At 71.2% G+C, this 56,691-nt stretch carries 51 protein-coding genes (2 of these 51 cut by a window edge); 37 read left to right on the forward strand and 14 right to left on the reverse strand.

The features are described 5' to 3' along the window. The 4 genes from uvrB to ACGFR7_RS16775 all read left to right on the forward strand — a co-directional run. A protein-coding gene (uvrB, locus tag ACGFR7_RS16760) for an excinuclease ABC subunit UvrB (protein ID WP_393319086.1) crosses the window boundary here: on the forward strand, window positions 1–1,209 show its 3' portion. The gene continues 924 nt to the left of window position 1, outside the view; only the last 1,209 of its 2,133 coding nucleotides appear in the window; its start codon lies off the left edge, out of view; it ends in the stop codon at window positions 1,207–1,209. A gap of 293 nt (window positions 1,210–1,502) precedes the next feature. Further along, window positions 1,503–2,081 carry a TerD family protein gene (locus ACGFR7_RS16765; protein WP_393319088.1) on the forward strand — a complete coding sequence of 193 codons (579 nt, stop codon included), beginning with the start codon at window positions 1,503–1,505 and terminating at the stop codon, window positions 2,079–2,081. Between the two features lie 115 nt (window positions 2,082–2,196). Continuing rightward, window positions 2,197–4,359, forward strand: coding sequence for a TerD family protein (locus ACGFR7_RS16770; protein WP_393319091.1), 2,163 nt, complete (start codon window positions 2,197–2,199; stop codon window positions 4,357–4,359). 217 nt (window positions 4,360–4,576) lie between these two features. After that, window positions 4,577–5,560 (forward strand): TerC family protein, encoded by a 984-nt coding sequence (locus ACGFR7_RS16775; protein WP_393319094.1) that lies wholly within the window; start codon window positions 4,577–4,579, stop codon window positions 5,558–5,560. Between the two features lie 126 nt (window positions 5,561–5,686). On the opposite strand, the gene ACGFR7_RS16780 is transcribed toward ACGFR7_RS16775, so the two are convergent. The 3 genes from ACGFR7_RS16780 to ACGFR7_RS16790 form a co-directional block, all read right to left on the reverse strand. After that, window positions 5,687–6,343 carry an MBL fold metallo-hydrolase gene (locus ACGFR7_RS16780; RefSeq protein WP_393319097.1) on the reverse strand — a complete coding sequence of 219 codons (657 nt, stop codon included), beginning with the start codon at window positions 6,341–6,343 and terminating at the stop codon, window positions 5,687–5,689. Window positions 6,344–6,352: 9 nt separating this feature from the next. Then, on the reverse strand, window positions 6,353–7,096 hold the full coding sequence (locus ACGFR7_RS16785; protein ID WP_393319100.1) for a maleylpyruvate isomerase family mycothiol-dependent enzyme: 744 nt from the start codon (window positions 7,094–7,096) through the stop codon (window positions 6,353–6,355). A gap of 201 nt (window positions 7,097–7,297) precedes the next feature. Then, on the reverse strand, window positions 7,298–8,848 hold the full coding sequence (locus tag ACGFR7_RS16790) for an FAD-dependent monooxygenase (protein ID WP_393319103.1): 1,551 nt from the start codon (window positions 8,846–8,848) through the stop codon (window positions 7,298–7,300). A gap of 60 nt (window positions 8,849–8,908) precedes the next feature. Here ACGFR7_RS16790 and ACGFR7_RS16795 point away from each other — a divergent pair, with 60 nt between their 5' ends. Further along, entirely contained in the window at window positions 8,909–9,634 is a 726-nt protein-coding gene (locus ACGFR7_RS16795) for a TetR/AcrR family transcriptional regulator (RefSeq protein WP_393319106.1), read from the forward strand. 333 nt (window positions 9,635–9,967) lie between these two features. Further along, the gene (uvrA, locus tag ACGFR7_RS16800) at window positions 9,968–12,943 is read left to right on the forward strand and encodes an excinuclease ABC subunit UvrA (protein WP_393319108.1); all 2,976 of its coding nucleotides are present in this window, start codon (window positions 9,968–9,970) and stop codon (window positions 12,941–12,943) included. A 238-nt stretch (window positions 12,944–13,181) separates the two neighbouring features. Here the strand turns inward: uvrA and ACGFR7_RS16805 are convergent, their stop codons facing one another. Both ACGFR7_RS16805 and ACGFR7_RS16810 read right to left on the reverse strand, forming a co-directional pair. Next, entirely contained in the window at window positions 13,182–14,198 is a 1,017-nt protein-coding gene (locus tag ACGFR7_RS16805; protein WP_393319111.1) for a carbohydrate kinase, read from the reverse strand. After that, entirely contained in the window at window positions 14,195–15,241 is a 1,047-nt protein-coding gene (locus ACGFR7_RS16810; RefSeq protein ID WP_393319114.1) for a LacI family DNA-binding transcriptional regulator, read from the reverse strand. Before ACGFR7_RS16810 ends, ACGFR7_RS16805 begins: the two co-directional genes overlap by 4 nt. A 179-nt stretch (window positions 15,242–15,420) precedes the next feature. On the opposite strand from ACGFR7_RS16810, the gene ACGFR7_RS16815 reads away from it, so the two are divergent. The 16 genes from ACGFR7_RS16815 (at window position 15,421) to pgi (ending at window position 32,714) form a co-directional block, all read left to right on the forward strand. Then, window positions 15,421–16,437 (forward strand): zinc-dependent alcohol dehydrogenase family protein, encoded by a 1,017-nt coding sequence (locus ACGFR7_RS16815; RefSeq protein ID WP_393319116.1) that lies wholly within the window; start codon window positions 15,421–15,423, stop codon window positions 16,435–16,437. Between the two features lie 5 nt (window positions 16,438–16,442). Then, the gene (locus ACGFR7_RS16820) at window positions 16,443–17,855 is read left to right on the forward strand and encodes a sugar porter family MFS transporter (protein WP_393319119.1); all 1,413 of its coding nucleotides are present in this window, start codon (window positions 16,443–16,445) and stop codon (window positions 17,853–17,855) included. A 22-nt stretch (window positions 17,856–17,877) separates the two neighbouring features. Beyond that, window positions 17,878–18,291, forward strand: coding sequence for a Rieske (2Fe-2S) protein (locus ACGFR7_RS16825; protein WP_393319121.1), 414 nt, complete (start codon window positions 17,878–17,880; stop codon window positions 18,289–18,291). Between the two features lie 153 nt (window positions 18,292–18,444). Beyond that, complete coding sequence (locus ACGFR7_RS16830; RefSeq protein WP_393319123.1) at window positions 18,445–18,789, forward strand: papain-like cysteine protease family protein; 345 nt, start codon at window positions 18,445–18,447, stop codon at window positions 18,787–18,789. A 4-nt stretch (window positions 18,790–18,793) separates the two neighbouring features. Next, a complete protein-coding gene (locus ACGFR7_RS16835) occupies window positions 18,794–19,681 on the forward strand; it encodes a hypothetical protein (RefSeq protein ID WP_393319126.1) in 888 nt (295 codons plus the stop codon). A 158-nt stretch (window positions 19,682–19,839) separates the two neighbouring features. Next, complete coding sequence (gene uvrC, locus ACGFR7_RS16840; RefSeq protein WP_393319128.1) at window positions 19,840–22,137, forward strand: excinuclease ABC subunit UvrC; 2,298 nt, start codon at window positions 19,840–19,842, stop codon at window positions 22,135–22,137. Further along, entirely contained in the window at window positions 22,134–23,078 is a 945-nt protein-coding gene (rapZ, locus tag ACGFR7_RS16845; RefSeq protein WP_393319131.1) for an RNase adapter RapZ, read from the forward strand. Before uvrC ends, rapZ begins: the two co-directional genes overlap by 4 nt. Continuing rightward, window positions 23,075–24,136: a uridine diphosphate-N-acetylglucosamine-binding protein YvcK gene (yvcK, locus tag ACGFR7_RS16850; RefSeq protein ID WP_393319133.1), complete on the forward strand. Its 1,062-nt coding sequence runs from the start codon at window positions 23,075–23,077 to the stop codon at window positions 24,134–24,136. The genes rapZ and yvcK overlap by 4 nt, the downstream gene beginning before the upstream one ends. Further along, entirely contained in the window at window positions 24,127–25,116 is a 990-nt protein-coding gene (gene whiA, locus ACGFR7_RS16855; protein ID WP_355778756.1) for a DNA-binding protein WhiA, read from the forward strand. Before yvcK ends, whiA begins: the two co-directional genes overlap by 10 nt. A 255-nt stretch (window positions 25,117–25,371) precedes the next feature. Further along, window positions 25,372–26,376: a type I glyceraldehyde-3-phosphate dehydrogenase gene (gap, locus tag ACGFR7_RS16860; protein WP_129296974.1), complete on the forward strand. Its 1,005-nt coding sequence runs from the start codon at window positions 25,372–25,374 to the stop codon at window positions 26,374–26,376. A 115-nt stretch (window positions 26,377–26,491) separates the two neighbouring features. Beyond that, window positions 26,492–27,694 carry a phosphoglycerate kinase gene (locus ACGFR7_RS16865; protein WP_393319136.1) on the forward strand — a complete coding sequence of 401 codons (1,203 nt, stop codon included), beginning with the start codon at window positions 26,492–26,494 and terminating at the stop codon, window positions 27,692–27,694. 5 nt (window positions 27,695–27,699) lie between these two features. Then, window positions 27,700–28,476, forward strand: coding sequence for a triose-phosphate isomerase (gene tpiA / locus ACGFR7_RS16870; RefSeq protein ID WP_393319139.1), 777 nt, complete (start codon window positions 27,700–27,702; stop codon window positions 28,474–28,476). Window positions 28,477–28,618: 142 nt separating this feature from the next. Continuing rightward, on the forward strand, window positions 28,619–28,855 hold the full coding sequence (gene secG / locus ACGFR7_RS16875) for a preprotein translocase subunit SecG (RefSeq protein WP_006606295.1): 237 nt from the start codon (window positions 28,619–28,621) through the stop codon (window positions 28,853–28,855). A 155-nt stretch (window positions 28,856–29,010) separates the two neighbouring features. Then, window positions 29,011–29,346 (forward strand): RNA polymerase-binding protein RbpA, encoded by a 336-nt coding sequence (locus ACGFR7_RS16880; protein ID WP_078518748.1) that lies wholly within the window; start codon window positions 29,011–29,013, stop codon window positions 29,344–29,346. 299 nt (window positions 29,347–29,645) lie between these two features. Further along, window positions 29,646–31,004 (forward strand): MFS transporter, encoded by a 1,359-nt coding sequence (locus ACGFR7_RS16885; protein ID WP_393319143.1) that lies wholly within the window; start codon window positions 29,646–29,648, stop codon window positions 31,002–31,004. A 57-nt stretch (window positions 31,005–31,061) separates the two neighbouring features. After that, on the forward strand, window positions 31,062–32,714 hold the full coding sequence (gene pgi, locus ACGFR7_RS16890) for a glucose-6-phosphate isomerase (RefSeq protein WP_393319420.1): 1,653 nt from the start codon (window positions 31,062–31,064) through the stop codon (window positions 32,712–32,714). Window positions 32,715–32,837: 123 nt separating this feature from the next. On the opposite strand, the gene pgl is transcribed toward pgi, so the two are convergent. From pgl to tkt, 5 genes are read right to left on the reverse strand one after another with little or no spacing between them, the layout of a single operon-like run. After that, window positions 32,838–33,620, reverse strand: coding sequence for a 6-phosphogluconolactonase (gene pgl, locus ACGFR7_RS16895; RefSeq protein WP_393319146.1), 783 nt, complete (start codon window positions 33,618–33,620; stop codon window positions 32,838–32,840). Then, window positions 33,617–34,642, reverse strand: coding sequence for a glucose-6-phosphate dehydrogenase assembly protein OpcA (opcA, locus tag ACGFR7_RS16900; protein WP_393319148.1), 1,026 nt, complete (start codon window positions 34,640–34,642; stop codon window positions 33,617–33,619). The genes pgl and opcA overlap by 4 nt, the downstream gene beginning before the upstream one ends. Continuing rightward, window positions 34,639–36,171 carry a glucose-6-phosphate dehydrogenase gene (zwf, locus tag ACGFR7_RS16905; RefSeq protein ID WP_393319151.1) on the reverse strand — a complete coding sequence of 511 codons (1,533 nt, stop codon included), beginning with the start codon at window positions 36,169–36,171 and terminating at the stop codon, window positions 34,639–34,641. Before zwf ends, opcA begins: the two co-directional genes overlap by 4 nt. Window positions 36,172–36,177: 6 nt before the next feature. Then, a complete protein-coding gene (tal, locus tag ACGFR7_RS16910) occupies window positions 36,178–37,296 on the reverse strand; it encodes a transaldolase (protein ID WP_393319154.1) in 1,119 nt (372 codons plus the stop codon). Window positions 37,297–37,330: 34 nt separating this feature from the next. Beyond that, on the reverse strand, window positions 37,331–39,433 hold the full coding sequence (tkt, locus tag ACGFR7_RS16915; RefSeq protein WP_393319157.1) for a transketolase: 2,103 nt from the start codon (window positions 39,431–39,433) through the stop codon (window positions 37,331–37,333). 449 nt (window positions 39,434–39,882) lie between these two features. Here tkt and ACGFR7_RS16920 point away from each other — a divergent pair, with 449 nt between their 5' ends. From ACGFR7_RS16920 to ACGFR7_RS16930, 3 genes are all read left to right on the forward strand, one after another. Further along, window positions 39,883–40,872 (forward strand): heme o synthase, encoded by a 990-nt coding sequence (locus tag ACGFR7_RS16920; RefSeq protein ID WP_393319423.1) that lies wholly within the window; start codon window positions 39,883–39,885, stop codon window positions 40,870–40,872. A gap of 23 nt (window positions 40,873–40,895) precedes the next feature. After that, entirely contained in the window at window positions 40,896–41,279 is a 384-nt protein-coding gene (locus tag ACGFR7_RS16925; protein WP_393319160.1) for a hypothetical protein, read from the forward strand. Window positions 41,280–41,415: 136 nt separating this feature from the next. Beyond that, on the forward strand, window positions 41,416–42,462 hold the full coding sequence (locus tag ACGFR7_RS16930; protein WP_393319163.1) for an amidohydrolase: 1,047 nt from the start codon (window positions 41,416–41,418) through the stop codon (window positions 42,460–42,462). Here ACGFR7_RS16930 and ACGFR7_RS16935 read toward each other — a convergent pair. The 3 genes from ACGFR7_RS16935 to ACGFR7_RS16945 all read right to left on the reverse strand — a co-directional run bounded on the left by ACGFR7_RS16935 (window position 42,435) and on the right by ACGFR7_RS16945 (window position 45,500). Then, window positions 42,435–43,439 (reverse strand): heme A synthase, encoded by a 1,005-nt coding sequence (locus ACGFR7_RS16935; protein WP_393319165.1) that lies wholly within the window; start codon window positions 43,437–43,439, stop codon window positions 42,435–42,437. The two genes, ACGFR7_RS16930 and ACGFR7_RS16935, sit on opposite strands and share 28 nt — an antisense overlap. Before the next feature lie 99 nt (window positions 43,440–43,538). Continuing rightward, window positions 43,539–44,357 (reverse strand): ABC transporter permease, encoded by an 819-nt coding sequence (locus tag ACGFR7_RS16940; protein ID WP_393319168.1) that lies wholly within the window; start codon window positions 44,355–44,357, stop codon window positions 43,539–43,541. A 180-nt stretch (window positions 44,358–44,537) separates the two neighbouring features. Next, window positions 44,538–45,500: an ABC transporter ATP-binding protein gene (locus ACGFR7_RS16945; RefSeq protein WP_393319171.1), complete on the reverse strand. Its 963-nt coding sequence runs from the start codon at window positions 45,498–45,500 to the stop codon at window positions 44,538–44,540. A gap of 278 nt (window positions 45,501–45,778) precedes the next feature. Here ACGFR7_RS16945 and ACGFR7_RS16950 point away from each other — a divergent pair, with 278 nt between their 5' ends. From ACGFR7_RS16950 to ACGFR7_RS17005, 12 genes are all read left to right on the forward strand, one after another. Further along, a complete protein-coding gene (locus ACGFR7_RS16950) occupies window positions 45,779–46,639 on the forward strand; it encodes a helix-turn-helix transcriptional regulator (RefSeq protein WP_393319174.1) in 861 nt (286 codons plus the stop codon). Continuing rightward, complete coding sequence (gene sufB, locus ACGFR7_RS16955; protein ID WP_350250274.1) at window positions 46,636–48,057, forward strand: Fe-S cluster assembly protein SufB; 1,422 nt, start codon at window positions 46,636–46,638, stop codon at window positions 48,055–48,057. The genes ACGFR7_RS16950 and sufB overlap by 4 nt, the downstream gene beginning before the upstream one ends. Before the next feature lie 71 nt (window positions 48,058–48,128). Beyond that, window positions 48,129–49,349 (forward strand): Fe-S cluster assembly protein SufD, encoded by a 1,221-nt coding sequence (gene sufD, locus ACGFR7_RS16960; protein ID WP_393319177.1) that lies wholly within the window; start codon window positions 48,129–48,131, stop codon window positions 49,347–49,349. Continuing rightward, window positions 49,346–49,663, forward strand: coding sequence for a non-heme iron oxygenase ferredoxin subunit (locus ACGFR7_RS16965; RefSeq protein ID WP_018091858.1), 318 nt, complete (start codon window positions 49,346–49,348; stop codon window positions 49,661–49,663). Before sufD ends, ACGFR7_RS16965 begins: the two co-directional genes overlap by 4 nt. Before the next feature lie 7 nt (window positions 49,664–49,670). After that, complete coding sequence (sufC, locus tag ACGFR7_RS16970) at window positions 49,671–50,435, forward strand: Fe-S cluster assembly ATPase SufC (protein ID WP_159480282.1); 765 nt, start codon at window positions 49,671–49,673, stop codon at window positions 50,433–50,435. Then, the gene (locus ACGFR7_RS16975; RefSeq protein ID WP_393319181.1) at window positions 50,432–51,688 is read left to right on the forward strand and encodes a cysteine desulfurase; all 1,257 of its coding nucleotides are present in this window, start codon (window positions 50,432–50,434) and stop codon (window positions 51,686–51,688) included. The genes sufC and ACGFR7_RS16975 overlap by 4 nt, the downstream gene beginning before the upstream one ends. Window positions 51,689–51,742: 54 nt before the next feature. Then, on the forward strand, window positions 51,743–52,201 hold the full coding sequence (sufU, locus tag ACGFR7_RS16980) for a Fe-S cluster assembly sulfur transfer protein SufU (protein ID WP_393319184.1): 459 nt from the start codon (window positions 51,743–51,745) through the stop codon (window positions 52,199–52,201). Then, the gene (locus ACGFR7_RS16985; RefSeq protein ID WP_018091854.1) at window positions 52,198–52,533 is read left to right on the forward strand and encodes a metal-sulfur cluster assembly factor; all 336 of its coding nucleotides are present in this window, start codon (window positions 52,198–52,200) and stop codon (window positions 52,531–52,533) included. The genes sufU and ACGFR7_RS16985 overlap by 4 nt, the downstream gene beginning before the upstream one ends. Window positions 52,534–52,713: 180 nt before the next feature. Beyond that, the gene (locus ACGFR7_RS16990) at window positions 52,714–53,034 is read left to right on the forward strand and encodes a DMT family transporter (RefSeq protein WP_393319187.1); all 321 of its coding nucleotides are present in this window, start codon (window positions 52,714–52,716) and stop codon (window positions 53,032–53,034) included. Then, window positions 53,034–53,573, forward strand: coding sequence for a TetR/AcrR family transcriptional regulator (locus ACGFR7_RS16995; RefSeq protein ID WP_393319189.1), 540 nt, complete (start codon window positions 53,034–53,036; stop codon window positions 53,571–53,573). The genes ACGFR7_RS16990 and ACGFR7_RS16995 overlap by 1 nt, the downstream gene beginning before the upstream one ends. A 112-nt stretch (window positions 53,574–53,685) precedes the next feature. Next, complete coding sequence (gene dapD, locus ACGFR7_RS17000) at window positions 53,686–54,681, forward strand: 2,3,4,5-tetrahydropyridine-2,6-dicarboxylate N-succinyltransferase (RefSeq protein WP_393319192.1); 996 nt, start codon at window positions 53,686–53,688, stop codon at window positions 54,679–54,681. Window positions 54,682–54,868: 187 nt separating this feature from the next. Beyond that, entirely contained in the window at window positions 54,869–55,840 is a 972-nt protein-coding gene (locus ACGFR7_RS17005) for an EI24 domain-containing protein (RefSeq protein WP_393319195.1), read from the forward strand. On the opposite strand, the gene dapA is transcribed toward ACGFR7_RS17005, so the two are convergent. Then, window positions 55,749–56,691 carry the 3' portion of a 4-hydroxy-tetrahydrodipicolinate synthase gene (gene dapA / locus ACGFR7_RS17010; RefSeq protein ID WP_393319198.1) on the reverse strand. 17 nt of this gene lie beyond the right edge of the window, so only the last 943 of its 960 coding nucleotides appear in the window; its start codon lies beyond the right edge, outside the window; it ends in the stop codon at window positions 55,749–55,751. The genes ACGFR7_RS17005 and dapA overlap by 92 nt on opposite strands.

The raw sequence follows: 56,691 nt of genomic DNA on the forward strand, positions 1-56,691 counted from the left end.
GGCTCCTGCTCGGGCATCGAGAACTACTCCATGCACATGGACGGCCGCGAGCCCGGTTCCGCGCCCAACACCCTCATCGACTACTTCCCCGACGACTTCCTGCTGGTCATCGACGAGTCGCATGTCACGGTCCCGCAGATCGGTGCCATGTACGAGGGCGATGCCTCGCGGAAGCGCACCCTCGTCGAGCACGGTTTCCGGCTGCCGTCCGCCATGGACAACCGGCCGCTGAAGTGGGAGGAGTTCCTGGGGCGCATCGGCCAGACCGTCTACCTGTCCGCGACCCCCGGGAAGTACGAGCTCTCCCGGGGCGACGGCTTCGTGGAGCAGATCATCCGCCCGACCGGTCTGGTCGACCCGGAAGTGGTGGTCAAGCCCACGGACGGGCAGATCGACGACCTGGTGCACGAGATCCGTACGCGCACGGAGAAGGACGAGCGCATCCTGGTCACCACCCTCACCAAGAAGATGGCCGAGGACCTCACGGACTACTTCCTCGAGCTCGGTATCCAGGTCCGCTATCTGCACAGCGACGTGGACACCCTGCGCCGGGTGGAGCTGCTGCGTGAGCTGCGATCGGGTGAGTACGACGTCCTGGTGGGCATCAACCTGCTGCGGGAGGGCCTTGACCTGCCCGAGGTCTCCCTGGTGGCCATCCTGGACGCCGACAAGGAGGGCTTCCTGCGGTCCGGTTCGGCGCTCATCCAGACCATCGGACGTGCGGCGCGGAACGTCTCCGGACAGGTGCACATGTACGCCGACAAGGTCACCCCGGCGATGGCGAAGGCCATCGACGAGACCAACCGCCGCCGGGAGAAGCAGCTGGCGTACAACAAGGAGAACGGCATCGACCCGCAGCCGCTCCGCAAGAAGATCGGCGACATCGTCGCCACTCTCGCCCGCGAGGAGATCGACACCCGCGAGCTGCTGGGCACGGGGTACCGCAAGGGCGGCGACGCCAAGGAGGCCCAGGGCAAGGCGCCGGTGCCGGCGCTCGGCGGGAAGGCCGCGAAGGGCAAGGGCGGCAAGGCAGGCGCGGAGCTGACGGACCGTCCCGCCGCCGAACTTGCCGCGCTCATCGAGGAGATGACGGAGCGGATGCGGGCCGCGGCGGCGGAGCTGCAGTTCGAGGTCGCCGCCAGGCTGCGCGACGAGGTGGGCGAACTGAAGAAGGAGCTGCGGCAAATGAGGGAGGCCGGGGTGAAGTGAGGGGGAACGGCGACGGCGGATCGGCACGAGCGATCGGCGCGGGCGGAGCGGCATGAGCTGCCGCGACAGGAGCTGAGCGGGGAGTACCGGGGCGGTGCGGGGTGTCCACCGTGGTTGCCTCCGCCCGCCCTGGTGCGGCATCGCCGCACGTGAGCGGGTGTCGGCCGGCGGCGCCCGGTGTGTTGCAGAAGCGCCACAAACGCGGGTCCGGCGCGCCCCCGGCCCGTCGTCGTGCGTAGGGTCGAGGGGCCGCCGGAAAGCGGGGCGGGGACAGTACAGAGAGGGGACGTCGCGTGTCGGTCAATTTGTCCAAGGGGCAGGGCATCAGCCTGCAGAAGTCCGACGGCGGAAGCCTGACCGCGGTGCGGATGGGGCTGGGGTGGCGCTCGGCGCCGCGCCGTGGTCTGTTCGGCAGGCGGACCAGCGAGATCGACCTCGACGCCTCGGCGGTGCTCTTCGCCGACAAGAAGCCGATAGACGTCGTCTTCTTCCAGCACCTGGTCAGTGACGACGGCGCGGTCCGGCACACCGGCGACAACCTGGTCGGCGGCGCGGGCCAGGGGGGCGACGACGAGGCGATCCTGGTCGACCTGGCGCGGGTGCCGGTGCACATCGACCAGATCGTGTTCACCGTCAACTCCTTCACCGGCCAGACGTTCGCCGAGGTGCAGGACGCGTTCTGCCGCCTGGTCGACGAGACCACGGGCCAGGAGCTGGCCCGGTACACCCTGACGGGCGGCGGCGACTACACCGCACAGGTCATGTCCAAGGTGCACCGCGTCGGCGACGGCTGGCAGATGACCGCCATCGGTGAGCCCTCCGTCGGCCGCACCTTCCAGGACCTCGTGCCGGCGATCGTGCCGCACCTGTAGTCAGCACCGTCCGGCCACCACCGCCGCGGCGGCGCGTACCGGGCCGCGCCGTCGAACCCCTGGGCCCGCGCCCGGGGCAGGGCCCGGCATGCCACAACCACCAGGGGGAACAACGATGACGGCCGAGCTGGTCCGGGGGCAGAACCATCCACTGGACCGGACGCGGGTCGAGATCCGGGTGACGGCGGGCTCTCCCGTCATGGCCGGGGTCACCCTCGGCGACGAGCAGGGCAGGCTCGCCGGCGCCGAGGCGGTGGCCCACCCTGGCGCGCCGCGGCGCACCGGCATCGAGGTTCCCCGTCAGGCGGCCGCCGAGCACCGCATCGCGGTGGACCTCGACGCGCTGCCCGCCGCCGTCCACCGGGTGAGCGTGCTGCTGGCACTGACCGGCGGGGCCGGCGCCCTGAGCACCTTCGGGCCGGCCGCCGCGCCCGCCGTCACGGTCACCGGCCTCGACGGCACCGGCCTCGCCCGCTACACCGTCACCGGCCTGGGCGCCGAGTCCGCCGTCGTCGCCGTGGAGCTCTACCGCCGGCAGGGCGGCTGGAAGGTACGCGCCGTGGGCCAGGGGTACGCCGGCGGCCTCACCGCGATGCTGGACGACCAGGGCCTGCCGCAGGCGGCGGAGCTGGCCGCGGAGATCGAGGAAGCGGTCAGCCGGGGACGGGCCCGCGCGGTCCCGGCGCCCGCCCCCGTGGCGGCGAGCCGGTCCGAACGGCCCGGGCCCGGCCCGGCCGCCCCGGCCCGGCCGTCCCCCGCGCACCCTCCCGCATCTGACGGCCCGGCACTCTTGGGGACCGGACCCGGAACCGCCCCCGGAACCGAAGCGCAGGGCGGGGCCGAAGCGCAGGCCGGGGCCGGAACCACCGGCACAGCGCCCGCGCCCGCGGGCGGAGGCCCGGTCGACTACCGCCATCCGAAGCGCCGCGGCGCCCCTGCAGCAGCTGGTCCCGCACCGGCCGGTGCCGCACCGGCCGGTCCCGCACCGGCCACCCCCGCACCGACCGGCCCCGCACCCGGCGGTCCGGCACCAGCCGCCCCCGTTTCCTCGCCGGACGGCGGCCCCGCCACCGCCCCGCCCGACGGCCCCCCGCTGCCCGTGGCCGGTGACGCCGCCGGCTGGAGCATGGAGGAGCGGCTCTACAACCAGGTGTGGGGGATGTTCGAGGACCTGGCCCGCTCGGTCGCGGCCTACCGCAGCGCCTCCGGCTTCGCCGAGTCGCGCCTGGAGCAGGAGCTCGACCAGGCCCTGTCCGACCCGCGCAACCGCCTCGGCACGGCCGCCGACGACGCCCGTGCCGCCGCCCGCGACAAGCACGCCGCCCTCGTCACCCAGGCCCGTGCCGCCCTCGACCGTGACCTCGCACAGCTCGCCGCCGAGTCGGCGGTCGTCGAGCCCGCGCTGCCGCCCGCCTTCGCCCGCTGGGACAACCCCGTCTGGCAGGGCTACCAGGCCCCGTCCACGCGTCCGCTGGCGTTGCGCCTGGGCGATCTGCACCTCCCCGAAGTGCTCGACCTGCGCATTCCCATGCTCGTACGCCTCCCCCTGGAGCGCGGGCTGTGGATCGACAGCGGGCCCGATTCCTTCGCCGCGGGCACCGGCCCCGACCCCGGGCGCGACATTCCCCGGCGGGAACTGGGCAGCGCGCTCACGGACGGGCCGCCCGACGAGGCCGAACTGCGCCGGCTGGCCATGGAGACGGCCGTGGCGATCGCCGCCCGGCTGCTCGCCATCCACCCCGCCGGTGACTTCGCGGTCCAGGTCATCGACCCGGGCGGTACCGCCGCGCCCGCACTCGCGCCGCTGGTGGAGAGCGGTGTGCTGCCCGCCGCCCCGGCGCCCGGCGCCCAGGGCGTGACCGCGGTGCTGGAGGCGCTGACACGACGGGTGGACCTCGTCCAGATGGCCGTGCGCCACCGCGCAGCGGATTCCCTCCCGCCGGATCTCGACACCGCCGACCAGCTGCTGATCGTGCACGACTTCCCGCACGGCTTCGACGACCGCGCCCTCACCCGGCTGCGTTACCTGGCCGACGAGGGGCCGGCCGTCGGCGTGCATCTGATGATGGTCGCCGACCGCGCCCAGGCCCGGGACCACGGTCCGCTCCTCGACCCGCTGTGGCGCTCGCTGCTACGGATCACACCGGTGCCCGATGCCCATCTCGCCGACCCCTGGGTCGGTCATGCCTGGACGTACGAGCCCCCGCTCGTCCCGAAGGGAAGTCAGGTGGTGCGGGAGGTGCTCGGCCGGGTAGCGGCCGCTCGTCGATCGCCCTGACCAGGCCCTTTGTATTTTTCTTTACTATTCCTTGCCCTTCCTTTACGCTTCTGGTGCGGAGGGGAGTATTCCCGCTACGACGTACCCGTCATCACGGACTGCGAGTGTGACGCGATCCCGGGGCGTCGGCCCCGTTCCCCCGTCCGGCGGAGCGGGGCGGAAGAGACCTCCGGCAGCGACGACGCTGTAAGTGCCGTACGACTCTGCCGGAGGAGCAGTGGACGTTTCCCTGAACCTGTGGGTGCTGACCATCCTTGGTCTGTGCGCCCTGATCACCGCCGATTTCTTCATCGGAGGACGCAAACCGCACGAGGTCTCCCTCAAGGAGGCCGGCATCTGGACCGGTGTCTGGATCGCGCTCGCCGGGCTCTTCGGGCTCGGGCTGCTGCTGTTCGGCGGTGCCGCGCCGGCCGGTGAGTTCTTCGCGGGCTTCATCACCGAGAAGTCCCTGAGCGTCGACAACCTCTTCGTCTTCGTACTGATCATGGCGAAGTTCGCGGTCCCGGCGATCTACCAGCAGCGGGTGCTGATGGTGGGCGTGCTGATCGCGCTGGTGCTGCGGGCCGGCTTCATCGGCGCGGGCGCCGCGATCATCGCCAACTTCTCCTGGGTCTTCTACATTTTCGGCGCGTTCCTCATCTGGACCGCATGGAAGCTGATCAAGGAGGCCCGCGCCGAGGAGGAGGACGAGGAGTTCGAGGAGAACCGCTTCCTCAAGATGGTCGAGAAGCGCGTCCCGTCGACCGACACGTACCACGGCACCAAGCTGTTCGTCGTCGAGAACGGTAAGCGGCTGATGACGCCGATGCTGATCGTCATGCTGGCGATCGGCACCACCGATGTCCTCTTCGCGCTGGACTCCATCCCGGCGATCTTCGGCCTCACCCAGGACCCGTACATCGTCTTCACCGCCAACGCCTTCGCCCTGATGGGTCTGCGGCAGCTGTACTTCCTGATCGGCGGACTGCTCAAGAAGCTGGTCCACCTCTCGTACGGCCTGTCGGTCATCCTCGGGTTCATCGGCGTGAAGCTGGTGCTGCACGCCCTGCACGAGTCCGGGGTGCCCGTTCCGGAGATCGGCATTCCGGTGTCGCTGGGCGTCATCTGTGCCGTCCTGATCGTCACGACGATCACCAGCCTGCGCGCCTCGAAGAAGCAGGCCGCGGCCGACGCGGCGGTCAAGGAGCGCATCGACGTCTGACGCCGGTCCGCACGGCGCACGCGCGCCCGGTTCCCGCTCCTGACCGGAGCGCGAACCGGGCGCTGTCATGCGTAGGGGGCCTTCGGGGGAGGACCCGGTGGACCCTGCGGTGCGCTGTTGCCTGGCTTACCAGCCGCGCTCGCGCCACTCGGCGAGGTGCGGCCGCTCCGCGCCGAGCGTGGTGTCAAAGCCGTGGCCCGGATAGACCCAGGTCTCGTCGGGAAGTTCGCCGAAGAGCCTGCGCTCCACATCGTCGATCAGGCGGGTGAAGTTCTCGGCGCTGCCGAAGGTGTTGCCGACGCCACCGGGGAACAGGCAGTCCCCGGTGAACAGATGCGGGGCACCGTGCGGGTCGTCGTAGACCAGCGCGATGCTGCCCGGTGTGTGCCCGACCAGATGGCGCGCGGTCAGCTCGACCCGGCCGACGGTGAGGGTGTCGCCGTCCTCGACCAGTACATCCGTGGGGACGGGAATGCCCTCGGCGTCGTATCGCCCCGCGTAGGTCCGCGCACCCGTCGCGTCGACGACCTCGCGCAGCGCGCCCCAGTGGTCGCCGTGCCGGTGCGTGGTGACCACGGAGCCGATACCGCTGTCGCCGATCAGTGCGAGAAGGGTGTGCGGTTCGGCGGCCGCGTCGATCAGCAACTGCTCATCGGTCGCCCGGCACCGCAGCACATAGGCGTTGTTGTCCATCGGACCGACCGCGACCTTCGAGATCATCAGGTCGGTCAGCTCGTGCACGTCGGCCGGTCCGCCGACCTTCACTGCTCCGCTGTAGCCCATGGGACCACTCTAGAGCGGCGGCACCGCGGGCAGGACGGAGCCGTGACCGTCGAGTGCGCCGTCCCCGCCGCGTCCGGTGAGCCAGCCCACCAGCGCGACCGCGGAGCCGGTCACCACCACGGGCCGTTCCCCGGCGCCCGTCCCGGTGGCGAGGCGGCCGGTGCGCCACCGGCGGCCGTCGTCGGACCGCAGTTCCAGCGGCGGCAGATCCGGGTGACCGGCGAACTTGACCGTGGCCAGGAAGGCGAGTTGGCGCTCGGCGAAGTCGGGGGAGAGCTGGTCGAGGGTGTGGCCCACGCCGAGGTCGACATGGTGCAGTTCGAGCTCGGCCAGCCGGCGCAGCGGCAGCCGGTCGGCCCGTTCGACGACGTTGTTGCGCATCTCGACCTGGTAGGCCCGGCGGTCCCGCGGCAAGGCGTCCATCGCCTTGTCGAACCGCGCCGCGGACTCCCTCAGATCTTCCAGATGCGCCGCCAGCGGGCGGTCGGCGCCCCGCTCGATATCGGCGGCACGGGCCTCGGGGCCGGCGTACATCGGCGTGGGCACATCCGTCCGCGCCCAGGTGAGGAGGTTTCCCAGCGCGTCCGCGTTGCGGGCCAGATGGGAGAGGACATGGCCGCGGGTCCAGCCGGGCAGCAGCGACGGCTCGCCGATCGCCGCGTCGTCGAGTTTGCTCACCGAGACCAGGAGCCGGTCGGTGGCCTCTCGGACCGCTGCCACATCGTGCGGGAAGTCAGGCGGGGTGAGGGTCATGGTCCGACGCTAGCGCCGTCGGGGCGGGTTCGGGAGTGGGCCGGCTCCGATCGAGGCGTACGCGGGCGGAGCGGGCGGCGCGCGTCGGGCTGAAGGATCCGCCGGTCTGCGCCGCCCGCCAGGTGCATTGATCACGCGCGTGGTCAGCAGTCGTGATCGATACGGCCAGGGCCTGTCTGCACGGTCCCCGGGGCCCGGAGGTCAGGCCGCCGCTTCGGCGGGCGTCCCGAACCAGAGCCGGAGTGCGGCGTCCAGCCCGTCCGGGCCGCCGGGGGCGTCCCCCGCCCAGGCGGTGGTGCCGTCGGGACGCACCAGCAGGCCGGCCGGACCGGGCCGCCCCGGGCAGCTCGCCGTGACCACCCGTATCCGGCCGCCGTATCCGGCGGCGTGCTTGCGCACCTCAACGTCCCCGGCGAGATCGAGCAACAGCCCCTGCCCGCCGTGCAGATGGTCCGCGAGCCGGGTGCCGTCACCGAGCTCCAGGTCGGGCGCGCTGCGGCCGGTCAGCGGATGGTCGCCGGGCAGGTCGTAGCGCTGCCACACGCCGGAGATCTTCTTGGCGAAGAAGGTCGTGGCGGCGGCCGTCCCGGTCAATTCGGCGATCACCCCGCGCAACGCCCGCGCGTGCGACTCCGGCCGCATCAGCGCCACTTGGGCCCGGGTCCACTCCAGCACCCATGCCCCCAGCGGGTGCCGCTCGGCCGTGTAGCTGTCGAGCAGCCCCTGCGGTGCCCACCCGTGCACCGTGGCGGCCAGCTTCCAGCCGAGGTTCATGGCGTCGCCGATGCCGAGGTTCAGCCCCTGGCCGCCGAACGGCGAGTGCACGTGCGCCGCGTCACCGGCGAGCAGCACCCGCCCCGACCGGTAATCGGGCACCTGGCGCGCGTTATCGGTGAACCGGGTCGCCGAGTGCACCGCGTGGATCGTGACGTCCGGGACCCCGGACACCTTCCGCAAAGAGGCCTGCAACTCCTCTGCGGTGACGGGGGATTCGCGGTCCGCCGGCGGCCCGTCGAACTCCACGGTGAGGATCCGGCCGGGCACCGGGCCGTGGACGTAGGTCCCCGTCCGGGTGAAGTTCCAGCCGGCACCCAGGGCATCGGCGCCGGTCATCTCGACGAGGGCCTGATGGCCGGTGATCTCCGGGGCCGTCCCGGGGAAGGCGAAGCCGGCGAGCCGGCGGACGGTACTGCGGCCGCCGTCGCAGCCGGCCAGCCAGCCGGTGCGCAGCGACCCGCCCGAGGTGTGGACGTGCACACCGTCCTCGCCGGCGTCGAAGCCGGTCAGGGTCACCCCGCGGCGCAGGTCGACGCCCAGCTCGGCGGCGCGGGCGCCGAGCAGCCGCTCCAGGGCTTCCTGGGGTACGAGGCCGACCTCGGCGGCGGCCCCGGTGCCGTCGAAGTCCGGGTCGGACCCGTCCAGCAGGTCACCGCGCAGCATGATGCCCGCGAAGTGCCCGGCGAACTTCGGCGGCTGCTTCATCCCGGTGGCGCCGGCGGCCTGGCGCTGCCGCACGAACGAGCTGACCCTGTCGTACGCGTCGCGCTGGGCGGCCGCCAGGGCGGGCAGCATCCCGCGCCGGTAAAGGGCCTCTGCCGTGGGGGAGTTGACCGCCCCTGCCTTGATGGTCGTATCCACGTCGGTCAGCCGCTCCAGGACGACGACCGACACGCCTGCCAATGCGAGTTCGCAGGCGAGCATCAGCCCCACCGGGCCGCCCCCTGCCACCACTACGTCCGCGTCATGGTTCATGGAGGAAAGTGTAGTCACTATAAATTTGTAGTGACTAAATGCGGGTCTAAACTTCCGGCCATGAAGGATGTCGTGACGGACGAAGAGCGGCGCGGCGGTGACGAGGCGGGGCCTCGCGACCGGTGGGAGGAGGCGGGTTTCACCGAGGGCGACGGGCGGCTGACGCTGCGCGAGCGCAAGAAGCTGCGTACCCGGCAGCGGATCTCCGGCGAGGCCACGCTGCTGTTCATCCGGCGGGGGTTCGACAACGTGACCGTCGCAGAGGTGGCCCGCGCCGCCGAGGTGTCCACGATGACGGTCTTCAATTACTTCCCGCGCAAGGAGGACCTGTTCCTCGACCGGGTCCCCGAGGCCCGGGAGCTGATCACCCGCGCCGTCCGCGGGCGCGGCGCGGACGAGTCGCCGCTCGCCGCGCTGCGCGGGCTCGCTCTCGGGCTGCTGGCACAGCGGCATCCGCTGGCCGCCGTGGGGGAGGGGTTCGAGCACTTCTGGCGGACGCTGCTGGACTCGCCGGCGCTGCGCGCGCGAGGCCGGGAGGCGCTCGAGGAGGTGGAGAACACGCTGGCCGCGCTGCTGGCCGAGGCGGCGGGCGGCGAAGCGGACCGCCCCGGCCCGGATGCCCGGCTGGCCGCGGCGCTGATCGTCGCGGGGATCCGGGCGGCGGGTGCCGAAGCGCTGGCCCGGCAGTTCGGGGGTGACCCGGTGGACGAGGTGGCCGTTGAACAGGCGGAGGTGCTGCGACGCACCTTCGACGCGCTGGAGCGTGCGCTGTCCGGTGTCGCCTGAGGGGAGTCCGTCCGGTCCCGCGGCCGTGCGGGGCGCAGGAGGCGCACTGGGCGTGGGAGGCGCACTGGGCGTGGGAGGCGTACGGCGAGCGCGGGTGCGCGGCGGGGCGGGAAGATTGTGGGGCCGCCACACGTTCGGGTGAAGAGGGCTTGCGAACCCCCTAAATCGAATGCGCGTGCTATAGGCTCGTGTGTGGCATCCCAAAGACAGTGCCGCGGCGGGCCCCATACCCTGGGGCGGGGGCTCCGCTCCGCTCCGTTGCCTCTGCTCATCCACCGCGCGGCGGACGCAGAGCCGCGGCCCCCGCCCCCTCCAAGAAAGGTGCCGACCGGCGTGGCCGACCGTCTCATCGTCCGTGGCGCTCGCGAGCACAACCTCAAGAACGTCTCGCTCGACCTCCCCCGCGACTCCCTCATCGTCTTCACGGGGCTCTCCGGGTCGGGCAAGTCCTCGCTCGCCTTCGACACGATCTTCGCCGAGGGGCAGCGGCGCTATGTCGAGTCGCTCTCCTCCTACGCCCGGCAGTTCCTCGGGCAGATGGACAAGCCCGATGTGGACTTCATCGAGGGCCTGTCCCCCGCGGTGTCGATCGACCAGAAATCGACGTCGCGCAACCCGCGCTCGACGGTCGGCACGATCACCGAGGTCTACGACTACCTCCGTCTGCTCTTCGCCCGTATCGGCAAGCCACACTGCCCCGAGTGCGGACGGCCGATCGCCCGGCAGTCGCCGCAGGCCATCGTCGACAAGGTGCTCGAACTCCCCGAGGGCAGCCGCTTCCAGGTGCTCTCCCCGCTGGTGCGCGAGCGCAAGGGCGAGTTCGTCGATCTCTTCTCCGACCTCCAGACGAAGGGCTACAGCCGGGCCCGGGTCGACGGGGAGACGATCCAGCTCTCCGAGCCGCCGAAGCTGAAGAAGCAGGAGAAGCACACCATCGAGGTGGTCGTCGACCGCCTCACGGTCAAGGAGACCGCCAAGCGCCGGCTGACCGACTCCGTCGAGACCGCCCTCGGGCTCTCCGGCGGCATGGTCATCCTCGACTTCGTCGATCTGGACGCGGACGACCCGCAGCGCGAGCGGATGTACTCGGAGCATCTGTACTGCGCCTACGACGATCTCTCCTTCGAGGAGCTGGAGCCCCGCTCCTTCTCCTTCAACTCGCCCTTCGGCGCCTGCCCGGACTGCACCGGCATCGGTACGCGCATGGAGGTCGACCCCGAGCTGATCATTCCCGACGAGGACCGCTCCCTCGACGAGGGCGCCATCCACCCCTGGTCGCACGGCCACACCAAGGAATACTTCGGCCGCCTGGTCGGCGCGCTCGCGGACGCCCTCGGATTCCGTACGGACATCCCCTGGGCCGGGCTGCCGGCCCGCGCCAAGAAGGCGCTGCTGAACGGCCACAAGACCCAGATCGAGGTGCGCTACCGCAACCGGTACGGCCGCCAGCGGGCCTACACCACCCCCTTCGAGGGCGCCGTCCCGTTCGTCAAGCGGCGGCACTCCGAGGCGGAGAGCGACAGCAGCCGGGAGCGCTTCGAGGGCTATATGCGCGAGGTGCCCTGCCCGACCTGTGAGGGCACCCGGCTGAAGCCGATCGTGCTCGCCGTCACGGTCCAGGAGAGGTCGATCGCCGAGGTCGCGGCCATGTCGATCAGCGACTGCGCCGACTTCCTGCGGGACATGAAGCTCACCGCCCGCGAGAAGAAGATCGCCGAGCGGGTCCTCAAGGAGGTCAACGAGCGGCTGAAGTTCCTGGTCGACGTCGGCCTGGACTACCTCTCGCTGAACCGCGCGGCCGGCACCCTCTCCGGCGGTGAGGCCCAGCGCATCCGCCTCGCCACCCAGATCGGCTCCGGCCTGGTGGGCGTGCTCTATGTCCTCGACGAGCCGTCGATCGGCCTGCACCAGCGCGACAACCACCGGCTGATCGAGACCCTGGTGCGGCTGCGCGACATGGGCAACACCCTGATCGTCGTCGAGCACGACGAGGACACCATCAAGGTCGCGGACTGGGTGGTGGACATCGGCCCCGGCGCGGGCGAGCACGGCGGCAAGGTCGTGCACAGCGGCCCGATGAAGCAGCTGCTGGCCACCAAGGAGTCGATCACCGGCCAGTATCTCTCCGGCAAGAAGGTCATCGCGACCCCGGACATCCGGCGGCCCGCCGACCCGTCGCGGCAGCTGACGGTCCACGGCGCGAAGGAGAACAACCTCCGCGACATCGACGTCTCCTTCCCGCTCGGAGTGTTCACCGCCGTCACCGGTGTCTCCGGATCCGGTAAGTCGACGCTGGTCAACGACATCCTCTACACCCACCTGGCACGCGAGTTGAACGGCGCCAAGTCGGTCCCGGGCCGGCACACCCGGGTGGCGGGCGACGACCTGGTGGACAAGGTCGTGCATGTCGACCAGTCGCCGATCGGCCGTACCCCGCGCTCCAACCCGGCCACCTACACCGGCGTCTTCGATCATGTCCGCAAGCTCTTTGCGGAGACGATGGAGGCCAAGGTCCGCGGCTATCTGCCGGGGCGTTTCTCCTTCAACGTCAAGGGCGGCCGCTGCGAGAACTGCTCCGGCGACGGCACGATCAAGATCGAGATGAACTTCCTGCCGGATGTGTATGTGCCGTGCGAGGTCTGCCACGGTGCGCGCTACAACCGGGAGACGCTGGAGGTCCACTACAAGGGCAAGTCCATCGCCGAGGTGCTGGACATGCCCATCGAGGAGGCGCTGAGCTTCTTCGAGGCGGTGCCGACCATTTCCCGGCATCTCAAGACGCTCAACGAGGTCGGCCTCGGGTACGTCCGGCTCGGCCAGTCCGCGCCGACGCTCTCCGGTGGTGAGGCGCAGCGCGTCAAGCTGGCCAGCGAGCTCCAGAAGCGCTCGACGGGCAGCACGGTCTACGTCCTCGACGAGCCGACCACCGGTCTGCACTTCGACGACATCAGCAAGCTGATCAATGTGCTGTCCGGCCTGGTGGACAAGGGCAACACGGTGATCGTCATCGAGCACAACCTCGATGTGATCAAGACGGCGGACTGGGTCGTCGACATGGGCCCCGAAGGCGGCAACGGCGGCGGTCTGGTCGTCGCCGAGGGCACCCCGGAGGGCGTCGCCTCGATCCCGGCCAGTCACACCGGCAAGTTCCTGCGGGAGATCCTCGGCGACCGCGTCAGCGATGCCGCGCCGGCGGGGGCCACCGCGAAGAAGCCGGCGGCCAAGAAGGCCGCGGCGAAGAAGACGGCCGCCAGGAAGACCGCGGCCCCGCCCAAGAAGACGACGGCACGGGCCCGCAAGGCCACCTGACACCGTCGGCCGGTTCCCGCCGGGCCGTCACCGCTCTCCGTACGAGAGACGGTGGCGGCCCGCTTCGGTATGGAGAAAGCGGAAGGATGCGGAGGAAGCGGAAGGGTACGGAGGAAGCGGACGAAGAAGCTCCGCCGCGCCGCCGCTTCCCGGCCGGCGCCGTGGCCCCGCCCCGCTGCTGGTCCGCTAACGAGCCCCGCTGCTGGTCCTCTACACCGCCTTGAGCCGCCTACGCCGCCTACGCCGCCAACTCCGTGGCGAACGGCGGTTCCGCGCCCGCGCGGGAGCAGGTGACGGCGGCCGCGCGGGCGGCGAAGCGCAGGATGTCCCGCCAGTCGTCGTCACCGAGAGCGGCGACTGCGGCGTACGAGAGGGCGCCATGGGCATCCAGGCGGTGCAGGAGCGCGGCGTTGACCGTGTCGCCGGCCCCGATGGTGTCGACGACGGTGACCCGCTCGCCGGGGACCGTCAGCTCACCGCCGCCGCGCCTCAGCACCGTCAGACCGTCGCCCCCACGGGTCAGGACGATAGCCGCGGGCCCCGCAGCCAGCCATTCCTGCGCCGCCGCGGCGACCGTCTCCCACGCGTCGCCCGGCGCCGCGCCGTCCCCGGCACCGTCCCCGGCACCGGCCAGCCACAGGGCGTCCTCCTCCGACAGCTTCAGCAGAGCGAGGTCGGGGAGCCAGGAGCGGAAGCGGGCCCGGTAGGCGTCCGGGTCCGGGATCAGACCGGCCCGGATGTTGGGGTCGAGCGCCGTGAAGACGCCGCGCCGGGCCTCGCGGCGCAGCAGGGACTCGTACGCGCTCGCGCCCGGTTCCAGCACGAGCGAGCAGGTGCCCAGGGAGAGCGCACGGACCCCGGCGGGCAGCGCGGGCGGCAGGGTGAAGAGCCGGTCGGCGGTGCCGTCCGCATAGAAGCCGTAGCCCGCCGACCCGTCCGGGCTGATGTCCGCCACGGCGAGGGTGGTCGGCTCGCTGCCGCGCTGCACCAAGGAGGTGTCGACGCCGCCGCCGACCAGCCCCTGGAGCAGCGCCTCGCCGAAACTGTCGGTCGAGATCCGGGAGCAGAACGCGGCCGGCGAGCCCAGCCGTCCCAGCGCGACCGCGGTGTTGTACGGGCCGCCGCCGCGCCGCGGCAGCAGCGCCGGCAACCGGTCGTCCGAGGTGGGAGCCCCTTCCGTGCCCTGGCGGGAGGGGGGAGCGGCCTGGGGGCTGGGGACGAGGTCGATCAGCGCCTCGCCGGCGACGACGATCACGGGATGGGGTTCCTTTCCTGGGTGGCCGGGGGCGTGGCCGGGGCGGGTTCGGCGCAGCCGCACGACGTACGGTGCACAAAGGTGCAAGGGAGGCGGACGGTGCGCGGGGGCCGGTCCGGCTCCGCCAGGCGCTCCAGCAGCAGCCGGACCGCCGCCGCCCCGATGTCCTTGCTGGGCTGGGCGATCGCGGTCAGCCGCGGCGTGAACAGATCGGCCCACGAGAAGTCGTCGAAGCAGGCGAGCGCGATATCGCGGGGTACGTCCAGGCCGAGCTCGCGCAGGGCCCGGAGGGTGCCGATGGTCATCGCGTTGTTGGCGGTGATGATCGCGGTGGGCGGTTCGGGGGCGGCCAGCAGATGGTGGGTGGCGCTCTGGGCGCCCGCCGCCTCGGAGTTGCCGCCGGCGAGGAGTTCGGGTGCGAAGGGCAGGCCGTGGGCGCGCAGGCCCTCGCGGTAGCCCTGGACCCGCTCGGTGGTCGTGCTCAGGCCGGGCAGGCCGGCGACCAGACCGATCCGGGTGTGCCCCGACTCGGCCAGGTGCCCGACCAGTTGACGCACCGGGCCGGTGTTCTCGGCGCACACCTGGTCGTGATCGTCGCCGACCAGCCGGTCCAGGAACACGGTGGGCACCTCACGGCGGGCCAGATACTCCACCATCTCGGCGGGCTCCGCGGACGGTGCCACGATCATGCCGTCCACGCGTCGCTCGTGGAGCAGCTGGACGACCTTGTGCTCGTGCCGCGGGTCGTCGTGCGGATCGGCGATCAGCAGGCTGTAGCCGGCCTCCAGGGCGCCGGCCTCGACACCCTGGAGGATCTCGGTGAAGTACGGGTTGCTGATCGCGGAGACCGCCAGGCCGATCGAGCGGGTGCGGGAGGTGACCAGGGAGCGGGCCAGGGTGTTGGGGGTGTAGCCGAGCTCGTCGATGGCGCCGAGCACCGCGGCACGGGTGCCGGGCCGCACCGGGCGGGTGTCGTTCAGCACATGCGAGACCGTGGCGACGGAGACCCCCGCACGCCGTGCCACATCCGTCATCGTCGTCATCCGGCTCTTCCTCCCCGGGCGTGCGGCACCCCGTCGGTGCCGCGGCCTCCCATGGCCCCATCCCGCGAGTCCACCACATTACGAGCACTCCACCGTAAACGTAAACGCTTGCGTAAGCGTTTACGTCCAAGCTACCTTCCCGGCATTGCCATCCCGCACGACGTCGTGAGGAGGCGCCGATGCGCGCTCTCGTGGTCACCGCACCGGGCAAGGGGGGCAGCGCCGCTGCCACCGAGCTGCCCGACCCCCGCCCGGAGCCCGATGAGGTGGTCGTGCGCGTCACGTCCTGCGGGCTGTGCGGCACCGATATGCACCTCCTCGGCGGTGAGCTGCCCGCCGCGGTCTATCCGCTGGTGCCCGGGCACGAGCTGACCGGCGAGATCGTGGCGGTGGGCGCGGCGGTGACCGGCCGGGCGGTCGGGGACCGGGTCGCGGTCGACCCCAACATGCCGTGCGGCGCCTGCCACTACTGCCGGATCGGCCGCGGCAACCTCTGCGAGGACTACACCGCGATCGGCGTCACCCGGCCCGGCGGCTTCGCCGAGCTGGTCGCCGTGCCCGCACGCTGCTGCTACCTCCTGCCCGACGGTCTCTCGGAGGCCGCGGCGGGACTCGTCGAGCCGCTGTCCTGCGCGGTGCACGGCCTGAGCCGGCTGCCGCGCCGGCCCGGCGAGCACTATCTGATCTACGGCGCCGGCACCATGGGCCTGCTGATGGCCGCCCTCGTACGGACCGCTGGCGCCGCCTCGGTGTCCGTCGTGGACCTCAACGAGCAGCGGCTGGCGTTCGCCGAGTCCTTCGGCGTCGACGCGGCCGTGACGAGCGCCGACCGGCTCGGCCGGGCGCCCGGCTTCGAGGTCGTGGTCGATGCGACCGGCGCCGTCGCGGCCATCGAGGACGGGCTGGGCCGGGTGCGCCGCGGTGGTACCTTCCTGCAGTTCGGCGTCGCCGACCCGGCGCGCGCGGCCTCCTTCTCGCCGTACCGCGTCTACCACCACGAGATCGACATCATCGGTTCGATGGCGGTGCACCACAGCTTCCAGCCCGCCATCGATGTGCTCGCCGCCGGCCTCGGCGCCGTCCCCGTCGACTCGCTGGTCAGCGACGTCTACGGTCTGGACGGGTTCGACGAGGCGGTGGCCCGGTTCCGGGCGGGCACCGGCCGCAAGATCCACATCGCCCCGCAGAAGGGCTGACCGCCGTGCCCGCACGCATCAAGAACGCGCTGATCTGGGTCTTCGGGGCCCTCGGCGGCATCCTGTGGGGCTATGACACCGGAGTCATCTCCGGCGCCATGCTCTTCATCAAGAACGACATCGCCCTCAGCCCGCTCCTGGAGGGCCTGGTCGTCTCGGGCCTCCTGGTGGGCGCCATGCTCGGCGCGGGCCTGTCGGGGCGGCTGAGCGATTCCTGGGGGCGCCGCCGGCTGATCCTCGCGGCCTCCGGGGTCTTCATCCTCGGCACGCTGGGCGCCTCCTTCGCCTTCGGCCCCGCCTCGCTGATCGCGTTCCGGTTCGTGATCGGGATCGGCGTCGGCATCGCCTCCGTCGTCGTCCCGCTCTACCTCACCGAACTCGCCCCCAAGCAGCTGCGCGGCGGGCTGACGTCCCTGATGCAGCTGCTGGTCACGGTCGGGATCTTCGTCGCGTACGTCACCGACTACCTGCTGGCCGACGCCGAGGCCTGGCGCTGGATGATCGGCCTCGGCGTGATCCCGGCCGCGATCCTGGCGCTGGGCATCCTCACCCAGCCGGAGAGCCCGCGCTGGCTGGTGGGCAAGGGCCGCACCGGCGAGGCGCGTACGGTGCTGACCCGGCTGCGCGGCGACGCCGGCGCGGCGGGGGAGGAGCTGGCGGAGATCGAGCGGGCCGAGCGCACCGAGCGGGCGCAGAGCGAGCCGCTGACGCTGCGGCGGCTGCTGTCACCACGGCTGCGTCCGGTGTTCGTGGTGGGGATGCTGCTGGTCCTCTTCCAGAACTTCGTCGGCATCAACACGATCATCTACTACGCGCCGACCCTGCTCACCGACATCGGGTTCGGCTCCGGCGGCGCGATCCTCGCCAACGTCGGCATCGGCCTGCTCAACATGCTGATGACGCTTCCGGCGATGCGGCTCATCGACCGCAAGGGGCGCAAGCCGCTGCTGCTGTGGGGCGCGCTGGGCATGTGCGCGGCGATGGTGCTGCTGGCCGTCACCAATCTCTCCGGCCTCGGCTACGGCGCGCTGCTGTCCGTACTCACCCTCGGGGGGATCGCGCTCTACATCGCGTCCTTCGCGATCTCCTGGGGGCCGGTGCAGTGGGTAATGCTGCCCGAGCTGTTCCCGATGCGGATCCGGGCGTCCGCGGTCGGCCTGTGCGTGCTCTTCAACTGGCTGTTCAACATGATCGTGGCGCTGGTGTTCCCCTCGCTGCTGCACGCCTGGGGCGCCGGGGTCAACTTCCTGTTCTTCGCCGGGACGACCCTGCTGGCGTTCCTCTTCGTGCAGCGGCTGCTGCCGGAGACCAAGGGCCGCAGCCTGGAGGAGATCGAGCAGGACCTGCTGCGGGGGCGCCAGGCCCGGCCGGAAGCGGAGCGATCTGTGCCGGTATCGTCGGGAGCCGCCCCCCACTGATGCCCTGACCTCTGGAGCAGCCATGAGCCAGCCCCCCGCCCGACGGACCGTGCTGCGGGGGGCCGCGCTCGCCGGCGCCGCCGGCTTCGGCCTGGCGGCCTGCTCGCCGGGGGACTCGGGCGCGAACGCCCCGGCACAGCCCGCGGGGCCGGTCGATCTCGGGGCCGCCGCCGAGGTGCCGGTCGGTGGCGCCAAGCTCTACCGCGAGGACCGGCTCGTCGTCTCGCAGCCCGCCAAGGGCACCTACAAGTGCTTCAGCGCCAAGTGCACCCACGCCGGCTGCATCCTGGCCGAGGTCGAGAAGAAGGAGGGCAGCTGCCCCTGCCACGGCAGCCGCTTCGACGTCACCACCGGCAAGGTCATCCAGGGGCCGGCGTCCGAGCCGCTGCCCGAGGTCCCGGTCAAGGCCAAGGACGGCAAGCTGATCGCGGGCTGAGGCGCGGGCCGTTCCCCCGCAGCAGGCTGCCGGCCGCGGCGCTCACCTGGCTGCGGGCCGGGCCGTCCACGTGGTTGCCGGCCGCCCACCCGGCTGCCGGCCGCGCCGCCCACCGCCTCGGCATCGCCATACAGCCCAGGAGCAGGCCAACCGGTGCTGGACGGGCACCGCCTGCCCCAACGGCCAAGCCACCTCGGCAAAGCGCAGAACGCCGTCGACTGGGCGGGCGTCAACTCCGGTTCGTACGTGACCGGTTGGCGCCGCTACGACAGCCGGCGGGACGAGACCGGCGCCGGCCGGCCCGTCGGGATCCGGATCCAGTGGGCCTCCGGCAGTGGCCATACGCATGTGATCCACGGATATGACACGGATCGCCACAGGGCGTACCTGTGTGATCCACGGTCGGCCAACAAGCGCTACAACTGGGGCGATTTCGACTACTACGTGAACGGCAGCTCCTTCTCCTGGACACACACCCAGTGCCGGATAGGAGCCTGAGGCCATGACGAAGCGCACCGCCGTCCGCACCGCCCTTCGCGCCGTCGCCACCGGCACGTCCCTCATGGCCCTCCTCGGCCTCACCCCGCACCTCGCGTCGGCCGCGCCCTTCGCCGTGCCACGGACCCCGGCCCCGGCCCCGGCGAGCGTCGCCGCCGCCCATGCGGCGGCCACCGCCCCCGCCACCCTGGACGCCCTCGCCCGGTTCTTCGCGGCCGGACGCAAGCGCGGCGGCGGGCGCGCCGTGGCCCCCGGTAGCGCGCAGGCCGCACCGCACCTTGAGGGCGCCGCCGTCCCCGTCCACGTCCTGTCACCGGACTTCGTCCGTGGCCGGCCCGGAGCCCCGGTCGCCCGCCTGGAGTTCTTCGCCCACAAGGCCGTCGCGGGCGACGGCCGCACGGCTTCGGTGCGGACCGCACGGCGGGGCGCCGGCTGGAAGGTCGTCACCATCGCCACCGGCGACGACGAGAGGCGCTACACCGCGGCAGGGGCCGCGCGGGCGAAGGGCGGCACGGTCTTCCACGAGCCGCGGACCGACGCCTGGTACGTGCAGCACGGCGAGCGGATCGAGCCACTGGACGCGGACGCCCGCAGGGCCGTCGGCGCGCACGGGACCACAGTCGCCGCCTATCGGAAGAGGGTGGCGCGGGTTTACGGGGACAAGCTCCCCGGCTCCGCGTACGACCGGCGCGGCGGGGCCGGCGGCCACGGGCCGGTGGCCGCGGCCCCGGCCACCGGCCGCGAGCCCCGCGCACCCCGCCCCGTCACGGCGGGTGCGTTCGCGGGCGACAGTCTGCCGGTGACCGCCGCCACGAGCGTGGCGGGCGCCGCCGCCCTGCTCGCGCTGGGGCTGTCCGCCTCGGCGGCGCTGCGCAGGCGGCGCAGCGCCTGACCGGTCCGCCTGACCGTCACATGCCGTCGGTGCGGCGGGCAGGCCGCCTCCCGTCCGGCCGTTCCCCCGGCCCGACGCCCTGCGCCCGCGCCGCCGGGCCAGGATCGGGGACGGCCTGGGAACGGTGATTGTCGGTCCCGGTCAGTAGGGTGGTGTGCATGGCAGACCCCAGCAGCTATCGACCCAAGCCGGGACAGATCCCCGACTCGCCGGGGGTCTATAAGTTCCGCGACGAACACGGCCGGGTCATCTACGTCGGCAAGGCCAAGAGCCTGCGCCAGCGCCTGGCCAACTACTTCCAGGACCTGGCCGGCCTCCATCCGCGTACGCGCACGATGGTCACCACCGCGGCCTCCGTGGAGTGGACCGTCGTCTCGACCGAGGTCGAGGCGCTTCAGCTCGAGTACAGCTGGATCAAGGAGTTCGACCCGCGCTTCAACGTCAAGTACCGCGACGACAAGAGCTATCCGTACCTCGCGGTGACCCTCAACGAGGAGTTCCCGCGCGTCCAGGTCATGCGCGGCGCCAAGAAGAAGGGCGTGCGCTACTTCGGTCCGTACGGCCATGCCTGGGCCATCCGCGAGACCGTCGACCTGATGCTGCGGGTCTTCCCGGTGCGGACGTGCTCCGCCGGTGTCTTCAAGCGCTCCGCCCAGATCGGCCGCCCCTGTCTGCTCGGCTACATCGGCAAGTGCTCGGCACCCTGTGTCGGCCGGGTCTCCGCCGAGGAACACCGCGAACTCGCCGAGGAGTTCTGCGACTTCATGGCCGGCCGGACCGGCGCCTACCTCCGCCGCCTGGAGCGCGGGATGCAGGAGGCCGCCGAGGAGATGGAGTATGAACGCGCCGCCCGGCTGCGTGATGACATAGGGGCGCTCAAGCGGGCCATGGAGAAGAGCGCCGTGGTGCTCGCCGACGCCACCGACGCCGATCTGATCGCCCTCGCCGAGGACGAACTCGAAGCCGCCGTCCAGATCTTCCACGTCCGCGGCGGCCGGGTGCGCGGCCAGCGAGGCTGGGTGACGGACAAGGTCGAGGCCGTCACCACCAGCGGTCTCGTCGAGCACGCCCTCCAGCAGCTGTACGGCGAGGAGCGCGGCGACGCCGTCCCCAAGGAGGTCCTGGTCCCGGCGCTCCCCGAGCCCGTCGAGCCGATCGCGCAGTGGCTCTCCGAGCGCCGCGGTTCCCAGGTTTCGCTGCGCATCCCGCAGCGCGGCGACAAGAAGGACCTGATGGTCACGGTCGGCCGCAACGCCCAGCAGGCCCTGGCGCTGCACAAGACCAAGCGCGCCTCCGACCTCACCACCCGCTCCCGCGCCCTGGAGGAGATCGCCGAGGCCCTGGGCCTGGATGCGGTGCCGCTGCGCATCGAGTGCTTCGACATCTCCCACCTCCAGGGCGATGACGTGGTCGCCTCGATGGTGGTCTTCGAGGACGGTCTCGCCCGGAAGAGCGAGTACCGCCGCTTCCAGATCAAGACCTTCCAGGGCCAGGACGATGTCCGGTCCATGCACGAGGTCATCGGCCGCCGCTTCAAGCGCTATCTCCAGGAGAAGCAGAAGTCCGGTGAGTGGACGGAGGAGCCCTCCGTCGACGCCCGCGTGGACGACAACGGCATCACCGCCGGCACCGGAGCCACCCCCGGCACCGGGGCCACGGACCGCACCGGAGTCCCGGACGCCACCGGAGTCCCGGACGCCACCGGAGTCCCGGACGCCGCCGGAGTCACGGACGGCACCGGCGGTATCACCCCCGGCCCCGGCGTCACCCCCGGCATCACCCTCGGCACCAGCACCAGCACCAGCACCAGCACCAGCACCAGCACCGGCACCGGCTCCGGCACGGCGCACCCCGACGAGCTGGAGCCGGACCCCATGGCCGGCCGCCCGACCGACGAGGACGGCCGCCCCAAGCGCTTCGCCTACCCGCCCCAGCTGGTGGTCGTCGACGGCGGCGCCCCGCAGGTCGCGGCCGCGCGCCGGGCCCTGGACGAGCTCGGCATCGACGATGTCGCCGTGTGCGGCCTGGCCAAGCGCCTGGAAGAGGTCTGGCTGCCCGAGGACGACGACCCGGTCGTGCTGCCGCGCAGCAGCGAGGGCCTTTACCTCCTCCAGCGCGTCCGCGACGAGGCGCACCGCTTCGCGATCACCTATCAGCGCAGCAAGCGCGGCAAGCGGCTGAAGTCCTCGCCGCTCGACGCCGTCGCCGGCCTCGGCGACACCCGCCGCCAGGCGCTGCTCAAGCATTTCGGCTCGGTGAAGAAGCTGCGGGCCGCGACCGTCGACGAGATCTGCGAGGTCCCGGGCGTCGGCCGCAAGACCGCGGAGACGGTCGCCGCGGCGCTGGCGGGGGCGGCACCGTCCGCCCCTGCGGTGAACACCGCCACAGGAGAGATCATGGAAGATGACGGGGCCCCACCGGCCGCGTTGTCGGCAGAACGGGGGCAGGAACGATGAGTACACCGCACGAAGCGCAGGAATCCGAGAGAGACGGTGCACAGGTGAGCACGGGCACGACCGACCAGGGCGAGAGCGCCGCGATCCCCGAGTTGGTGATCATCTCCGGGATGTCCGGTGCCGGCCGCAGTACGGCCGCGAAGTGTCTGGAGGACCTCGGCTGGTTCGTCGTCGACAACATCCCGCCCGAGCTGATCGCTCCGATGGTCGAGCTGGGCGCCCGCTCGCAGGGGAATGTCGCCCGGATCGCGGTCGTCGTGGACGTCCGCGGCCGCCGCTTCTTCGCCAACCTCAAGGAGTCGCTGGCCACCCTCGACGCGCAGAACGTCAAGCGCCGCATCGTCTTCCTGGAGTCCTCCGACGAGGCCCTGGTGCGCCGCTTCGAATCGGTGCGCCGCCCGCACCCCCTCCAGGGTGACGGCCGGATCGTCGACGGCATCGTGGCCGAGCGGGATCTGCTGCGCGAGCTGCGCGGCGACGCGGACCTGGTCATCGACACCTCCAGCCTCAACGTCCACGAACTCCGCGCCAAGATGGACGCCCAGTTCGCCGGCGAAGAGGTCCCCGAGCTGCGCGCCACGGTCATGTCCTTCGGCTTCAAGTACGGCCTGCCGGTCGACGCCGACATGGTCATCGACTGCCGCTTCATCCCCAACCCGCACTGGGTCCCCGAGCTGCGCCCCTTCACCGGTCTCAACGACGAGGTCTCCAGCTACGTCTTCAGCCAGCCGGGCTCCAAGGAGTTCCTGGACGGCTATGCCGAGCTGCTGCGGATCGTGGCCGAGGGGTACCGCCGTGAGGGCAAGCGCTATGTGACCATCGCCGTGGGCTGCACGGGCGGCAAGCACCGCAGCGTCGCGATGTCCGAGAAGCTTGCCCGCCGGCTGGTTTCCGAAGGGGTGGAAACCGTCGTCGTCCACCGGGACATGGGGCGCGAGTGAGCGGGCGTGCGCCACGGCTGCGCAGGGTCCGGCGCTTCGTCCCCAGCGGCCGTATGACGAAGGGGGCCACCCCCAAGGTGGTGGCACTGGGCGGCGGCATGGGCCTGTCCGCCTCACTCACCGCGCTGCGCCGTATCACCGGTGACCTGACGGCTGTGGTCACGGTCGCCGACGACGGTGGCTCCAGCGGGCGCCTCCGTGACGAGCTGGGCGTCCTGCCGCCCGGCGACCTGCGCAAGGCGCTGGCCGCGCTGTGCGGCGACGACGACTGGGGCCAGACCTGGTCCCGGGTGATCCAGCACCGCTTCACCAGCGAGGGCGAGCTGCACGACCACGCGGTCGGCAATCTGCTGATCGTCGCCCTGTGGGAGCAGCTCGGCGACCATGTCCAGGCGCTCGACCTGGTCGGCAAGCTGCTCGGCGCGCACGGCCGGGTGCTGCCCATGTCGGCGGTGCCCCTGGAGCTCCAGGCCCAGGTCAAGGGCCACGACGAGGGCCGCCCGGACGCGATCACCACGGTCCGCGGCCAGGCCACCGTCGCGCTCACCCGCGGCGAGGTGCAGTCCGTCCACGTGGTCCCCGAGGACCCGCCGGCCGTCCCCGAGGCGGTCGCCGCCGTACGTGACGCCGATTGGGTGGTGCTCGGACCGGGCTCCTGGTTCTCCTCCGTGATCCCGCATCTGCTGGTGCCTGAGCTGCGCGAGGCACTGGAGGAGACCAAGGCCCGAAAGGTCCTTTCGCTCAACCTTGCGCCCCAACCGGGCGAAACCGATGGCTTCTCCCCGCAGCGTCATTTGGAGGTTTTGGCCCGACACGCCCCTAAACTCGCCTTCGACGTGGTGCTGGCCGACAAGGCCGCCGTGCCCGACATCGAAGGTCTGACGGTTGCCGCGAAGCAGCTGGTCGGCAGCGAGGTCGAGCTGGCGGCGGTCGCCGCACAAGGAGACGACGCCCGGTCGAGCGCCGGGGGAGCCCCCGACCGGCACGACCCGGAGCTGCTGGCAGCCGCGTACGACCGTATTTTTCGGATGCATGGAAGGATCGGCCCATGGCGATGACGGCAGCGGTGAAGGATGAAATCTCCCGGCTCCCCGTCACCCGGACCTGCTGCCGGAAGTCGGAGGTCTCGTCGATCCTGCGGTTCGCGGGCGGTCTGCACCTGGTCAGCGGGCGCATCGTGATCGAGGCGGAGCTGGATACGGGCATCGCCGCCCGGCGGCTGCGCAAGGACATCCTGGAGATCTTCGGGCACGGCTCCGACCTGGTGGTGATGGCCCCCGGCGGCCTGCGGCGCGGCAGCCGCTATGTCGTACGGGTCGTGGCCGGCGGCGATCAGCTGGCGCGCCAGACCGGTCTGGTCGACGGTCGCGGCCGCCCCATCCGCGGGCTGCCACCACAGGTGGTCTCCGGCGCGACCTGCGACGCCGAGGCGGCTTGGCGCGGCGCCTTCCTGGCCCACGGCTCGCTGACCGAACCCGGCCGCTCCTCGTCCCTGGAGGTCACCTGCCCCGGCCCCGAGGCGGCGCTCGCGCTGGTCGGCGCCGCCCGCCGGCTCGGCATCGGCGCCAAGGCCCGTGAGGTGCGCGGCGTGGACCGCGTCGTCGTCCGTGACGGTGACGCGATCGGCGCGCTGCTGACGCGGCTCGGCGCCCACGAGTCGGTGCTGGCGTGGGAGGAGCGGCGGATGCGCCGCGAGGTGCGGGCCACCGCCAACCGTCTCGCCAACTTCGACGACGCCAACCTCCGCCGTTCGGCGCGCGCCGCCGTCGCCGCGGGCGCCCGGGTCCAGCGGGCCCTGGAGATCCTGGGCGAGGAGGTCCCCGAGCACCTGGCGGCGGCCGGCCGCCTGCGCATGGAGCACAAGCAGGCCTCCCTGGAGGAGTTGGGTGCCCTCGCCGACCCGCCGCTGACCAAGGACGCCGTCGCCGGCCGGATCCGCCGGCTGCTGGCGATGGCCGACAAGCGCGCCCAGGACCTGGGCATCCCCGGCACCGAGTCCAACCTCACCGAGGAACTTGCCGAGGGCATGGTGGGCTGAAACGGAGCCCGGTCCTTCCTCGTATGCGCCCCCGGCGCCCGTATCGGGCGCCGGGGGCGCCGCTGTGTGCAGGGGCGCCGAGGGGGCGCGTAAAGGCGGACGTCAGAGGGGCTGAAGGGCGCTCACTTGAGCACCTTTCGGCGTCGATGTCAATGTCACGTACGTCTCTTGCAGGGGGTAGGGTCGGAGGCGGTCGGGGACATCCCATACAGCTCGCCGGTAACTGCGCCGGCGCACCAACGAGGAGATCGGTTCGTGACGATCCGCGTAGGCATTAACGGATTCGGCCGCATTGGTCGCAACTACTTCCGTGCGCTCCTGGAGCAGGGTGCGGACATCGAGATCGTCGGTGTCAACGACCTGACCGACAACGCCACCCTGGTCCACCTGCTGAAGTACGACACCATCCTGGGTCGTCTCAAGCAGCCCGTCAGCCACACCGACGACAGCATCACGGTCGGCAACCAGACCTTCAAGACCATGGCCGAGCGCGACCCGGCCAACCTCCCGTGGGCCGAGCTCGGCGCCGACATCGTCATCGAGTCGACCGGCATCTTCACCAAGAAGGCCGACGCCGAGAAGCACCTCGCGGCCGGCGCCAAGAAGGTCCTGATCTCCGCGCCCGCCAAGGACGAGGACATCACCATCGTGATGGGCGTCAACCAGGACAAGTACGACGCCGCCCAGCACCACGTCATCTCCAACGCCTCCTGCACCACCAACTGTGTGGCGCCGATGGCGAAGGTTCTCGACGAGAACTTCGGCATCGTCAAGGGCATGATGACCACGGTCCACGCCTACACCAACGACCAGCGCATCCTGGACTTCCCGCACAGCGACCTGCGCCGCGCCCGCGCCGCCGCGGAGAACATCATTCCGACCTCGACGGGTGCCGCCAAGGCCACCGCCCTGGTCCTCCCGCAGCTCAAGGGCAAGCTGGACGGCATCGCCATGCGCGTGCCCGTCCCCACCGGCTCGGTCACCGACCTGGTCCTGGAGCTCGACCGCGAGGTCACCAAGGACGAGATCAACACCGCCTTCCAGAAGGCCGCCGAGGGTCAGCTCAAGGGCGTCCTCGAGTACACCGAGGACCCGATCGTCTCCTCGGACATCGTGAACTTCCCGGCGTCCTGCACCTTCGATTCCCAGCTGACCATGTCGCAGGGCAAGCAGGTCAAGGTCGTCGGCTGGTACGACAACGAGTGGGGCTACTCCAACCGCCTGGTGGACCTGACCACCTTCGTCGGCGGCCAGCTCTGATCCCTGGTTGACACCCGGGACACCGAGATGTGGGGACGGGGCTCGTGTGACGCGATGAGGCGTCGCACGAGCCCCGTTCCGCGACCGACCGACCCATGTGATGGAGTCATTCCTCATGAAGACGATCGACGACCTCCAGGTAGCCGGTAAGCGGGTCTTTGTCCGCGCCGACCTGAACGTGCCGCTGGACGGCACCACCATCACCGACGACGGCCGGATCCGCGCCGTTGCCCCGACGATCGCCAAGCTCGTCGAGCGCGGCGCCAAGGTGATCGTCGCTTCCCACCTGGGCCGTCCCAAGGGCGCCCCGGACCCGGCGTTCTCGCTGGGTCCCGCCGCCGAGCGGCTGGGGGAAATCCTCGGGCAGGCCGTGGCGTTCGCGACCGACACGGTCGGTGAGTCCGCCGCGTCCGTGACGGCCGCGCTGGCCGACGGCCAGGTGGCCGTGCTGGAGAACCTTCGCTTCAACGCGGGCGAGACCAGCAAGGACGACGCCGAGCGCGCCGCCTTCGCCGACCGTCTCGCCGCCCTCGCGGACCTGTACGTGGGCGACGGCTTCGGTGCCGTGCACCGCAAGCACGCCTCCGTCTACGACCTGCCCCGGCGCCTTCCGCACGCCGCCGGCGATCTGATCGCCACCGAGGTGCGCGTCCTGAAGAAGCTCACCGAGGACGTCAAGCGCCCCTACGCCGTCGTGCTCGGCGGCGCCAAGGTCTCCGACAAGCTCGCCGTCATCGACCAGCTGATCGAGAAGGCCGACCGCATCCTGGTCGGTGGCGGGATGGCGTACACCTTCCTCAAGGCCAAGGGTCACGAGGTCGGCATCTCGCTGCTCCAGGAGGACCAGGTGCCGGCCTGCCTGGAGTACCTGGCGCGGGCCGAGAAGCGCGGTGTGGAGTTCGTCCTCCCCGTCGACGTCCTGGTGTCGTCCGAGTTCCCGGACCTGAAGACCAAGGCCCCGGCCCACCCCGAGACCGTCGCCGCGGACGCCATCCCGGCCGACAAGGAGGGCCTGGACATCGGCCCGAAGACCCGCGAGCTCTACGCCGCGAAGCTCGCCGACGCGGCCACCGTCTTCTGGAACGGCCCGATGGGCGTCTTCGAGCACCCCGACTACGCCGACGGCACCGCGGCCGTCGCGAAGGGCCTGCTGGACTCGGACGCCTTCACCGTCGTCGGCGGCGGTGACTCGGCCGCCGCCGTTCGCCAGCTGGGCTTCGACGAGAATGCATTCGGCCATATTTCGACCGGCGGCGGCGCCAGCCTCGAATACCTCGAAGGCAAGACGCTGCCCGGCCTCGCCGCTCTGGAGGACTGAACAACGTGACTGACCGCACCCCGCTGATGGCGGGCAACTGGAAGATGAACCTCAACCACCTCGAGGCCATCGCCCACGTCCAGAAGCTCGCCTTCGCCCTTGCCGACAAGGACTTCGACGCCGTAGAGGTCGCGGTCCTGCCGCCCTTCACCGACCTGCGTTCGGTGCAGACGCTGGTCGACGGCGACAAGCTCAAGATCAAGTACGGCGCCCAGGACATCTCCGCGCACGACTCCGGCGCCTACACCGGCGAGATCTCCGGCTCGATGCTGTCCAAGCTCAAGTGCGCGTACGTGGCCGTCGGCCACAGCGAGCGCCGCCAGTACCACGGCGAGAACGAAGAGATCTGCAACGCCAAGGTCAAGGCCGCCTTCAAGCACGGCATCACCCCGATCCTGTGTGTCGGTGAGGGCCTGGACGTGCGCAAGGCCGGCAACCAGGTCGCGCACACCCTCGCCCAGGTCGACGGCGGCCTCAAGGACGTCCCGGCCGAGCAGGCCGAGACCGTCGTGATCGCCTACGAGCCGGTGTGGGCCATCGGCACCGGCGAGGTCGCCACCCCCGAGGACGCGCAGGAGGTGTGCGGTGCCATCCGCGGCCGCCTCGCCGAGCTCTACAGCCAGGAGCTGGCCGACAAGGTCCGCATCCAGTACGGCGGCTCGGTCAAGTCCGGCAATGTCGCCGCGATCATGGCGCAGCCCGACGTCGACGGCGCGCTGATCGGCGGCGCGGCGCTGGACGCGGACGAGTTTGTGAAGATCGTCCGCTTCCGCGACCAGTAGCAGCTATGACGAGGGGGAGCCCTCGTCGTACCCTGTCGGGGCCGGGACCGGTGCAGCAGCGCCGTCCCCGGCCCCGCACCATTTGTTACCGATATCGTTGATCCTTACCTCCGTCCGTCAGTCCTAGAGAGTTGGTCCAGCCGTGGTCATCGGGTTCTCGATCGCCCTCATCGTCTTCAGCCTGCTGCTGATGATGCTGGTGCTCATGCACAAGGGGAAGGGCGGCGGCCTGTCCGACATGTTCGGTGGCGGCATGCAGTCCTCGGTCGGTGGCTCCTCGGTCGCCGAGCGCAACCTCGACCGCATCACCATCGTGATCGGTCTGCTCTGGTTCGCCTGCATCGTCGTGCTCGGCATCCTGATGAAGCTCGGCAACTGACAAGGCGTCGGAGGCGCGGCCTATCATGAGGGAGGCGTCCTCGGACGGGTAACTCCAGCCACTGGACGCGCGTTGGGCCTTACGTAGACTGGGGCGTTCCGCAGCCCAGCTGCTGCGAGAGGCTGTGCAGCACCATGACGCAGGGAGTTACAACCGTGGCAAGTGGCAACGCGATCCGAGGAAGTCGGGTCGGGGCGGGGCCGATGGGGGAGGCCGAGCGCGGCGAGTCCGCGCCGCGCACCCGCATCTCCTTCTGGTGCTCCAACGGGCACGAGACGCAGCCCAGCTTCGCCGGCGACGCGCAGGTTCCTGACACCTGGGACTGCCCGCGCTGTGGTTTCCCGGCAGGCAAGGACCGGGAAAGCCCGCCGGACCCGCCGCGCACCGAGCCCTACAAGACCCACCTCGCCTACGTCCGGGAGCGCCGCAGCGACGCCGACGGCGAGGCGATCCTCGCGGAGGCGCTCGCCAAGCTCCGCGGCGAAATCTGACGGACCAGCTCATCTCGGTCGGCCCGGCCGGAGGGGACGCACCCCCTCCGGCCGGGCCGGCCGCGTTGGCAGGCCGTCGCGAGCCGGTCCTGTGCCGCGTCCGTGCCGCGCCCGTTCCACGTCTGCGCCGCGCCCGTTCCACGTCTGCGCCGCGCGCTCGTTCCACGACCGGCCGGACCGGCCCAACCGGCCGGACCGGGCTCATCTGAGGCAGCGGATGGGGAAGTTGCCCGAGGGCCGCTGTCAGTGGTCGCCCGTACCGTTTTCCGTATGCGCACGAGACGGAAGACGGGGGCGGGATGGCACACAGGAAGGCAGGTGCGGATGCTGCCACGGGGAGGGGCACGGCGCGGAGCGCGGAGCGGGACCGTGCGGCGGGAGCCGGCGCGTTCGTCCGGGGCGGTGGCTTAGGCCGGCTGTGTGGCGCCGCCGCGGTCTCCCGCTTCGGTGACGCACTGCGCGGCATGGCGCTGCCGTTGCTCGCCTACGCCCTGACCGACTCCCCGCTGTTGATCTCGCTCGTCACCGCCTGCGGCTTCGTTCCCTGGCTGCTTTTCGGGCTGCTGGGTGGTGCGGTGGCGGACCGGGTGGACCAGCGGCGGGCGATGTGGGCGGTCGATGTGCTGCGCGGGCTGCTGATGGCCGGCTTCGCCCTGGCCGTGGCGCTCGACCGGGTGGGCATCGGGCTGCTGCTCGCCCTCTCCTTTGCGCTCACCACCCTCCAGACGCTCTTCGACAACGCCGCCACGGCCCTGCTGCCCGCGGTGGTGCCCCAGGAGGAGCTGGGCCGTGCCAACGCGCGCCTGATGACCTGCCAGGAGGTGGCCGGACGGTTCATCGGCGGGCCGCTCGCTCCGGTGCTCCTCGCGCTCGGCGCCGCACTCCCGTTCCTGGCCGACGCGGCCACCTACTTCCTTGCGGCCGCCCTGGTCGCCTCGCTGCGCACCGGCCCGCCGGCCGCCCGTCCGGCCGTCGCGGGACGCACCCTGCGGCACGACATCGCCGACGGCATACGGCAGTTGTGGCGCGACCGGGTGCTGCGTGCCTTCTGCCTGTCGGTGGCGCTGGCCAACATCGGCCTCGGCGCGCTGGTCGCGACCCTGGTGGTGGTCGTCAAGAGCTGGCTGGGCGCCGGGGATTTCGGCTATGCGGCCGTGACGACCGGGTACGGCATCGGGATGGTGCTGGGCGGCCTCCTCGCACGGCGGGCGATCGCCGCGGCCGGGGGCGGCGGCCCTGCCCTGCTGATCGCCGGGGCGCTCCAGACCGTGGTGCTGGCGGGCCTCGGGACGCTGCGCTCTCCGGCGGCCGCGGCCGTCTTCCTGGGCCTGTTCGGCTTCGCCTCCATGGTGGTCAACGTGCTGGAGACCACCGTCGTACAACAGCGCAGCCCGGCCGGGATGCTCGGCAGGGTCAGCGCCGCGTTCCGCACGGTCTCCGTCGCCGGGACACCGCTCGGCGCGCTGCTCGGGGGCGTGGCCGCCGGGGTGTACGGTCCCCGCAGTCCGGCGCTGCTGGCCGCCGCGTTGCTGGCCCTGGGCACCGTCGCGCTGATACCTGTTCTTCAGGCCCCCGACAGCACCTGGTCCGGTGGTGGACAGCTGCCTTCCCCCTCTCTCGGCTTCGCTCGAGTGGGAGGTGCCCCCACCGCGCGCTGATCAATTAGGTTGGGAGACGGCGGGGCCGGTACGAGATGAAGAAGGCTGATGTCCGAGATGAACGCAGAAGGCCGCAGCAGGCTCGATCAGTTGCCTGAGTGGACCGCGCTGAGCAAGCACCGGGAGCAGCTGGCGCAGGTACATCTGCGCGAGCTGTTCGAGCGGGATCCGGGGCGCGCCGAGCGCTACACCCTCCAGGTCGGCGATCTGCACCTGGACTACTCCAAGCATCTGGTCACCGACGAGACGCTGGGGCTGCTGCGCGACCTGGCCGCGGCGCGGGGGGTGGCCCAGCTGCGGGACGCGATGTTCCGCGGGGAGAAGATCAACATCACCGAGCGGCGCTCCGTCCTGCACGTCGCGCTGCGCGCCCCCGCCTCCGAGGCCATCAAGAGCGACGGCGAGAACGTCGTCCCCGGGGTGCACCACGTCCTGACGAGGATGGGAACCTTCGCCGACCGGATCCGCTCCGGCGACTGGAAGGGCCACACCGGCAAGCGCATCAAGACCGTCGTCAACATCGGTATCGGCGGCTCGGACCTGGGCCCGGCGATGGCGTACGAGGCGCTGCGCGCCTTCACCCACCGGGACATGCAGTTCCGCTTCGTCTCCAATGTGGACGGTGCCGATCTGCACGAGGCGGTCCGCGATCTGGACCCGGCCGAGACGCTGTTCATCGTCGCCTCGAAGACCTTCACCACCATCGAGACCATCACCAACGCCACCTCGGCCCGCGACTGGCTGCTGACCGGTCTCGGTGCCGGGACGGAGGCCGTCGCCAAGCACTTCGTGGCGGTGTCGACCAACGCCGGGAAGGTCGCGGAGTTCGGCATCGACACGGACAACATGTTCGAGTTCTGGGACTGGGTCGGCGGCCGCTACTCCTACGATTCCGCCATCGGCCTGTCGCTCATGGTCGCGATCGGTCCGGAGCACTTCCGCGAGATGCTGGCCGGCTTCCACCTCGTCGACGAGCACTTCCGCAGCGCCCCGCCGGAGGAGAACGCCCCGCTGCTGATGGGCCTGCTCGGTATCTGGTACGGCAACTTCTGGGACGCCCAGTCGCATGCCGTGCTGCCCTACAGCCACTACCTCTCCAAGTTCACCGCCTACCTGCAGCAGCTGGACATGGAGTCCAACGGCAAGTCCGTGGACCGCGAGGGCCATCGGGTCGGCTGGCAGACCGGCCCCGTCGTCTGGGGCACTCCCGGCACGAACGGCCAGCACGCCTACTACCAGCTGCTCCATCAGGGCACGAAGATGATCCCGGCCGACTTCATCGGCTTCGCCCGGCCGGTCGACGATCTGCAGCCGGGCCTGGTCGCCCAGCACGACCTGCTGATGGCCAACCTGTTCGCCCAGGGCCAGGCGCTGGCCTTCGGCAAGACGCCCGAGGAGGTGCGTGCCGAGGGCGTGGCCGAGGAGCTGGTGCCGCACAAGACCTTCCCGGGCAACCGGCCCACCACCACCGTCCTGGCCGGTGAGCTCAGCCCCTCCGTGCTGGGCCAGTTGATCGCGCTCTACGAGCACAAGGTGTTCGTCCAGGGCGCGGTCTGGAACATCGACTCCTTCGACCAGTGGGGCGTGGAGCTGGGCAAGGTCCTGGCCAAGCGCGTCGAACCGGCCCTGACGGAAGGCGCCGAGGTGCCGGGCCTCGACGCCTCCACGGCCGGCCTGGTCGCCAAGTACCGGGAGCTGCGCGGGCGTTGATCGCCGCGGTCGCCGGGATCGCCGGGATCACCGGCGGCGCGGCCCGGTGACCACGGCGACGCCGAAGGCCCCGCACCCCCTCTTCAGGGTGCGGGGCCTTCACATCGGCTCCTGCTGCGTCGTTCAGGCCGACGCCGGCGGGTAGAGGCCGCGCGGCAGTTGAGCCGCCGCCGCCCCGTCCAGCAGCCACAGGGTCCGGCTGCGGCCCCGTGCGCCGGCCGCCGGAGCCTGGACCTCCCCGGCGCCGGAGAGCGCGATGGCCGCGGCGTTGGCCTTGTCCTCACCGGCCGCCAGCAGCCAGACCTCCCGTGCCGCGCGGATCGCGGGCAGGGTCAGCGAGGTGCGGGTGGGCGGCGGCTTGGGGGCGCCGTGCACCCCCACCACCGTCCGCTCCTGCTCGTGGACGGCGGGCAGCTCGGGGAAGAGCGAGGCCACATGGGTGTCCGGGCCGACGCCCAGCAGCAGGACGTCGAAGGAGGGCACCGGCCCGTGGTCCTCGGGGCCCGCGGCGGCGGCCAGTTCGGCCGCGTACGCCTCGGCGGCGGCGTCGGCATCCTTGCCGTACGGGCCGTCCGACGGGGGCATGGGATGCACCCGGGCCGGGTCCAGCGGGACGCTGTCCAGCAGCACCTGCCGGGCCTGGGTGTAGTTGCGCTCCGGATCGCCGTCCGGCAGGAACCGCTCGTCGCCCCACCACAGGTCGAGCCGGGACCAGTCCACGGCGTCGCGGGCGGGCGCCTCGGCGAGGGCCGCGAGCAGCCCGTTGCCGTTGCGCCCGCCGGTCAGGACCACGGAGGCGAAGCCGCGGGCGGCCTGGGCATCCACGATCTTCGTGATCAGCCGGGCCGCCGCGGCCTTGGCCATCAGCTCCTTGTCGCGGTGGACGACGACCTGTGGAGCGCTCACTTGGCGGCTGCCTTCTTGGCTGCCTTCTTCGCCGCGGGCTTGGCCGGTGCGTCCTTGCCGGCCTCCGGCTCCCCGCCGGCCGGCTGCCCGTCCGTGCCGTCACCGATCCGGTCCACGCCGTACTTCAGGGCGCCGGCGTAGATCTCGTCCGGGTCGAGCCGGCGCAGCTCCTCGGCCAGCAGCTCGGCGGTGTCCCGCCGCTTGAGCGCCACCGCGCGGTCGGGCTGGCCGTGCATCGAGAGCGTGGCCAGCGAACCGTCCGGGCGGTCCAGCACGATCGCACCGGTGCTGGACTCCATCCGTGCGGCCGTCAGCCCCGGGCCGCCGGACACCTTGCGGGTGACCGGGACCTGCAGCCGGTCGGCCAGCCACATGGCAAGCAGCTCGCAGCTGGGGTTGAACTCCTCGCCGGTGACCTCGGCCGAGGTCACCGTGCACGGGGCCTGGTCGAGCGCCGCGGCCAGCATCGAGCGCCAGGGCGTGATGCGGGCCCAGGCCAGGTCGGTGTCACCCGGGGTGTAGGTGTCCGCGCGCGCCGCCAGCTCCTCGATGGGCTGCTCGGCGGCGTAGGCATCGGTCACCCGGCGCTGGGCCAGCGCGCCGAGCGGGTCCTTGGCCGGGTCCAGCGGGGCGTTCACCGCCCACCAGACCACGACCGGTGCGTCCGGCAGCAGCAGCGGGAGCACCACCGACTGGGCGTGGTCGATCACATCGCCGTAGAGCCGGAGTATGACCGTCTCGCCGGTGCCGGCGTCCGTGCCGAGCCGCACCTCGGCGTCGAGGCGGGCCTTGGCGCGGTCGCGCGGCGACCGGCTGACGCGCTTGATGACGACGAGGGTGCGCGAGGGGTGCTCACGCGAGGCGTCGTTGGCCGCCTTCAGCGCGTCGTAGGCGTTCTCCTCGTCGGTGACGATGACGAGGGTGAGCACCATGCCTATGGCCGGGGTGCCGATCGCGCGGCGTCCCTCGACCAGCGCCTTGTTGATCTTGCTGGACGTGGTTTCCGTCAAATCGATCTTCATGGCCGACGCCAGCTCCGTCCGTCTCGTGCGAGCATTTCGTCCGCCTCGGCGGGGCCCCAGCTGCCCGCCGGGTACTGCGCGGGCCTGCCGTGCTTCTCCCAGTACTCCTCGATCGGGTCGAGGATCCGCCAGGACTGCTCCACCTCCTCCACGCGCGGGAAGAGGTTGGCGTCGCCGAGCAGCACATCGAGGATCAGCCGCTCGTACGCCTCGGGGCTGGACTCCGTGAAGGACTCGCCGTAGGCGAAGTCCATCGACACGTCCCGTACCTCCATCGAGGTGCCCGGGACCTTGGAGCCGAACCTGACGGTCACGCCCTCGTCCGGCTGCACCCGGATGACCAGGGCGTTCTGCCCCAGTTCCTCGGTGGCGGTGCGGTCGAAGGGGGAGTGCGGGGCACGCTGGAAGACCACCGCGATCTCGGTGACGCGCCGGCCGAGACGCTTGCCGGTGCGCAGGTAGAAGGGGACGCCCGCCCAGCGGCGGTTGTCGATCGACAGCTTGATCGCGGCATAGGTGTCGGTCTTCGACTTGGGGTCGATACCGTCTTCCTGGAGGTAGCCGACGGCCTTCTCGCCGCCCTGCCAGCCCTCCGCGTACTGCGCGCGGACCGTCTCCTTGCCGAGGTCCTTGGGCAGCCGGACCGCGCCCAGCACCTTGGTCTTCTCCGCGACCAGCGCATCCGCCTCGAAGGAGGCGGGCTCCTCCATGGTGGTCAGCGCGAGCAGCTGGAGAAGGTGGTTCTGGATGACGTCACGGGCGGCGCCGATGCCGTCGTAGTAGCCGGCCCGGCCGCCGATGCCGATGTCCTCGGCCATCGTGATCTGGACGTGGTCGACATAGCTGCGGTTCCACAGCGGCTCGAACATCGTGTTGGCGAACCGCAGCGCCAGGATGTTCTGGACCGTCTCCTTGCCCAGGTAGTGGTCGATCCGGAAGACCTCGTGGGGCGGGAAGACCTCGTGGACGATCCGGTTGAGCTCCTGGGCGCTCTTGAGGTTGTGCCCGAAGGGCTTCTCGATGACCGCGCGCCGCCAGGAGTCCTCCTTCTGGTCGGCCAGCCCGTGCTTCTTCAGCTGCTGGACGACCTGGGGGAAGAACTTCGGCGGCACGGACAGGTAGAAGGCGAAGTTGCCGCCGGTGCCCTGGGCCTTGTCGAGCTCGTTTATCGTCTCCTTCAGCGTCTCGAAGGCCTCGTCGTCGTCGAAGTTGCCCTGGACGAAGCGGCAGCCCTGGACCAGCTGCTGCCAGACCTCCTCGCGGAACGGCGTACGCGAGTGCTCCTTGACCGCCGCGTACACCTCCTGCGCGAAGTCCTCGTGTTCCCACTCCCGGCGGGCGAACCCGACGAGCGAGAAACCCGGCGGCAGCAGACCGCGGTTGGCCAGGTCGTAGACGGCGGGCATCAGCTTTTTACGGGACAAATCGCCCGTGACGCCAAAGATCACCAGGCCCGACGGCCCCGCGATACGCGGGAGCCGTCGGTCCAGGGCGTCACGAAGCGGGTTGGCTCCGTGTGCATCAGACAAGGGAGATCAGCCCTCCGAGGGAGCGAGGCGCTTGAGCTCCGCCTCCGTGGACTTGAGCAGGTCGTTCCAGGACGCCTCGAACTTCTCCACGCCCTCGTCCTCCAGGACCTTTACGACCTCGTCGTACGAGATCCCGAGCTTTTCGGTCGCCGCCAGGTCGGCCTTGGCGGCGTCGTACGTCCCGCGCACCGTGTCGCCGGTGATCCCGCCGTGGTCGGCGGTGGCCTCCAGAGTGGCCTCGGGCATGGTGTTGACCGTGCCAGGGGCGACCAGCTCGTCGACGTACAGGGTGTCCTTGAAGGCCGGGTCCTTGACGCCGGTCGAGGCCCACAGCGGACGCTGCTTGTTGGCGCCGGCCTTGTCGAGGGCGGCCCAGCGCTCCGAGGAGAAGACCTCCTCGTACGCCTGGTAGGCCAGTCGGGCGTTGGCCAGTGCGGCCTTGCCCTTGAGGGCCTTGGCCTCGTCCGTGCCCAGCTTCTCCAGGCGCTTGTCGATCTCGGTGTCCACCCGGGACACGAAGAACGACGCGACCGAGCGGATCAGGGACAGGTCCAGGCCCGCGGCCTTGGCCTTCTCCAGGCCCGCCAGGTAGGCGTCCATGACCTCGCGGTAGCGCTCCAGCGAGAAGATCAGGGTGACGTTGACGCTGATGCCCAGGCCGATCACCTCGGTGATCGCCGGGAGGCCCGCCTTGGTGGCCGGGATCTTGATCAGCGTGTTGGGACGGTCCACCAGCCAGGCCAGCTGCTTGGCCTCGGCGATGGTCGGGACGGTGTGGTGCGCCAGGCGCGGGTCCACCTCGATGGAGACCCGGCCGTCCTGGCCGCCGGTGGCGTCGAAGACCGGGCGCAGGATGTCGGCGGCGTCGCGGACGTCCGCCGTCGTGATCATGCGGATGGCTTCCTCGACGGTGACCTTGCGGGCGGCGAGGTCGGCGAGCTGCTGCTCGTAGCCGTCACCCGAGGAGATCGCCTTCTGGAAGATCGACGGGTTCGTCGTGACACCGACGACATGCTGCTGGTCGATCAGCTCGGCGAGGTTGCCGGACGTGATGCGCTTGCGCGACAGGTCGTCCAGCCAGATCGCGACGCCTTCGTCGGAGAGGCGCTTGAGTGCGTCTGTCATGGGTTCTGCATCTCCTACTTGTCGTGTGCGGGCGTCAGCGCGCGGCGGCTTCGACCGATTCGCGGGCGGCGGAGGCGACCGCGTCGGCGGTGAAGCCGAACTCGCGGAACAGGGTCTTGGCATCGGCCGAGGCACCGAAGTGCTCCAGGGACACGATGCGCCCGGCGTCACCGACGAAGCGGTGCCAGGTCAGACCGATGCCGGCCTCGACGGCGACCCGCGCCCTGACGGACGGCGGGAGCACGCTGTCGCGGTAGGCCTGGTCCTGCTGGTCGAACCACTCGACCGACGGCATCGACACCACGCGGGTGGGCACGCCCTCGGCCTGCAGCTGCTCGCGCGCCTCGACGGCGAGCTGCAGCTCGGAACCGGTACCGATCAGCACGACCTGCGGCGTGGTGCTCTTGCCGTCGGCGTCCTCTGCCTCGAACCGGATGTAACCGCCCTTGGCGGTGTTCTCGTCGGCCGGGTACGTCGGCACGCCCTGCCGGGTCAGCGCGAGGCCGTGCGGGGCCCCCACGCCGTACTCCTTCGTCCAGCGTCCCAGGATCTCGCGCCAGGCGATGGCGGTCTCGTTGGCGTCGGCCGGGCGGACGACGTTCAGGTTCGGGATGGCACGCAGCGAGGCCAGGTGCTCGACCGGCTGGTGGGTCGGGCCGTCCTCGCCCAGGCCGATGGAGTCGTGCGTCCACACGTAGGTCACCGGCAGGTGCATCAGCGCGGACAGCCGGACGGCGTTGCGCATGTAGTCGGAGAACACCAGGAAGGTGCCGCCGTAGACCCGGGTGTTGCCGTGCAGCGTGATGCCGTTCATCTCCGCGGCCATGGAGTGCTCACGGATGCCGAAGTGGATCGTGCGGCCGTACGGGTTCGCGCCCGGCAGCGGGTTGCCCTCGGGCAGGAACGACGAGGTCTTGTCGATCGTGGTGTTGTTCGAGCCCGCCAGGTCGGCGGAGCCGCCCCACAGCTCGGGGATGACCGCACCGAGCGCGTGCAGCACCTTGCCGGACGCGGCGCGGGTGGCCACGGCCTTGCCGGTCTCGAACGACGGGAGGTGGTCCTCCCAGCCGGCGGGCAGCTCGCCCGCGGCGACCCGGTCGAACTCCGCGGCGTGCCCGGGGTTGGTGGTGCGCCAGTCGGCGAACCTCTTGCCCCACTCCTTCTCCAGGTCACGGCCGCGGTCGAGGGCGGCGCGGGTGTGCGCGAGCACCTCCTCGGGGACCTCGAAGGACTTCTCCGGGTCGAAGCCGAGGACCCGCTTGGTGGCCGCGACCTCTTCGTCGCCCAGCGCCGAGCCGTGCGCGGCCTCGGTGTTCTGGGCGTTGGGGGCCGGCCAGGCGATGATCGAGCGCATCGCGATGAACGACGGGCGCCCGGTCTCGGCCTTGGCCGCCTCGATGGCGTGGTACAGCGCCTCGGGGTCCAGGTCGCCGTTCGCCTTCGGGGCCACCCGCTGCACGTGCCAGCCGTAGGCCTCGTAGCGCTTGCAGGTGTCCTCCGAGACCGCGGTCTCGGTGTCGCCCTCGATCGAGATGTGGTTGTCGTCCCACAGCATGATGAGGTTGCCGAGCTTCTGGTGGCCGGCGAGCGAGGAGGCCTCGGCGGAGATGCCCTCCTGCAGGCAGCCGTCACCGGCGATGGCGTAGATGTGGTGGTCGAAGGGCGAGCTGCCCTCGGGCGCCTCCGGGTCGAACAGGCCGCGCTCGTAGCGGGCGGCCATCGCCATGCCCACCGCGTTGGCGACACCCTGGCCCAGCGGGCCGGTGGTGGTCTCCACGCCGGTGGTGTGGCCGTACTCGGGGTGGCCCGGGGTCTTCGACTCCCAGGTGCGGAACGCCTTCAGGTCGTCCAGCTCCAGGCCGTAGCCGGCGAGGTAGAGCTGGATGTAGAGGGTCAGGCTGGAGTGGCCCGCGGAGAGGACGAACCGGTCGCGTCCGGTCCAGTTCGCGTCCGCCGGGTCGTGCCGCATCAGCTTCTGGAAGAGAAGGTAGGCGGCCGGAGCCAGGCTCATGGCCGTACCCGGATGGCCGTTACCGACCTTCTGCACGGAATCCATGGCCAGGACACGGACCGTATCCACTGCCCGCTGATCCAGTTCGGTCCACTCGAGATCTGTGGTGGTCGGCTTGGTGCTCACCCTGAGTCAGGGCTCCTCTCCACATGTCGAATGCCGCGGACGGTATGTCCGCCAGGCGGTGTCGAGCCTACCCCCGCAAGTGCGTGCGTCTTTTCGACGCTCAGTCGGTGTTTTCGGCGCTCAGTCGGTGCGTAGGTGTCACGGCACCTGTCGCTTCGGGCAACCACATCAGCACGGGGGGCATTCCCGGCCCTGAGGTGAGGGCCCTACGACCAGACTGCCGGGCGGCGGTCGCGTTCGCCTCCCGAACGCCGGGCGGTCACCGGGGAATAGATGCCGTCGCCCCCGTGGCCCGGCACCCAACACGACCCCACCCCCGCGAAGATCGCCTTATGGCCAACGTCTAAAGTGGCGTGGTACGCGCAAGCCTTTCACCGGGTATTCACGGCCGGACGGGCTTGCAGGCCTTATCTCTTCCGCGGCAGAGGCCGCTGATGTTACTTCCAGGGGTGTGCGTGACGGCCGTCGAATCCCGTCCTGCGGGTGGGGGCACCTCCCACGCCGTCAAGGCTGTGGGGGAGCTCTCCCAGGACCCCGGGAGTCCCGGCGACCGGCCGTTCGGGGCGCGCGTCAAGGCGTTCGTGGCGCTGACCAAGCCGCGCGTCATCGAGCTGCTGCTGATGACCACGGTGCCGGTGATGTTCCTGGCGGCCAAGGGCGTGCCGGATCTGATGCTGGTGCTGGTGACCTGCGTCGGCGGTTATCTCTCCGCCGGCGGCGCCGCCGCGTTCAACATGTACCTCGACCGCGACATCGACGCGCTGATGGACCGTACGTCCCAGCGTCCCCTGGTCACCGGCATGGTGAGCCCCCGCGAATGCCTGGTCTTCGCGACCGCGCTCGCGGCGGGTTCCACGGCCCTGTTCTGGTTCCTCGTCAACCCGCTGTCGGCGATGCTGTCGCTCGGTGCGCTGCTTTTCTATGTCGTCGTCTACACGATGATCCTCAAGCGGCGTACGTCCCAGAACATCGTCTGGGGCGGCATCGCGGGCTGTATGCCGGTCTTCATCGGCTGGTCGGCGGTGACGAATTCCGTTTCCTGGGCCTCGTTCATCCTCTTCCTCGTCATCTTCTTCTGGACGCCGCCGCATTACTGGCCGCTGTCGATGAAGGTCAAGGACGACTACGAGCGCGCCGGGGTGCCGATGCTGCCGGCCGTGGCGGGCAACAAGGTCGTCGCACGCCAGATCGTCGCCTACAGCTGGGTGATGGTGGCCGTCTCGCTGCTGCTGCAGCCGCTGGGCTACACGGGCTGGTTCTACACCGTCGTCGCGGTCGCCTGCGGCGCCTTCTGGCTCAAGGAGGCGCACGGTCTGCAGTCCCGCGCCAAGGCCGGGATCACGGGCGCCAAGCTCAAGGAGATGCGGCTGTTCCACTGGTCCATCACCTATGTGTCGCTGCTGTTCGTCGCCGTCGCCGTGGATCCCTTCCTTCGTTGATTACCGATGGGTAGCATGTCGGTATGGCAGACACCCAGCAGGCGGACGAGCAGACGGAGACGGCGGCCGGCGTGAAGGCCGCGACGCGCACCGACAAGAGGGCCGGCAAGCACGCCGACCGGCTCGCCAAGCAGATCCGCGCCTTCGCCGCCACGCACGGCGGCAGCGCCGAGGGCCAGCTCGCGCACATCGGCCGGGGCCGCACCCGGATCGCGCTCGTCGGGGCCGACGGCGAGTGGGGCAACCTCGTCGCGGACACCTTCGGCTCCGCCAAGGACGCCGCCGACAAGGCCGGCCTCACGCTCCACGACGACTTCGACGGCGACCTCGCCGCCAAGGTCCGCACCGGCCGCTACGAGTGGTCCCGGATGGCGGGCATCCAGGTGGGCGGTCCGGCCAACGGCTGACGATCCGGTGCCGGGCGCCGTGCGCCGGAGCGCACGCCGGAAGCGGAGCCCGATACCTCACCACCTCCTCGCCCGTTAAGCCCACCGGGCGCGGCGCTCCGGCCGCGCCCGGCGGGCCTACGGCGAGGAGGAGCGGATGGACGGCCTTCCACCGCTCATCGATCAGCACAGCCACGGCGCGGTGCACGGTGAGCTCGGTCTCGGCTCCTTCGAGACCCACCTCGCCGCCGCGGTCGGCGCCCACGGCCCGGCCCCCGCCGGCACCAGCTACTTCGACAGCTTCACCGGTCTTGCGATACGCCGCTGGTGCCCCCCGCTGCTCGGCCTGGAGCCGCAGTGCCCGCCCGCCCGCTACCTGGCCCGCAGGCGTGAGGTCGGCGCCTACCGGGCCGGCCGTCTGCTGCTGCGCGGCTCCGGCATCGGCACGTTCCTGCTGGAGGCCGGCACTCCCGGCGCCCTGACCTCGGCCGGCGAACTGGCCACCGCCGCGGAAGCCGGGGCCCACGAGGTCGTCCGGCTCGAACCGCTCGCCGAGCAGGTCGCCGACACCTCCGGCAGCGTCGACTCCTTCCTCGGCTACACCGCCGAGGCCCTGTACGCCGCGGCCCAGCACACCACCGCCTTCGCCTCCGGTGCCACCCACTGCGACGGGCACGCCCCCGAAGCCGGGGAGGTGCGGCGCGCCGCGGACCGCTGGCTGCGCGGCCGCCGTCCGGGGGAGCGGCTGGGGGAGCCCGCTCTCGTACGGCATCTGCTGTGGAGCGCCGTGGCGACCGGTCTGCCGGTGCAGCTGCACTGCCCGGATCCGCGGCCGCTGGCGGGCTTCCTGCGCGCCACGGCCGGCATCGGCTCGGCTCTCGTCCTGCTGCCGCGGGTGCCGCACCACCGGCGGGCGGCGGAGCTCGCCGCGGTGCACGCCCATGTGTACGCCGACGCCGGACCCCGCCCCGAGGACACGCTCGGCCGGGCGCCGTTCGGCAAGCTGCTGTTCTCCTCGGGTGCCCGCGGGCTGCCCGAGCTGTATGTGACCGGCGCCCGGTTCTTTCTGCGGGCCATGGGCCGCCTCGTACGGGAGTGGGCCGACGAGGGGCTGTGCGGCGCCGAGGACGGGCGCCGGATCACCGAGATGGTCGGGTCGGGGACCGCGCGCCGGATCTACCGGCTGAGCGCGGAGGCCGGCTGAGGCTCCGGTGCCCCGGTCTCGCCCGCGGGGGCGGGCTCGCCGGGGCCCTCCTCCAGGAGCGGACCGCGGTCGCGCAAGGACAGGCAGACCCGCAGCACACCGACCCACACCAGGGCCGACCCCAGCATGTGGAAGCCGATGACGATCTCGGGCAGGCCCATGAAGTACTGGACGTAGCCGATGACGCCCTGCAGGGCGAGGCAGGCGAGCAGTTCCAGGACCTTCCGGCGCGGGGCGGCCGGGGCCTTGACGGCCCGCAGGGTGAACCACAGGGCGACGGTCAGGCCGACGACGATGTAGACGAAGTCGACGTGCAGCTGGGTGATCTCCTGCCAGTCCAGCGGGATGCGGTGGACCTTCTTCGCGTCGCCCGCGTGCGGGCCCGCGCCGGTGACGACCGTGCCGATGACGGTGAGCGCGGCGGCCGACCCCACCAGCAGCCACGCCAGCTGCCGGACGGGGCGGGCGACCAGCTCGCGTGGCGTCTCGTCGCCCTCGCAGGCGCGCTTCCAGCTCAGCACGGCGACCGTGAGCAGGCCCGTGGCCGCCAGGAAGTGCGAGCTGACGATGTACGGGTTCAGGCCGGTGAGGACCGTGATGCCGCCGATGACGGCGTTGGTCATGACGAGCCAGAACTGCGCCCAGCCGAGGCGGGTGAGCGAGCGGCGCCGGGGGTGACGGGCGCGGGCGGCGATGATGAACACCCCGACGACCACGCACAGCACATCGGTCAGCATGCGGTTGCTGAACTCGATGATCCCGTTGATGCCCATCGCGGCGGTCGGGGTCAGGCTGTCCGGCGTGCACTTGGGCCAGGTCGAGCAGCCCAGTCCGGACTGGGAGAGCCGGACGGCGCCCCCGGTGACGACGATGATCACGGCCATCACGACGGTGGCCAGCGCGGCCCGGCGCACGAAGGCGGCGGACGGCTGCCAGCGGCGGGCGATCAGCTCAAGGGGGTTCAGCGTGTTCGGCACGGGAGACATCGTAGGCGGGGCCTTGTGCAAGTTTTCACGAGGGGTGCGCCGGGTGAGGGACCCGCCGGGAACCGCTCGGCGGCGCGGCCGCCCGGCGGCTCACTCCCAGCGGAAGAAGCGGGCCGCCGCGCCCAGCCCCAGCACCGACCAGACCGCCAGGATGCCCAGGTCCCGCCAGGGGATCTGGGCGCCGTGCTGGAGGACGTCGCGCAGCCCGTCGGACAGCGCCGCGATCGGCAGCAGCCCGAGCACGCTCTGTGCGGCCTGGGGGAACTTGTCCAGCGGGACGATCACGCCGCCGCCGACCAGCAGCAGCAAGAACACCAGGTTGGCCGCCGCGAGGGTGGCCTCCGCCTTGAGCGTGCCGGCCATCAGCAGGCCCAGGCCCGAGAAGGCGGCGGTGCCCAGCAGGAGCAGCAGCACCACCGCGAGCGGGTTGCCGTGCGGGGACCAGCCCAGCGCCAGGGCCACGGCCGTCAGCAGCGCGGTCTGCAGCACCTCGGTGACCAGCACCGCGCAGGTCTTGGCGGTCATCAGCCCCCAGCGCGGCAGCGGCGAGACGGCGAGCCGCTTGAGCACGCCGTAGCGCCGTTCGAAGCCGGTCGCGATGGCCTGGCCGGTGAAGGCGGTCGACAGCACGGCGAGCGCCAGGATGCCGGGCGCCAGGAAGTCCACGGAGCTGCCCGCGCCGCCGGCCGTGTCGGTGGGCACCGCGATGATGTCGACGGCGGAGAACAGCACCAGCAGCAGCGTCGGGATGATGACGGTCAGCAGCAGCTGCTCGCCGTTGCGCAGCAGCATCCTGGTCTCCAGGGCCGCCTGCGCGCGGATCATCCGGGGCAGCGGGGCGGCGCCGGGCCGCGGGGTGAACGTACCGGTGCCGGCGGCGTTGCCGTGCCCGGCCTCGAGAGCGGTCATGCGCGCAGCTCCTTGCCCGTGAGCTCCAGGCTGTGCCTGCCCGGGGGGCGACCCCCGGGCCCCCGGCCGTGGGTGGTGTGGCCGTGATTCATGCGCGCAGCTCCTTGCCCGTGAGCTCCAGGCTGTGCCTGCCCGGGGGGCGCCCCCCGGACCCCCGGCCGTGAGTGGTGTGGCCGTGATTCATGCGCGCAGCTCCTTGCCCGTGAGCTCCAGGAAGACGTCCTCCAGGGTGTGGCGCTCGACGGCTATCGCGTCGGGCATCACGCCGTTCTGGGCACACCAGGAGGCGACGGTGGCCAGCAGCTGCGGGTTGACCTTGCCGTGGACGCGGTAGACGCCGGAGGCCGGTTCCGCGGCGGCGCTGTCGGCGGGCAGCGCCTTGAGGAGCGAGGCGATGTCGAGGCCGGGGCGGCCGGTGAAGCGCAGGCTGTTCTCCGCGCCGCCGCGGCACAGCTCGTCCGGGGTGCCCTGGGCGATCACCCGGCCGCCGTCGATGATCGCCACATCGTCGGCCAGCTGCTCGGCCTCGTCCATGAAGTGGGTGGTCAGTACGGTGCTGACGCCGTCGGCGCGCAGCTCCCGTACGAGGTCCCAGGTGGCGTGCCGGGCCTGCGGGTCGAGGCCGGCCGTCGGCTCGTCCAGGAAGACGAGTTCGGGGCGGCCGACCACGGCCATCGCCAGCGCGAGGCGCTGCTGCTGGCCGCCGGACAGCCGCCGGTAGGGCGTCCGGCCGCAGCTGCCCAGGCCGAGCCGGTCGATGAGCCCGCCGACGTCGAGGGGGTGGGCGTGCAGGGTGGCGGTGTGCCGCAGCATCTCCTCCGCCTTGGCGCCCGGGTAGACGCCGCCGGACTGCAGCATCACGCCGATCCGCGGACGCAGCGCCGCGGCGTCGGCGACCGGGTCCAGGCCCAGGACCCGGACGCGGCCGGCGTCCGGGCGGCGGTAGCCCTCGCAGGTCTCGACCGTGGTGGTCTTGCCGGCGCCGTTGGGGCCGAGCACGGCGGTCACCGCGCCGCGCGCGACGGTCAGGTCGAGCCCGTCCACGGCGGTCTTGGCCCCGTATCGCTTGACCAGGCCGACGATCTCGACGGCAGGCTCTCGTCCGGGGGGCCGGGGGTCGCTCCCCGGGGAGGTGCTGCGCATGGCGGGCAGTCTACGGAGAGTGGCGGGGCGTTCTTCAATGGGGGCGCCGGTGCTTTTCCGCGCCGGGGTACGCAATCCGGCGGTGTGCGGCCCGGGCAATTTCTCCGCGCCGCGCGCCCCGGTGCGCCCCGTCTGGCGGGACCGTCCCGTCGCAGGTCGGCAGTGCTTTCGGGGCTCGGAAGGTACTTGAATTTAGGGCAGCCTAAGTGATAGAGGCCACCCGTCCGTGATCCGGACGAGGCTTGTGTCGCTTCGGCGAATTACGCAACAATGACGTTGTGAAATACGCGAGCGAGGATCAGGAAGGGCCCGCGGTCGACCGGACCGCAGGGCCGGCCGCCTCCGCGCCCGAGCAGACCGCGCAGCCCGGGGCGGGCGCCGCGCCCGTCCCGGCGCCGCACGACGAACAGCAGGGCACCCGCAACCGGGTCGCCCGCTCCATCCTCGACCACGGTCCGTCCACCGCGGCCGAGCTGGCCCTGCGGCTGCGGCTGACCCAGGCCGCGGTGCGCCGGCATCTGGACGCGCTGGCCGCCGAGGGCGTCGTCGAGCCCCGCGAGAAGCGCGTCTACGGCGCGCGTGGCCGCGGCCGCCCGGCGAAGTCCTTCGCCCTCACCGACTGCGGGCGGGACGCCTTCGACCAGGCCTACGACCAGCTCGCCTCCGATGCGCTGCGCTGGATCGCGCAGAGCGCGGGAGGCGGCGAGCAGGGCGAGGCCGCCGTCGCGGCATTCGCCCGCGCACGGCTGGCCGCCCAGGCCGAGGGATACCGCAAGGCGGTCGAGAGCGCGGAGCCCGAGGCCCGTACCGAGGCCCTGGCGAAGGCATTGACCGCGGACGGGTACGCTGCTACGGCGCGCAGCGCCCCCAATCCCCAGCTCGGTGAACAGCTCTGCCAGCACCACTGCCCGGTCGCCCATGTCGCCGAGCAGTACCCGCAGCTGTGTGAGGCGGAGACCGAGGTCTTCTCCCGATTGCTCGGGACCCACGTACAGCGGCTTGCCACCATCGCCCACGGCGACGGGGTGTGCACGACCTTCATCCCGAAGGCCGGTGCCGGCAAGGCCGCTCACAGCACCGCACGCACCAGCAAGACCACCACAGCATCTGCAAGCACGGCCGGGAGGAACCCCGCATGACGCTCCCCACGGAGACTGCTCACCCCGAGCTCGAGGGCCTGGGCAAGTACGAATACGGCTGGGCCGACTCCGACGTGGCCGGCGCTTCCGCGAAGCGCGGTCTTTCCGAGGCCGTCGTCCGCGACATCTCGGCGAAGAAGAACGAGCCGGAGTGGATGCTCAAGCTCCGCCTCAAGGGTCTGAAGCTGTTCGACAAGAAGCCCATGCCGAACTGGGGCTCGGACCTGTCGGGCATCGACTTCGACAACATCAAGTACTTCGTCCGCTCCACGGAGCAGCAGGCCGCCTCCTGGGAGGACCTGCCCGAGGACATCAAGAACACCTACGACAAGCTCGGCATCCCCGAGGCGGAGAAGCAGCGCCTGGTCGCCGGTGTCGCCGCGCAGTACGAGTCCGAGGTCGTCTACCACCAGATCCGTGAGGACCTGGAGGAGCAGGGCGTCCTCTTCCTGGACACCGACACCGCGCTCAAGGAGCACCCGGAGATCTTCCAGGAGTACTTCGGCACGGTCATCCCGGTCGGCGACAACAAGTTCGCGTCGCTGAACACCGCGGTGTGGTCCGGCGGCTCGTTCATCTACGTCCCCAAGGGTGTCCACGTCGACATCCCGCTGCAGGCCTACTTCCGGATCAACACCGAGAACATGGGCCAGTTCGAGCGGACGCTGATCATCGTCGACGAGGACGCCTACGTCCACTACGTCGAGGGCTGCACGGCGCCGATCTACAAGTCGGACTCGCTGCACTCCGCGGTCGTCGAGATCATCGTGAAGAAGGGCGGCCGCTGCCGCTACACGACCATCCAGAACTGGTCGAACAACGTCTACAACCTGGTCACCAAGCGCGCCGTCGCCTACGAGGGCGCGACCATGGAGTGGGTCGACGGCAACCTCGGCTCCAAGGTGACCATGAAGTACCCGGCGGTCTACCTGATGGGCGAGCACGCCAAGGGTGAGACCCTGTCCATCGCCTTCGCGGGCGAGGGCCAGCACCAGGACGCCGGCTCCAAGATGGTCCACATGGCGCCGAACACCTCCTCCAACATCGTCTCCAAGTCGGTGGCGCGAGGCGGCGGCCGGACCTCCTACCGCGGCCTGGTCGAGATCGGCGAGGGCGCCGCGGGCTCCAAGTCCAACGTGCTGTGTGACGCCCTCCTGGTGGACACCATCTCGCGCTCGGACACCTACCCCTACGTCGACGTCCGCGAGGACGACGTCTCCATGGGGCACGAGGCGACCGTCTCCAAGGTCAGCGAGGACCAGCTCTTCTACCTGATGGCCCGTGGCCTGACGGAGTTCGAGGCCATGGCGATGATCGTGCGCGGCTTCGTCGAGCCGATCGCCCGTGAGCTGCCGATGGAGTACGCGCTGGAGCTGAACCGGCTGATCGAGCTGCAGATGGAAGGCGCGGTCGGCTGACCCCCGGCCACCAGGCAGCAACGGATTCACGAGGCAGCGTCCTCTTCAAGAAAGCGAGCTAGACGACAGCCATGGCTGAGGCTCAGAACTCCCCCTCTCCCGGCTCCGCTCGGGCGGGGGGACCCCCACCGGCGGGTTCCATGACCACCGGCTCCATCGCGGTGGCCGCGGAGTCCACCGTCGCCACCCGGATGAGCGCCCCGCCGTCCTACGACGTGGCGGACTTCCCGGTGCCGCACGGCCGCGAGGAGGAGTGGCGCTTCACGCCCCTCGCGCGTCTCAAGGGCCTGCACGACGGCAGCGCCGAGGCGGGCGGTCCCGACCTGAAGATCGACATCACCGCTCCCGAGGGCGTCACCCACGAGCTGGTCGACCGCGCCGACCCGCGGGTCGGCAAGGCCGGCACGCCCGTCGACCGGGTCGCCGCGCAGGCGTACAGCTCGTTCGAGAAGGCGTCGGTCGTCACGGTCCCCAAGGAGACCGTGCTGCCCGAGCCGATCCGGATCACCGTGCACGGCGAGGGCGGCACCGCCTTCGGCCACCAGGTGATCGAGCTGGGCGCGTTCGCCGAGGCGGTCGTCGTCATCGACCACACCGGTGACGCGGTGCTGGCCGCCAACGTCGACTACCTCCTCGGCGACGGCGCCAAGCTGACGGTGGTCTCGGTCCAGGACTGGGACGACACCGCGGTCCACGTCGGGCAGCACAACGCCCTCGTCGGCCGGGACGCCAGCTTCAAGTCCGTGGTCGTCACCTTCGGCGGCGACGTCGTGCGGCTTCACCCGCGTATCAACTACGCCGGTCCCGGTGGCGAGGCCGAGCTCTACGGCCTCTACTTCACCGAGCAGGGCCAGCATCAGGAGCACCGCCTCATGGTCGACCATGAGGCGCCGAACTGCCGCTCGAACGTCACGTACAAGGGCGCGCTCCAGGGCGACGACGCACACGCCGTCTGGATCGGCGACGTCCTCATCCAGGCGTCCGCCACCGGCACCGACACCTACGAGCTCAACCGCAACCTCGTCCTCACCGACGGCGCGCGGGTCGACTCGGTCCCCAACCTGGAGATCGAGACCGGCGAGATCGTCGGCGCCGGCCACGCCTCGGCGACCGGCCGCTTCGACGACGAGCAGCTCTTCTACCTCATGGCCCGCGGTATCCCGGCCGACGAGGCCCGCCGTCTGGTCGTCCGCGGCTTCTTCGCCGAGCTGGTCCAGCAGATCGGTCTCCCGGACGTCGAAGAGCGTCTGATGAGCAAGATCGAGGCCGAGCTGGAAGCGTCCGCGGCATGACGTACGTACGCGCAGCGGCGCTGAGCGAGCTGGAGGAGGACACCCCCAAGCGGGTGGAGCTCGACGGCACGCCCGTTTCCCTGGTCCGCACCGAGGGCGAGGTGTTCGCGATCAACGACATCTGCTCGCATGCGAACGTCTCCCTCTCGGAGGGGGAGGTCGAGGACTGCTCGATCGAGTGCTGGCTGCACGGTTCGAGCTTCGACCTGCGCACCGGCAAGCCGAACGGTCTGCCCGCGACGCGCCCCGTCCCCGTATACCCCGTCAAGATCGAAGGGGACGACGTGCTCGTCTCCGTCACCCAGGAGTCCTGAGTTCCCCATGGCAACGCTTGAGATCCACGACCTGCACGTCTCCGTCGAGGCCGAGAACGGCCCGCGCGAGATCCTGAAGGGCGTCGACCTGACCGTGAAGCAGGGCGAGACGCACGCCATCATGGGCCCCAACGGCTCCGGCAAGTCGACCCTCGCCTACTCCCTTGCGGGTCACCCCAAGTACACGATCACCGGTGGCACCGTCACCCTCGACGGCGAGAACGTCCTGGAGATGTCCGTCGACGAGCGCGCCCGCGCCGGCGTCTTCCTCGCCATGCAGTACCCGGTCGAGGTGCCCGGCGTCTCGGTCTCCAACTTCCTGCGGACCTCCGCGACCGCGATCCGCGGCGAGGCCCCCAAGCTGCGGCTGTGGGTCAAGGAGGTCAAGGAGGCCATGGAGCGCCTGCAGATGGACCCCTCCTTCGCCGAGCGCAACGTCAACGAGGGCTTCTCCGGCGGTGAGAAGAAGCGCCACGAGATCCTTCAGCTGGAGCTGCTGAAGCCCGCCATCGCGATCCTCGACGAGACCGACTCCGGTCTGGACGTCGACGCGCTGCGCACCGTCTCCGAGGGCGTCAACCGCGTCCGCGAGACCGGCGAGGTCGGCACCCTGCTGATCACCCACTACACGCGCATCCTGCGCTACATCAAGCCTGACCAGGTCCACGTCTTCGCCAACGGCCGGATCGCCGAGTCCGGCGGCGCCGAGCTCGCCGACAAGCTGGAGGCCGAGGGCTACGAGGAGTACACGAAGGGTGGCGCAACCGCGTGACACAGCTGCCGGGCCTCCTCGACACCGAGGCGATCCGTAAGGACTTCCCCATCCTGGATCGTCAGATCCATGACGGGAAGAAGGTCGTGTACCTGGACAACGCGGCGACCTCCCAGAAGCCGCGTCAGGTCCTCGACGCCCTCAACGCCTACTACGAACGACACAACGCCAACGTCCACCGCGGCGTGCATGTGCTCGCCGAGGAGGCCACGGCGCTGTACGAAGGCGCCCGTGACAAGGTGGCCGCCTTCATCAACGCCCCGAGCCGCGATGAGGTGATCTTCACCAAGAACGCCTCGGAGTCGCTCAACCTCGTGGCCAACATGCTCGGCTGGGCCGATGAGCCCTACCGCGTGGACCGCGAGACCGAGATCGTCATCACGGAGATGGAGCACCACTCCAACATCGTCCCGTGGCAGCTGCTCTCGCAGCGCACCGGTGCGAAGCTGAAGTGGTTCGGCATCACCGACGACGGACGTCTGGACCTGTCCAACATCGACGAGGTCATCACGGAGCAGACGAAGATCGTCTCCTTCACGCTGGTCTCCAACATCATGGGCACCATCAACCCGGTCGAGACGATCATCCGCCGCGCCCAGGAGGTCGGCGCGCTGGTCTGCATCGACGCCTCGCAGGCCGCCCCGCACATGGTGCTGGACGTGCAGGCGCTGCAGGCCGACTTCGTGGCCTTCACCGGCCACAAGATGTGCGGTCCGACCGGCATCGGTGTGCTGTGGGGCCGCCAGGAGCTGCTGGAGGACCTTCCGCCGTTCCTCGGCGGCGGCGAGATGATCGAGACCGTCTCGATGCACTCCTCGACCTATGCGCCCGCGCCGCACAAGTTCGAGGCCGGTACGCCCCCGATCGCCCAGGCCGTCGGCCTCGGCGCGGCCGTGGACTACCTCGCCTCGATCGGCATGGACCAGATCGCCGCGCATGAGCACGCGATCACCGAGTACGCCGTCAAGCGGCTGCTGGAGGTCCCCGACCTGCGCATCATCGGCCCGAGCACGGCCGAGGACCGCGGGGCGACGCTCTCCTTCACGCTCGGCGACATCCATCCGCACGATGTCGGCCAGGTGCTGGACGAGCAGGGCATCGCCGTCCGCGTGGGCCACCACTGCGCACGGCCGGTCTGCCTGCGCTTCGGAATTCCTGCGACCACGCGAGCGTCGTTCTATCTGTACTCCACGCCCGCCGAGGTCGACACCCTGGTCGAGGGCCTGGAGCACGTCCGCAACTTCTTCGGTTAAAAAGACACAGCCGGTTAACAAGCACAGCGGATGAGGACGAGGACTGACTGAGCCGTGAAGCTGGATTCCATGTACCAGGACGTCATCCTGGACCACTACAAGCACCCGCACGGGCGCGGTCTTCGGGACGGCGACGCCGAGGTGCACCACGTCAACCCCACGTGCGGTGACGAGATCACGCTGCGCGTGCGGCTCGACGGCGCGACGATTGAGGATGTGTCCTACGAGGGCCAGGGCTGCTCCATCAGCCAGGCCAGCGCGTCGGTGCTCAACGACCTCCTGGTCGGCAAGGAGCTCGGCGAGGCGCAGAAGATCCAGGAGACCTTCCTGGAGCTGATGCAGTCCAAGGGGCAGGTCGAGCCGGATGACGCCATGGAGGAGATTCTGGAGGACGCGGTGGCGTTCGCCGGTGTCTCCAAGTACCCGGCGCGTGTGAAGTGCGCGCTGCTCAGCTGGATGGCCTGGAAGGACGCCACGGCCAAGGCCCTCTCCGAGGAGGCGAAGACCGCATGACCGACACCCCGACCACCACCAAGCCGGCCTCGGAGGAAGAGGTCCGCGAGGCGCTGTACGACGTCGTCGACCCCGAGCTGGGCATCGATGTCGTCAACCTGGGGCTGATCTACGGCATCCACGTCGATGAGGCCAATATCGCCACCATCGACATGACGCTGACCTCCGCGGCCTGCCCGCTGACGGACGTCATCGAGGACCAGGCGAAGTCCGCCACGGACGGCATCGTCAACGAACTGAAGATCAACTGGGTCTGGATGCCCCCGTGGGGCCCGGACAAGATCACCGACGACGGCCGCGAGCAGCTGCGCGCGCTGGGCTTCAACGTCTGACGGGATCTCCTGAGCGATACGGCCGTGCCCGCCAGTGGTCACCACTGGCGGGCACGGCCGTATCTCGTTGCGGGCGGGCGGACGGGCGGGCGGGCGGATGAACGAACGGACGGAACGGCCGGACGGAATGGACCGCACACATATGTACGCCCGTACGCAACGTTGTGTACGCTCGTACGCATGGTCTATGTGACGCTTGCCGGCGCGATCCTCTCCGAGGTGCTCGCGACCACCGCGATGAAGTACAGCGACGGCTTCAGCAAGCTGTGGCCCTCGCTGGCCACCGCGCTGGGCTATCTGCTCGCCTTTGCGCTGCTCGCGCAGACGCTCAAATCGATGAGCGTCGGCACCGCGTACGCCATCTGGGCCGGTGCCGGAACGGCGCTGATCGCCGCGATCGGGATGGTGTTCCTGGGGGAGAGCACGAGTGCGCTGAAGATCCTCGGGGTGCTGCTGGTCATCGCGGGGGTCGTGGTGCTGAATCTGGGCGGGGCGTACTGATGGCCCGGCGCTACGATCCGGACCGGCGGCAGCGGATCATCGATGCGGCGATCGCCGTGGTCGGTGAGCGCGGGATCGCCGGGCTCAGCCACCGCGCCGTGGCCGCCGCGGCGGATGTGCCGCTCGGCTCGACCACGTACCACTTCGCGACCCTGGACGAGCTGCTGGTCGCCGCGCTGCGGCAGTCCAACGCCGTGTGCCTGGCCGGCTTCGCACGCTGGGTCGACGGCATCGACCCGGCGGCACCGCTCGCGGAGGAGGTCGCGAGGCTGGTCGAGGACACGCTGACCGGTGACCGCAGGCGGATGGAGCTGGAGTACGAGCTGTATCTGGCGGCGCTGCGGCACGAGGCGGTGCGGCCGATCGCCGCCGAGTGCCTGGACGAGATGGTGCGGCTGCTCGGACAGCGGATCGGCGATCTGCGCACGGCGCGGACGGTGGTGGCCCTCACCGACGGGCTGGTGTTGCAGCATCTGCTGACCGGGCAGCCCTTCGACCCCGAGGCGGTGCGGGCCGGGCTGGCCGGGGTGCTGGGCTGAGCAGGACCGGCCGTCGTACGAGCCCCGGCGGACCGGCGAAGGAGCCGCACGGCCCGGCCCGGCCGCTGAGACCGGTTCGCCTCGGCGGGCGCCCTCCGGTTAGGTTTCGGACATGACCGATGCTGCTGTTTCCGCTTCCCCCACGACCGGCGCCGTCGCCGCCGGGCTCGCCACCGTCACCTCCGACGGCACCGTTCTCGACACCTGGTTCCCGGCGCCCGAGCTGGTCGGCGCGCCCGGCCCGGCCGGCACCGAGCGCCTTGACGACGAGCGCGCCACCGAACTGCTGGGCGCCGCCGTGCTCAAGGCGATCGGCCCCGACCCGGTCCGTGATGTCGAGGTCGTCGCCGTCCGTACGGTCATCTCCTCCCTCGACGACAAGCCGCTGGACGCGCACGACGGCTACCTGCGTCTCCACCTCCTCAGCCACCGGCTGGTCAAGCCGCACGGGCAGAACCTGGAGGGCCTCTTCGGGCTGCTGTCCAACGTCGCCTGGACCTCGCTGGGCCCGGTGGCCGTCGACCAGGTGGAGACGGTGCGGCTGAACGCCCGCGCCGAGGGGCTGCATCTGATGGTCACCAGCATCGACAAGTTCCCCCGGATGACCGACTACGTCGCACCCACCGGGGTGCGGATCGCGGACGCCGACCGGGTGCGCCTGGGCGCGCACCTCGCGGCCGGCACCACCGTCATGCACGAGGGCTTCGTCAACTTCAACGCCGGGACGCTGGGCACCTCCATGGTCGAGGGCCGGATCAGCGCGGGCGTGGTCATCGGCGACGGCTCCGACATCGGCGGCGGCGCCTCCACCATGGGCACCCTCTCGGGCGGCGGCAAGCAGATCATCTCCATCGGCGAGCGCTGCCTGCTGGGCGCGGAGTCGGGCATCGGCATCGCGCTCGGCGACGAGTGTGTCGTCGAGGCCGGGCTGTACGTGACGGCCGGTACCCGCGTCACGCTGCCCGACGGCCAGATCGTCAAGGCCCTGGAGCTCTCCGGCGCGGACAACATCCTCTTCCGCCGCAACTCCACCACCGGCACCGTCGAGGCCCGCCCGAACAAGGCGACCTGGGGCGGCCTCAACGAGGTGCTGCACAGCCACAACTGAGGTCCTGGGCAGGGCGGCCGGTCGTGCGGCCGGCCCTGCACGGCAGCGTCAGCGGCCCGGCGGGAGATCCGCCGGGCCGCTTCCGTTGCCGCTTCCGTTGCCGCCTCCGCACGGCCCGCACGGTATGCGCACCCCTGGGGCACGGCCCCCGTCACCGCCCCGGACGGGCGCCGCTAGGCTTTGCGCTATGCGTGATCTTGCAGCGGGGATGCGGTATCTGGGTACGGGGCAGCGCTGGGTCGCCCGGCACGGCCGGTGGTGGGGATTCGGGCTGATTCCGGCGCTGATCGCGCTGGTGCTGTACGCCGCGCTGCTCACCGTGCTCGCCCTTTGGTCCGGCGATATCGCGGCCTGGGCGACGCCGTTCGCCGACGGCTGGGGTTCGCCCTGGCAGGGGCTGCTGCGCGGAGTCTTCGTGGCGCTGCTGTTCGCCGGCGGGCTGATGCTGTCGGTGCTGACGTTCACCGCCGTCACCCTGCTGATCGGCGACCCCTTCTACGAGTCGCTGTCGGAGAAGGTCGAGGAGTCCGAGGGTCACTGCCCGCCGTCCCCGGACCGCCCGCTGTGGCAGGAGATCTGGATCGCCCTGCGCGACAGCGTCCATGTGCTGCTGCGCGCCGCCGGTTTCGGGATCCTGCTGTTCGCCCTCGGGTTCGTGCCCTTCCTCGGGCAGACGGTGATCCCCGCCATCGGCTTCTGCGTCTCCGGCTTCTTCCTCGCCGTCGAGCTGACCTCGGTGGCCATGCAGCGCCGGGACATTCCGGTGCGGGAGCGGCTGCGGCTGCTGCGGGGCCGTAAGGCGCTCGCGGTCGGCTTCGGCACCCCGGTCGTGCTGCTGTTCCTGATCCCGTTCGTCGCGGTGGTGCTGATGCCGGGCGCGGTGGCCGGCGCGACGCTGCTGGTACGGGACCTGGTGGCGGACGAGGAGGAACCGCCCGCGCCGGACCGGGACGAAGCCGCGGCGGGGCACGGCCCGGCCGCCGGTGCGCCGTACGGACAGCCGGGCGCGCCGTACGCGCAGCCGGCAGCCCCGGGCGGCTTCGGGGCGGCGCCCCCGCCCTTCCCCGCTAACCAGGGACAGCCGCAGGCACCGCAGCGGTATCCCCGTCCGCAGTCCGGTCCAGGGTCGTCTGCAGCGCGTCCGCCAGCCGCCTGGTGAGCTCGGCATCCGCGGCCAGCAGCGGGCCGCGGACCGGCCCCGCGGGCAGGCCGAGGTGGTTGAGCAGCGCCTTCACGGTGACCGCGCCGGGGTTCTCGCCGCCGGTCACCGCCTCGATGAGCGGGATCAGCGCGAGCTGACGGCGGGTCGCCCCGGCCGTGTCGTCGGCGTCGAAGGCGTCCAGTACGGCCCGCACCGCCCGCGGCGCGGCATTGCCGGCGGTGCTGATACAGCCGGAGCCGCCGAGCGCACGGAGCGGCAGGATCTGTTCGTCGCAGCCCGCGTAGTAGGCCAGGCCCGTCGCGGCCAGCACCTTCGCCGACTTCAGCGGGTCGTAGGCGCAGTCCTTGACCGCCGCGATCCGCGGATGGGCGGCCAGCCGCAGCAGCGTTCCGGCGGCCAGCGCGGTGCCGGTGCGCCCCGGGATGTCGTAGAGCATCACCGGCAGTCCGGTGGCGTCCGCGACCGTCCGCAGGTGGTGGACGACGGCCTCCTGGGTGGGCCGTGAGTAGTAGGGCGTGACCACCAACAGGCCGTGGGCGCCCGCCCGTTCGGCGCTGCGGGCCAGGGCGACGGAGTGGCGGGTGTCGCTGGTGCCGATCCCGGCGGTGATCCGGGCCCGGTCGCCGACGGCCTCGGCCACGGCCCGCAGCAGGGTCTCCTTCTCGGCGTCCGAGGTCGTCGGGGACTCCCCGGTGGTGCCGCTCAGCACCAGTGCGTCGCAGCCGCCGTCGTCGACGAGATGGGTGGCGAGCCGCTGGGCACCGTCGGCGTCGAGCGCTCCGTCGGCGGTGAACGGCGTGATCATGGCGGTCGCGACCCGGCCGAAGGGCGGTGCGGCCGCCGGGGGT

It is taken from the genome of Streptomyces sp. NPDC048516, from assembly GCF_043199875.1.
Taxonomy (GTDB): Bacteria; Actinomycetota; Actinomycetes; order Streptomycetales; family Streptomycetaceae; genus Streptomyces.

Excerpts from the sequence above, each read along its gene's own strand:
- ACGFR7_RS16790 (WP_393319103.1), bottom strand. The coding sequence starts at position 8,848 with ATGAACCATGACGCGGACGTAGTGGTGGCAGGGGGCGGCCCGGTGGGG.
- ACGFR7_RS16815 (WP_393319116.1), top strand. The coding sequence starts at position 15,421 with ATGCGCGCTCTCGTGGTCACCGCACCGGGCAAGGGGGGCAGCGCCGCT.
- ACGFR7_RS16810 (WP_393319114.1), bottom strand. The coding sequence starts at position 15,241 with ATGACGACGATGACGGATGTGGCACGGCGTGCGGGGGTCTCCGTCGCC.
- ACGFR7_RS16780 (WP_393319097.1), bottom strand. The coding sequence starts at position 6,343 with ATGGGCTACAGCGGAGCAGTGAAGGTCGGCGGACCGGCCGACGTGCAC.
- ACGFR7_RS16930 (WP_393319163.1), top strand. The coding sequence starts at position 41,416 with ATGGACGGCCTTCCACCGCTCATCGATCAGCACAGCCACGGCGCGGTG.
- whiA (WP_355778756.1), top strand. The coding sequence starts at position 24,127 with ATGGCGATGACGGCAGCGGTGAAGGATGAAATCTCCCGGCTCCCCGTC.
- tal (WP_393319154.1), bottom strand. The coding sequence starts at position 37,296 with ATGACAGACGCACTCAAGCGCCTCTCCGACGAAGGCGTCGCGATCTGG.
- ACGFR7_RS16785 (WP_393319100.1), bottom strand. The coding sequence starts at position 7,096 with ATGACCCTCACCCCGCCTGACTTCCCGCACGATGTGGCAGCGGTCCGA.
- ACGFR7_RS16825 (WP_393319121.1), top strand. The coding sequence starts at position 17,878 with ATGAGCCAGCCCCCCGCCCGACGGACCGTGCTGCGGGGGGCCGCGCTC.
- ACGFR7_RS16835 (WP_393319126.1), top strand. The coding sequence starts at position 18,794 with ATGACGAAGCGCACCGCCGTCCGCACCGCCCTTCGCGCCGTCGCCACC.
- ACGFR7_RS16885 (WP_393319143.1), top strand. The coding sequence starts at position 29,646 with ATGGCACACAGGAAGGCAGGTGCGGATGCTGCCACGGGGAGGGGCACG.
- rapZ (WP_393319131.1), top strand. The coding sequence starts at position 22,134 with ATGAGTACACCGCACGAAGCGCAGGAATCCGAGAGAGACGGTGCACAG.
- pgi (WP_393319420.1), top strand. The coding sequence starts at position 31,062 with ATGAACGCAGAAGGCCGCAGCAGGCTCGATCAGTTGCCTGAGTGGACC.
- ACGFR7_RS16795 (WP_393319106.1), top strand. The coding sequence starts at position 8,909 with ATGAAGGATGTCGTGACGGACGAAGAGCGGCGCGGCGGTGACGAGGCG.
- sufD (WP_393319177.1), top strand. The coding sequence starts at position 48,129 with ATGGCTGAGGCTCAGAACTCCCCCTCTCCCGGCTCCGCTCGGGCGGGG.
- sufC (WP_159480282.1), top strand. The coding sequence starts at position 49,671 with ATGGCAACGCTTGAGATCCACGACCTGCACGTCTCCGTCGAGGCCGAG.
- ACGFR7_RS16990 (WP_393319187.1), top strand. The coding sequence starts at position 52,714 with ATGGTCTATGTGACGCTTGCCGGCGCGATCCTCTCCGAGGTGCTCGCG.
- ACGFR7_RS17005 (WP_393319195.1), top strand. The coding sequence starts at position 54,869 with ATGCGTGATCTTGCAGCGGGGATGCGGTATCTGGGTACGGGGCAGCGC.
- ACGFR7_RS16770 (WP_393319091.1), top strand. The coding sequence starts at position 2,197 with ATGACGGCCGAGCTGGTCCGGGGGCAGAACCATCCACTGGACCGGACG.
- ACGFR7_RS16995 (WP_393319189.1), top strand. The coding sequence starts at position 53,034 with ATGGCCCGGCGCTACGATCCGGACCGGCGGCAGCGGATCATCGATGCG.
- ACGFR7_RS16985 (WP_018091854.1), top strand. The coding sequence starts at position 52,198 with ATGACCGACACCCCGACCACCACCAAGCCGGCCTCGGAGGAAGAGGTC.
- dapD (WP_393319192.1), top strand. The coding sequence starts at position 53,686 with ATGACCGATGCTGCTGTTTCCGCTTCCCCCACGACCGGCGCCGTCGCC.
- ACGFR7_RS16940 (WP_393319168.1), bottom strand. The coding sequence starts at position 44,357 with ATGACCGCTCTCGAGGCCGGGCACGGCAACGCCGCCGGCACCGGTACG.
- opcA (WP_393319148.1), bottom strand. The coding sequence starts at position 34,642 with ATGAAGATCGATTTGACGGAAACCACGTCCAGCAAGATCAACAAGGCG.
- ACGFR7_RS16965 (WP_018091858.1), top strand. The coding sequence starts at position 49,346 with ATGACGTACGTACGCGCAGCGGCGCTGAGCGAGCTGGAGGAGGACACC.
- ACGFR7_RS16925 (WP_393319160.1), top strand. The coding sequence starts at position 40,896 with ATGGCAGACACCCAGCAGGCGGACGAGCAGACGGAGACGGCGGCCGGC.
- uvrC (WP_393319128.1), top strand. The coding sequence starts at position 19,840 with ATGGCAGACCCCAGCAGCTATCGACCCAAGCCGGGACAGATCCCCGAC.
- ACGFR7_RS16865 (WP_393319136.1), top strand. The coding sequence starts at position 26,492 with ATGAAGACGATCGACGACCTCCAGGTAGCCGGTAAGCGGGTCTTTGTC.
- sufB (WP_350250274.1), top strand. The coding sequence starts at position 46,636 with ATGACGCTCCCCACGGAGACTGCTCACCCCGAGCTCGAGGGCCTGGGC.
- ACGFR7_RS16945 (WP_393319171.1), bottom strand. The coding sequence starts at position 45,500 with ATGCGCAGCACCTCCCCGGGGAGCGACCCCCGGCCCCCCGGACGAGAG.